Annotated in this window: 53 protein-coding genes; 30 read left to right on the top strand and 23 right to left on the bottom strand. The window is 70.4% G+C overall.

From position 1 onward, the window contains the following. Positions 1–95 precede the first annotated feature (95 nt). Positions 96–656 carry a hypothetical protein gene (locus ABZ893_RS31540; RefSeq protein WP_361410750.1) on the bottom strand — a complete coding sequence of 187 codons (561 nt, stop codon included), beginning with the start codon at positions 654–656 and terminating at the stop codon, positions 96–98. A 59-nt stretch (positions 657–715) separates the two neighbouring features. On the opposite strand from ABZ893_RS31540, the gene ABZ893_RS31535 reads away from it, so the two are divergent. Then, positions 716–1,108 (top strand): hypothetical protein, encoded by a 393-nt coding sequence (locus tag ABZ893_RS31535; RefSeq protein WP_361410747.1) that lies wholly within the window; start codon positions 716–718, stop codon positions 1,106–1,108. A gap of 91 nt (positions 1,109–1,199) precedes the next feature. On the opposite strand, the gene ABZ893_RS31530 is transcribed toward ABZ893_RS31535, so the two are convergent. From ABZ893_RS31530 to ABZ893_RS31515, 4 genes are all read right to left on the bottom strand, one after another. Next, entirely contained in the window at positions 1,200–2,681 is a 1,482-nt protein-coding gene (locus tag ABZ893_RS31530) for a gluconate:H+ symporter (RefSeq protein ID WP_361410744.1), read from the bottom strand. A 145-nt stretch (positions 2,682–2,826) separates the two neighbouring features. Then, the gene (locus ABZ893_RS31525; protein ID WP_361410741.1) at positions 2,827–3,237 is read right to left on the bottom strand and encodes a RidA family protein; all 411 of its coding nucleotides are present in this window, start codon (positions 3,235–3,237) and stop codon (positions 2,827–2,829) included. Between the two features lie 62 nt (positions 3,238–3,299). Further along, positions 3,300–4,064, bottom strand: coding sequence for an IclR family transcriptional regulator (locus ABZ893_RS31520; protein WP_361410738.1), 765 nt, complete (start codon positions 4,062–4,064; stop codon positions 3,300–3,302). Continuing rightward, positions 4,061–5,122 carry a sugar kinase gene (locus tag ABZ893_RS31515; RefSeq protein WP_361410735.1) on the bottom strand — a complete coding sequence of 354 codons (1,062 nt, stop codon included), beginning with the start codon at positions 5,120–5,122 and terminating at the stop codon, positions 4,061–4,063. The genes ABZ893_RS31520 and ABZ893_RS31515 overlap by 4 nt, the downstream gene beginning before the upstream one ends. 187 nt (positions 5,123–5,309) lie before the next feature. Here ABZ893_RS31515 and ABZ893_RS31510 point away from each other — a divergent pair, with 187 nt between their 5' ends. Both ABZ893_RS31510 and ABZ893_RS31505 read left to right on the top strand, forming a co-directional pair. Beyond that, entirely contained in the window at positions 5,310–6,635 is a 1,326-nt protein-coding gene (locus ABZ893_RS31510; RefSeq protein WP_361410732.1) for an amino acid deaminase, read from the top strand. A 191-nt stretch (positions 6,636–6,826) separates the two neighbouring features. Then, positions 6,827–8,428: a D-aminoacylase gene (locus ABZ893_RS31505; protein WP_361410729.1), complete on the top strand. Its 1,602-nt coding sequence runs from the start codon at positions 6,827–6,829 to the stop codon at positions 8,426–8,428. A 31-nt stretch (positions 8,429–8,459) separates the two neighbouring features. Here ABZ893_RS31505 and ABZ893_RS31500 read toward each other — a convergent pair whose 3' ends face one another. After that, positions 8,460–11,102 carry a glycosyl hydrolase gene (locus ABZ893_RS31500; RefSeq protein WP_361410726.1) on the bottom strand — a complete coding sequence of 881 codons (2,643 nt, stop codon included), beginning with the start codon at positions 11,100–11,102 and terminating at the stop codon, positions 8,460–8,462. A 242-nt stretch (positions 11,103–11,344) separates the two neighbouring features. Between ABZ893_RS31500 and ABZ893_RS31495 the strand changes: the two genes are divergently transcribed. Continuing rightward, positions 11,345–12,556, top strand: a complete 1,212-nt coding sequence (locus tag ABZ893_RS31495) for a pyridoxal phosphate-dependent aminotransferase (RefSeq protein WP_361410723.1) — start codon at positions 11,345–11,347, stop codon at positions 12,554–12,556. Between the two features lie 95 nt (positions 12,557–12,651). Continuing rightward, complete coding sequence (locus tag ABZ893_RS31490) at positions 12,652–13,071, top strand: hypothetical protein (protein WP_361410720.1); 420 nt, start codon at positions 12,652–12,654, stop codon at positions 13,069–13,071. An 89-nt stretch (positions 13,072–13,160) separates the two neighbouring features. Here ABZ893_RS31490 and ABZ893_RS31485 read toward each other — a convergent pair whose 3' ends face one another. After that, the gene (locus ABZ893_RS31485) at positions 13,161–14,993 is read right to left on the bottom strand and encodes a phosphoenolpyruvate carboxykinase (GTP) (RefSeq protein WP_361410718.1); all 1,833 of its coding nucleotides are present in this window, start codon (positions 14,991–14,993) and stop codon (positions 13,161–13,163) included. A 215-nt stretch (positions 14,994–15,208) separates the two neighbouring features. Between ABZ893_RS31485 and ABZ893_RS31480 the strand changes: the two genes are divergently transcribed. The 3 genes from ABZ893_RS31480 to ABZ893_RS31470 all read left to right on the top strand — a co-directional run bounded on the left by ABZ893_RS31480 (position 15,209) and on the right by ABZ893_RS31470 (position 18,229). Next, positions 15,209–15,889, top strand: a complete 681-nt coding sequence (locus tag ABZ893_RS31480; RefSeq protein WP_361410715.1) for a hemolysin III family protein — start codon at positions 15,209–15,211, stop codon at positions 15,887–15,889. 163 nt (positions 15,890–16,052) lie between these two features. Continuing rightward, positions 16,053–17,567: a DHA2 family efflux MFS transporter permease subunit gene (locus tag ABZ893_RS31475; protein WP_361410712.1), complete on the top strand. Its 1,515-nt coding sequence runs from the start codon at positions 16,053–16,055 to the stop codon at positions 17,565–17,567. Between the two features lie 47 nt (positions 17,568–17,614). Next, positions 17,615–18,229, top strand: a complete 615-nt coding sequence (locus ABZ893_RS31470) for a TetR family transcriptional regulator (protein ID WP_361410710.1) — start codon at positions 17,615–17,617, stop codon at positions 18,227–18,229. A gap of 67 nt (positions 18,230–18,296) precedes the next feature. Here ABZ893_RS31470 and ABZ893_RS31465 read toward each other — a convergent pair whose 3' ends face one another. Then, on the bottom strand, positions 18,297–20,318 hold the full coding sequence (locus tag ABZ893_RS31465; protein WP_361410708.1) for a thioredoxin domain-containing protein: 2,022 nt from the start codon (positions 20,316–20,318) through the stop codon (positions 18,297–18,299). Between the two features lie 208 nt (positions 20,319–20,526). Here ABZ893_RS31465 and ABZ893_RS31460 point away from each other — a divergent pair, with 208 nt between their 5' ends. The 4 genes from ABZ893_RS31460 (at position 20,527) to ABZ893_RS31445 (ending at position 26,489) form a co-directional block, all read left to right on the top strand. Beyond that, on the top strand, positions 20,527–20,799 hold the full coding sequence (locus ABZ893_RS31460) for a hypothetical protein (RefSeq protein WP_361410705.1): 273 nt from the start codon (positions 20,527–20,529) through the stop codon (positions 20,797–20,799). A 207-nt stretch (positions 20,800–21,006) separates the two neighbouring features. Further along, positions 21,007–21,330: a hypothetical protein gene (locus tag ABZ893_RS31455; protein WP_361410702.1), complete on the top strand. Its 324-nt coding sequence runs from the start codon at positions 21,007–21,009 to the stop codon at positions 21,328–21,330. A gap of 85 nt (positions 21,331–21,415) precedes the next feature. Then, positions 21,416–23,104, top strand: a complete 1,689-nt coding sequence (locus ABZ893_RS31450; RefSeq protein ID WP_361410699.1) for a hypothetical protein — start codon at positions 21,416–21,418, stop codon at positions 23,102–23,104. A gap of 178 nt (positions 23,105–23,282) precedes the next feature. After that, on the top strand, positions 23,283–26,489 hold the full coding sequence (locus tag ABZ893_RS31445; RefSeq protein ID WP_361410696.1) for an AAA family ATPase: 3,207 nt from the start codon (positions 23,283–23,285) through the stop codon (positions 26,487–26,489). A gap of 191 nt (positions 26,490–26,680) precedes the next feature. On the opposite strand, the gene ABZ893_RS31440 is transcribed toward ABZ893_RS31445, so the two are convergent. Together ABZ893_RS31440 and mca are read right to left on the bottom strand one after the other, a co-directional pair. Further along, on the bottom strand, positions 26,681–26,920 hold the full coding sequence (locus ABZ893_RS31440) for a hypothetical protein (RefSeq protein ID WP_361410693.1): 240 nt from the start codon (positions 26,918–26,920) through the stop codon (positions 26,681–26,683). Further along, the gene (gene mca / locus ABZ893_RS31435; protein ID WP_361410690.1) at positions 26,913–27,794 is read right to left on the bottom strand and encodes a mycothiol conjugate amidase Mca; all 882 of its coding nucleotides are present in this window, start codon (positions 27,792–27,794) and stop codon (positions 26,913–26,915) included. Before mca ends, ABZ893_RS31440 begins: the two co-directional genes overlap by 8 nt. 153 nt (positions 27,795–27,947) lie before the next feature. Here mca and ABZ893_RS31430 point away from each other — a divergent pair, with 153 nt between their 5' ends. Beyond that, positions 27,948–28,352 (top strand): DUF4307 domain-containing protein, encoded by a 405-nt coding sequence (locus ABZ893_RS31430; protein WP_361410687.1) that lies wholly within the window; start codon positions 27,948–27,950, stop codon positions 28,350–28,352. 200 nt (positions 28,353–28,552) lie between these two features. After that, a complete protein-coding gene (gene greA / locus ABZ893_RS31425) occupies positions 28,553–29,050 on the top strand; it encodes a transcription elongation factor GreA (RefSeq protein WP_361410684.1) in 498 nt (165 codons plus the stop codon). 79 nt (positions 29,051–29,129) lie between these two features. Here the strand turns inward: greA and ABZ893_RS31420 are convergent, their stop codons facing one another. The 3 genes from ABZ893_RS31420 to ilvA all read right to left on the bottom strand — a co-directional run bounded on the left by ABZ893_RS31420 (position 29,130) and on the right by ilvA (position 32,452). Next, entirely contained in the window at positions 29,130–29,981 is an 852-nt protein-coding gene (locus tag ABZ893_RS31420; protein WP_361410682.1) for an ABC transporter permease, read from the bottom strand. Continuing rightward, complete coding sequence (locus tag ABZ893_RS31415) at positions 29,978–31,018, bottom strand: ATP-binding cassette domain-containing protein (protein WP_361410679.1); 1,041 nt, start codon at positions 31,016–31,018, stop codon at positions 29,978–29,980. The genes ABZ893_RS31420 and ABZ893_RS31415 overlap by 4 nt, the downstream gene beginning before the upstream one ends. A 204-nt stretch (positions 31,019–31,222) precedes the next feature. Continuing rightward, entirely contained in the window at positions 31,223–32,452 is a 1,230-nt protein-coding gene (ilvA, locus tag ABZ893_RS31410) for a threonine ammonia-lyase (protein WP_361410676.1), read from the bottom strand. A gap of 166 nt (positions 32,453–32,618) precedes the next feature. Here ilvA and ABZ893_RS31405 point away from each other — a divergent pair, with 166 nt between their 5' ends. The 3 genes from ABZ893_RS31405 (at position 32,619) to ABZ893_RS31395 (ending at position 34,026) form a co-directional block, all read left to right on the top strand. Beyond that, a complete protein-coding gene (locus ABZ893_RS31405; protein WP_361410904.1) occupies positions 32,619–33,119 on the top strand; it encodes a MarR family transcriptional regulator in 501 nt (166 codons plus the stop codon). A 176-nt stretch (positions 33,120–33,295) separates the two neighbouring features. Then, positions 33,296–33,775, top strand: coding sequence for a sigma factor-like helix-turn-helix DNA-binding protein (locus tag ABZ893_RS31400; protein WP_361410673.1), 480 nt, complete (start codon positions 33,296–33,298; stop codon positions 33,773–33,775). Next, complete coding sequence (locus tag ABZ893_RS31395) at positions 33,772–34,026, top strand: hypothetical protein (protein WP_361410670.1); 255 nt, start codon at positions 33,772–33,774, stop codon at positions 34,024–34,026. The genes ABZ893_RS31400 and ABZ893_RS31395 overlap by 4 nt, the downstream gene beginning before the upstream one ends. Positions 34,027–34,044: 18 nt before the next feature. On the opposite strand, the gene ABZ893_RS31390 is transcribed toward ABZ893_RS31395, so the two are convergent. Continuing rightward, complete coding sequence (locus tag ABZ893_RS31390) at positions 34,045–35,217, bottom strand: cystathionine gamma-synthase (RefSeq protein ID WP_361410667.1); 1,173 nt, start codon at positions 35,215–35,217, stop codon at positions 34,045–34,047. Positions 35,218–35,307: 90 nt separating this feature from the next. Here ABZ893_RS31390 and ABZ893_RS31385 point away from each other — a divergent pair, with 90 nt between their 5' ends. The 6 genes from ABZ893_RS31385 to ABZ893_RS31360 all read left to right on the top strand — a co-directional run bounded on the left by ABZ893_RS31385 (position 35,308) and on the right by ABZ893_RS31360 (position 40,002). Continuing rightward, entirely contained in the window at positions 35,308–36,405 is a 1,098-nt protein-coding gene (locus ABZ893_RS31385; RefSeq protein ID WP_361410664.1) for a hypothetical protein, read from the top strand. A gap of 91 nt (positions 36,406–36,496) precedes the next feature. Next, complete coding sequence (gene msrA, locus ABZ893_RS31380; protein ID WP_361410662.1) at positions 36,497–37,162, top strand: peptide-methionine (S)-S-oxide reductase MsrA; 666 nt, start codon at positions 36,497–36,499, stop codon at positions 37,160–37,162. 225 nt (positions 37,163–37,387) lie between these two features. Beyond that, positions 37,388–37,888: an SAV_915 family protein gene (locus ABZ893_RS31375; protein ID WP_361410659.1), complete on the top strand. Its 501-nt coding sequence runs from the start codon at positions 37,388–37,390 to the stop codon at positions 37,886–37,888. Beyond that, on the top strand, positions 37,888–38,187 hold the full coding sequence (locus ABZ893_RS31370; protein WP_361410656.1) for a DUF6317 family protein: 300 nt from the start codon (positions 37,888–37,890) through the stop codon (positions 38,185–38,187). The genes ABZ893_RS31375 and ABZ893_RS31370 overlap by 1 nt, the downstream gene beginning before the upstream one ends. Then, positions 38,187–39,476, top strand: a complete 1,290-nt coding sequence (locus ABZ893_RS31365; protein WP_361410653.1) for a hypothetical protein — start codon at positions 38,187–38,189, stop codon at positions 39,474–39,476. Before ABZ893_RS31370 ends, ABZ893_RS31365 begins: the two co-directional genes overlap by 1 nt. Beyond that, on the top strand, positions 39,454–40,002 hold the full coding sequence (locus ABZ893_RS31360) for a hypothetical protein (RefSeq protein WP_361410650.1): 549 nt from the start codon (positions 39,454–39,456) through the stop codon (positions 40,000–40,002). Before ABZ893_RS31365 ends, ABZ893_RS31360 begins: the two co-directional genes overlap by 23 nt. A gap of 119 nt (positions 40,003–40,121) precedes the next feature. Here the strand turns inward: ABZ893_RS31360 and ABZ893_RS31355 are convergent, their stop codons facing one another. Then, positions 40,122–41,174 (bottom strand): NAD(P)-dependent alcohol dehydrogenase, encoded by a 1,053-nt coding sequence (locus ABZ893_RS31355; protein ID WP_361410647.1) that lies wholly within the window; start codon positions 41,172–41,174, stop codon positions 40,122–40,124. A gap of 139 nt (positions 41,175–41,313) precedes the next feature. Here ABZ893_RS31355 and ABZ893_RS31350 point away from each other — a divergent pair, with 139 nt between their 5' ends. Then, positions 41,314–42,294 (top strand): helix-turn-helix transcriptional regulator, encoded by a 981-nt coding sequence (locus tag ABZ893_RS31350; protein WP_361410645.1) that lies wholly within the window; start codon positions 41,314–41,316, stop codon positions 42,292–42,294. A gap of 66 nt (positions 42,295–42,360) precedes the next feature. Here the strand turns inward: ABZ893_RS31350 and ABZ893_RS31345 are convergent, their stop codons facing one another. The 3 genes from ABZ893_RS31345 to ABZ893_RS31335 all read right to left on the bottom strand — a co-directional run bounded on the left by ABZ893_RS31345 (position 42,361) and on the right by ABZ893_RS31335 (position 47,793). Next, a complete protein-coding gene (locus ABZ893_RS31345; RefSeq protein WP_361410642.1) occupies positions 42,361–45,681 on the bottom strand; it encodes a S8 family serine peptidase in 3,321 nt (1,106 codons plus the stop codon). 218 nt (positions 45,682–45,899) lie between these two features. After that, positions 45,900–47,150, bottom strand: a complete 1,251-nt coding sequence (locus ABZ893_RS31340; protein ID WP_361410639.1) for an Ig-like domain-containing protein — start codon at positions 47,148–47,150, stop codon at positions 45,900–45,902. A gap of 286 nt (positions 47,151–47,436) precedes the next feature. Further along, on the bottom strand, positions 47,437–47,793 hold the full coding sequence (locus ABZ893_RS31335) for a hypothetical protein (RefSeq protein WP_361410636.1): 357 nt from the start codon (positions 47,791–47,793) through the stop codon (positions 47,437–47,439). A gap of 109 nt (positions 47,794–47,902) precedes the next feature. Here ABZ893_RS31335 and ABZ893_RS31330 point away from each other — a divergent pair, with 109 nt between their 5' ends. Continuing rightward, on the top strand, positions 47,903–48,178 hold the full coding sequence (locus ABZ893_RS31330; RefSeq protein WP_361410633.1) for a hypothetical protein: 276 nt from the start codon (positions 47,903–47,905) through the stop codon (positions 48,176–48,178). Between the two features lie 7 nt (positions 48,179–48,185). Here ABZ893_RS31330 and ABZ893_RS31325 read toward each other — a convergent pair whose 3' ends face one another. The 4 genes from ABZ893_RS31325 to ABZ893_RS31310 form a co-directional block, all read right to left on the bottom strand. After that, positions 48,186–49,337, bottom strand: a complete 1,152-nt coding sequence (locus tag ABZ893_RS31325; protein ID WP_361410629.1) for a GGDEF domain-containing protein — start codon at positions 49,335–49,337, stop codon at positions 48,186–48,188. Between the two features lie 65 nt (positions 49,338–49,402). Then, the gene (locus ABZ893_RS31320) at positions 49,403–50,194 is read right to left on the bottom strand and encodes an enoyl-CoA hydratase-related protein (RefSeq protein ID WP_361410626.1); all 792 of its coding nucleotides are present in this window, start codon (positions 50,192–50,194) and stop codon (positions 49,403–49,405) included. 40 nt (positions 50,195–50,234) lie between these two features. After that, the gene (locus ABZ893_RS31315) at positions 50,235–51,347 is read right to left on the bottom strand and encodes an adenylate/guanylate cyclase domain-containing protein (protein WP_361410623.1); all 1,113 of its coding nucleotides are present in this window, start codon (positions 51,345–51,347) and stop codon (positions 50,235–50,237) included. Positions 51,348–51,709: 362 nt separating this feature from the next. Beyond that, positions 51,710–52,570 carry a biotin--[acetyl-CoA-carboxylase] ligase gene (locus ABZ893_RS31310; protein WP_361410620.1) on the bottom strand — a complete coding sequence of 287 codons (861 nt, stop codon included), beginning with the start codon at positions 52,568–52,570 and terminating at the stop codon, positions 51,710–51,712. A 220-nt stretch (positions 52,571–52,790) separates the two neighbouring features. Here ABZ893_RS31310 and ABZ893_RS31305 point away from each other — a divergent pair, with 220 nt between their 5' ends. From ABZ893_RS31305 to ABZ893_RS31290, 4 genes are all read left to right on the top strand, one after another. Continuing rightward, entirely contained in the window at positions 52,791–54,392 is a 1,602-nt protein-coding gene (locus tag ABZ893_RS31305) for an acyl-CoA carboxylase subunit beta (protein WP_361410617.1), read from the top strand. A 31-nt stretch (positions 54,393–54,423) separates the two neighbouring features. Next, positions 54,424–54,633, top strand: coding sequence for an acyl-CoA carboxylase epsilon subunit (locus tag ABZ893_RS31300; protein WP_361410614.1), 210 nt, complete (start codon positions 54,424–54,426; stop codon positions 54,631–54,633). Positions 54,634–54,704: 71 nt separating this feature from the next. Beyond that, positions 54,705–54,833 (top strand): hypothetical protein, encoded by a 129-nt coding sequence (locus tag ABZ893_RS31295; protein ID WP_361410611.1) that lies wholly within the window; start codon positions 54,705–54,707, stop codon positions 54,831–54,833. An 86-nt stretch (positions 54,834–54,919) separates the two neighbouring features. Beyond that, positions 54,920–55,528 carry a nucleoside triphosphate pyrophosphatase gene (locus ABZ893_RS31290; protein ID WP_361410608.1) on the top strand — a complete coding sequence of 203 codons (609 nt, stop codon included), beginning with the start codon at positions 54,920–54,922 and terminating at the stop codon, positions 55,526–55,528. Between the two features lie 65 nt (positions 55,529–55,593). Here ABZ893_RS31290 and ABZ893_RS31285 read toward each other — a convergent pair whose 3' ends face one another. Further along, positions 55,594–56,067, bottom strand: coding sequence for a hypothetical protein (locus ABZ893_RS31285; protein ID WP_361410605.1), 474 nt, complete (start codon positions 56,065–56,067; stop codon positions 55,594–55,596). 356 nt (positions 56,068–56,423) lie between these two features. Between ABZ893_RS31285 and ABZ893_RS31280 the strand changes: the two genes are divergently transcribed. After that, positions 56,424–56,554: biotin carboxylase N-terminal domain-containing protein (locus ABZ893_RS31280; protein ID WP_311593543.1), on the top strand; the 131-nt coding region annotated here is incomplete at its 3' end.

Raw genomic sequence — 56,554 nt, 5'->3', positions numbered from 1 at the left:
TGTGGCGATCTCGTCACGGGAGGGGGGCGGGAAGGGACGGGAGGGGTGGGGGCCCGTCAGTTCTCGGAGGCGGTCCTCGAAGTCGGTCCTCTACGTCAGTCCTCGAAGTACGCGTCCAGGACCTTGTCCAGCTCGTCCGCCCACTCCTGGGCGCGCGCCTTGTCGGGGGCCTCGACGTCGTTCGGGTACCAGCGGCTGTCGGGGGTGTGGACGGTGACGGTGAGGCGCCGGCGGGACGTGCCGACCTCGACCGCGCCGATCTCGTCCCACCTGAACTCGGCTTCCTGGTCGTCAAGTTGGAGGACGACGCCGGTCTTGTCGGCGGTGATCGAACCGCGCCGGTCGGAGGCGGAGAAGGCGGGGCCCTCGTCGTCGTCCTCCGGGTTGTCCCCCGGGGCATCCGCCGAGTCTTCCGGCTCAGAGGGCGACTCGGCTTCCTTCGTGAGCGACTCGGCTTCCTTGGTGAGCGCCACGGATGACTCGGCCGACTCGACGGAGGCCTCGGGCTCGGCGTCCGGCTCGCGTTCGGCGTCCGCCTGCTCCGGCACCGCCGCCGTCGCCCCCTTACCCACCGGCGCGAAGCCGGGGACCGAGGCCGGGTCGGCGCCCGCGGCGTCTACGGGCGTGACTTTCTTGGTGTCTATGCGCTGCTCCACGGAGCGAAGTATGGCGGACGACGCTGTGGGGCCGGGAGCCCTGCTGTTGAATGGCGCGGATGGCGACGTCGAACCCGAACTCCCCGCCCCACCAACGTAGAAGCAGCCGCGACCGGCTCCTAGTCGCCGCCGGTGTGCTCGCCGTCGTCTCGGCCGCGCTGTTGGCCGCGCATGTGTCGTTCGACGGGGACGCGTTCCGCAACTGCGCGTACCTGGGCCCTTCTACGCGGATGTACCTAACCGCGTGGGCCGCGCCCGTCTGCGCGGCGGCCTCACTGGTGCTCGCGTGCCTGCGCCCCCGGCGCACCCCGCGCTTCACCGCCTCCCGGACGGCGCTCGTGTGCGTGGTCGCGCTGCTGTTGTTCGCTCAGCTCTTCGCGCTGTACGGGGTGTACGCGCCAGACCCCGCCGGTGGAGCCGACTGTTCCGGGCTCGCAGCAATCACCCGTTGAAGACGTTGAAAACAAAGAGGCGCCGGGCCCGGAAGAAGAAATCTCCCGGGCCCGGCGCGCCCTGATCCAGCCCCCTGCACAAGGGCGGCGGCTACACGAAGAGGCTGACGACCGCCGCCACCGCGAAGCCCGCGATCGACAGGACCGATTCGAGGATGGTCCACGTCTTGAGGGTGTCGCGTTCCGTGATGCCGAAGTACTTCGACACCATCCAGAATCCGCCGTCGTTGACGTGCGAGGCGAAGATCGAGCCCGCCGAGATGGCCATGATGACGAGGGCCGTGAAGGCCGGGGAGTGGTGGCCCTCCGTCAGCAGCGGGGCCACGATGCCCGCCGTCGTCACGATCGCGACCGTGGCCGAGCCCTGGGCGACGCGCAGGACCAGGGAGATCAGGTAGGCCAGGACGATGACCGGCAGGCCGACGTTGTTGAACGTGTCGGAGAGGGCCTGGGCGACGCCGCTGCCCTTGAGGACGGCACCGAAGACACCGCCCGCGCCAACGACGAGGAGGATGTTGCCGACCGGCTTCAGGGAGGCCGTGGACACCTTCTCCAGGGACTTGCGGGACCAGCCGCGGCGGATGCCGAGCAGGTAGTACGCGAGCAGCAGCGCGATCGTCAGGGCGACGAAGGGGTGGCCGAAGAACTCGATGACCGAGCGGCCCGTGGACGGGGCGAAGGCGATCGAGGAGAACGTGGCCATGAGGATCAGGACCAGCGGGGTGCCGATGATGGCGAAGACGACGCCGAGCGGGACAGGCTTCTCGGTGGGCTGCACACCCGCCTCGCGCTGCTCCGCGGCGAGCGCGGCCTTGGCCTCCTCGGCGGCCTCGACCATGTCGTGCGGGATGGGGACGAAGACGCGACGGCCGATCCACGCGGCCCAGGCCCAGGCGGCGAGCACGGCGGGGATGCCGCAGATGATGCCCATGAGGATGACCCAGCCGAGCTGGACGTGCAGCAGACCCGCGGCGGCGACCGGACCCGGGTGCGGCGGCAGGAACGCGTGGGTCATCGAGAGGCCGGCGAGCAGCGGCATGCTGTAAAGGATCATCGACTTGCCGCCGCGCTTGGCGGCCGCGTAGACGATCGGCGCGAGGACGAAGATGCCGACGTCGAAGAAGACGGGGATGCCGAAGATGAGGCCGGTGAGGCCCATCGCGAGCGGGGCGCGCTTCTCGCCGAAGAGGTTCAGGAGGCGGGACGCCAGTACTTCGGCGCCGCCGGAGACTTCGAGGACCGCGCCGAGCATCGTGCCGAGGCCGATGATGATCGCGACGTGTCCGAGGGTGCCGCCCATGCCGGTCTCGATCAGGGAGACGGCGTCGGACCGCTGGACGGTGCCGAAGAGTTCGGTGACGGAGAGGCCGGCCGCGAGGCCGACGGCTATGGACACCGTCAGGAGGGCCACGAAGGGCTGGAGTCTGACCTTGATGATCAGGACGAGCAGCAGCACGATCCCGAGCGCGGCGCACAGGAGCAGGCCCGAAGTGCCACCGACGATCGTCAGGAGGCCACCGGTATGAGGTGGCACGGGGGCGGGCGCGGGCGCGGCGAGAGGCATGAACGGCATGAGGGGGGACCTCGTAATTCCATGAATCTTTCGGGATCAGGGCAGGGGGGATCGCGGCGCGGCGCCCGTGGGGATCGGGCGCCGCGTCGGGACGACGGGCGGCTTGCGGTGGAGCGGGTGGGATCTGGTGCGGGAGCCGGCGGGGTCAGCTCAGGACGGCGAGCGCGTCGATCTCGATGAGGAGACCCTTGGGCAGGCCGACGTAGACGGTGGTGCGGGCGGCGGGGGCCTCCTTGAGGCCCTGCTCCTCGAAGTACGCGTTGTAGATCGCGTTCATCTCGGCGAAGTGGTCCACGTCCGTGAGGTAGACGCGCATCATCATGACGTCGTCCCAGGAGGCGCCGCCCTCTTCGAGGATCGCCTTGACGTTGGCGAAGGTCTGGAGGGTCTGCTCGCGCAGGGTCGGGCCCGCGGGGGTGGGGGCCTGGCCCTCGACGGCCGGGAGGAATCCGACCTGGCCGGCGACCTGAAGGATGTTGCCCTTCCTGACGCCGTGCGAGAACTTCGCGGGCGGGGTGGTGTGCGTGGCGGGGGTGAGCGCGGTCTTCTCGGTCATCGTCGGTGACTTCCTAGGAGGGGGCGGGCGTTGGGGGGATGTGTCGGTGGGCCTTCGGGGCGTCAGGAGACGCCCTTCGGGGCGGGTACGGATCCGGAGTACTCCCTGCTGATCGCGTCGGCGGTGCGGCGCACCAGCGGGAGCAGGGTGAGGAGTTCCTCGGCCGTGACGACCACGTTCGGTGCGGACATCGACATCGCGGCGACGACGCGGCCGTCCGCACCCCGGATGGGCGCTCCGACGCAGTTGATGGACTCCTCGTGGCCGCCGAGGTCGGTGGCCCAGCCCTGTTCGCGTACGGCGGCGAGCTCCTTGAGGAACGCGCCGGCGTTCGGGGTCGAACGGGACGTGTACGCGGGGTAGTCGAGCTTCTCGGCGATGGCGCGGCGCTCGGGCTCGGACAGGTCGGCGAGGAGCAGCTTGGCGACGGCGGCGACCGTGATGGCCACCGGCTTGCCGATGCGCGAGTACATGCGCACGGGGTAGCGGCTCTCGACCTTGTCGATGTAGAGGACCTCGTTCTCCTCGTACACGGCGAGGTGGACGGTGTGTCCGGTCTTCTCGTTGAGGGCGACGAGGTGGGGGTGCGCGATCTCGCGGACGTCGAGGTTCTCGACGGCTTCCTGGGCGAGGGCGAAGAGGCGGGCGCCGAGGCGGTAGCGCTGGTCGGACTGGCGGTAGACCAGGCCGTGTTCGTTGAGGGTGCGCAGCAGTCTCAGGGCCGTGGACTTGTGCACGTCGAGGCGGTCGGCGACCTGGCCCAGGTCGGCGGGCCCCTCGGCAAGGAGCGGCAGGATGCTCAGCGCTCGGTCGACGGTCTGGCTCATGACGTACGTCCCTCCTCGACGGCCCCGTCGGCGGTCCACCCCGGGCCGAGGTGCAGTGTGCCCCAGGCCGCGTCGTCCAGGTCCGCGAGGCGGTCGGCGAGGGCGCGGCTCGGGGGCGCCGCGAGGTCGCCGGGGACGGTGAGGGCGGCGGCGGCCATGAGGTGGCCGTGGCGCAGGCGGGCGCGGACGGGCAGGCCGCGCAGGGCGCCGGAGAGGTAGCCGGCGGCGAAGGCGTCACCGGCTCCGACGGCGGCGACGACGTCCACGCGCGGGGCGGGCTCGGTGTGGCGGACGCCGTCCTTGTCGTAGGCGACCGCGCCGTCGGCGCCGCGCTTGACGACGAGGGTGGCGGGCTCGGGCAGGGCGGCGCGGATGGCGTCGGGCCCGCCGGTGATGCCCCAGGCGTCCTCGGCCTCGTCCTCGCCGACGAAGACGAGGTCGGCGCCGCGGGCCAGGTCGAGCAGGACGCGGGCGTCGTCGGCGCGGGACCACAGGCCGGGGCGGTGGTTGACGTCGAAGGAGACGACGGGCCGGGCGGCGGGGGTGCGCGCCGTCAGGTCGGCGGTGAGGGCGAGGCAGCCGGCGGAGAGCGCGGGCGTGATGCCGGAGAGGTGGAGCACGCGGCCGGAGCGGATCGCGGCGAGGTCCATGTTCTCGGCGGTCATCGCGGAGGCGGCGGATCCGGCGCGGTAGTAGGCGACTTCGTGGTCGTCGCCTGCGCGGTCGCCGGCGGTGCGGAAGTAGATGCCGGTGGGGCGTTCGGTGTCGCGTCGTACGGCGGTGGTGTCGACGCCGTACGCGCCTATGGCCTGGACGAGGTGGTCGCCGAAGCCGTCGGCGCCGACCCGGCTGACCCAGCGGACGGTGTGTCCGGCGGCGGCGAGGACGCACGCCACGTTCGACTCGGCGCCGCCGATGCCGCGGTGGAAGGACGGTACGTCGGCGAGGCGCCCGGGCACGGAGGGGGCGAACGCGACCATGGACTCGCCGAGCGTGACGACGTCGAAGCCCGCCTCAACGGCGTGGTGCGCGGATGCGGCAGGTCCGGTGGTGGTCACGGCCTCAGGCTCCTCGGGGCGGGCTGGACAGGCTGGTCTCGCCCGTTGGGGGCAGGCTTGGTGGGGCACGCCCAGAAGGGACAATTGCTCCGTTGACCGGGCGTTGGCTCGGATGTTAGACAGCAGTAAGCGACATACGCAATGGCCGTTGCATATATTGCAACGGCAGTTTCGAGGAGGAGGCTCCATGGCCGCCGACAATGACGTCACCGCAGCCGCCGCAGCAAAGGCGGAAGCGGCCGCCGACCGCCTGCGCGGACTGGCCGACGAGTTGGTCGACCACCGTTTCAAGGGCCTGCCCATGGACGCGGACGGACTGACCGTCGGCGAGCTGGCCGCCCAGCGCCGGAACCTGTTCACCGGGGGCTTCACCACCCCGGTCCTCGCGCTCTCCGCCGAGCGCCTGGAGCACAACCTGGCCCTTATGGAGACATACGCCACACGGCACGGCCTGCTCTTCGCCCCGCACGGCAAGACCTCGATGGCGCCGCAGCTCTTCCAGCGCCAGATCGAGCACGGCGCCTGGGGCATCACCCTCGCCGTCCCGCACCAGGTCCGCGTCGCCCGCGCCTTCGGCACCCAGCGGGTGTTCCTGGCGAACGAACTCGTCGACGCCCCGGCGCTGCGCTGGATCTCGGCCGAACTCGACGGCGACCCGGACTTCCGCTTCATCTGTTACGTGGACTCGGTGCGCGGCGTCGAGCTGATGGACGCAGCCCTGTCCGAGGCGGGCGCGTCCCGGCCGGTCGACGTGGTCGTCGAGCTGGGCGCCGGCGACGGGGCCCGTACCGGCGTGCGTACCGAGGCCGAGTGCATCGCCATCGCGAACGCCGTGGCGGCCGCGGACACGCTGCGCCTCGTCGGCGTCGCGGGTTACGAGGGCGAGGTCCCGAACGCGACGCCCGAGACCGTGGGCGCGTACATGCGCCGCCTGACCGGGCTGCTCGTCGACCTCGACAAGGCGGGCCTGTTCGCGGGCCTGGACGAGATCGTGGCCAGCGCGGGCGGCAGCGCCTGGTTCGACTCGGTCGCCGACGCCTTCGCCGAGATCCCCGAACTCTCCGCCCCCGTCTGCAAGTTGCTGCGCTCGGGCGCGTACGTGTCGCACGACGACGGCCACTACAAGCGGCTCACGCCGTTCAGCCGGGTCCCCGAGGAGGGCGCGCTGCACCCGGCGTTCCGGCTGTGGGCGCAGGTCGTCTCGCGCCCGACGCCGGAACAGGCGTTCACGAACGCGGGCAAGCGGGACGCGGCGTACGACCTGGACCTGCCGGAGGCTCAGGTCGTCCGGGACGGGCGCACCGGCGAGATCCGCGAGGCCGCCGGTGTGCGGGTGACGGGGCTCTCCGACCAGCACGGGTGGCTCCGCACCGAGCGGGGTGAGGACCTTGAGGTGGGGGACTGGCTCGGGATGGGGCTTTCGCATCCGTGCACGTCGTTCGACAAGTGGCAGCTGATTCCTCTCGTCGAGGCGGATGGGACGGTAGTGGACTACGTCCACACCTTCTTCTAGGCCGGGTTTTTTTCTGCCGGTCGGTGGGGGCTGGTCGCGCAGTTCCCCGCGCCCCTTGAGATGCGCACTCCGTGCGGCATCTCATCGGGGAAATGCGGCGCGCAGCGCCTGCATTTCAGGGGCGCGGGGAACTGCGCGGCCGGCCGCGACGCACCCGCACCCGAACAACCACCCCCAAGAGAGAGGCCCCCATGGATCTGGTCATCCGCGACGCGCGCGTCATCGACGGCACCGGCACCCCGGAATACCGCGCCGACGTCGGCGTCCAGGACGGCCGGATCACCGTGATCCACCGGGAGGGGGCCGGAGGCCCACGCCCGACAGGCCGCCGCACACTCGACGCACAAGGCCTGGCGCTGGCCCCCGGTTTCATCGACATGCACGCCCACAGCGACCTCGCCCTGCTCCGCGACCCGGACCACAGTGCCAAGGCCGCGCAGGGCGTCACGCTCGAAGTGATCGGCCAGGACGGCCTCTCGTACGCCCCCGTCGACGACCGCACCCTCGCCGAGGTGCGCCGCGCGATCACCGGGTGGAACGGCGACGGGTCGGACATCGACTTCGACTGGCGCACCGTCGGCGAGTACCTGGACCGCCTCGACCGGCAGGGCATCGCGGTCAACGCCGCCTACCTCATCCCGCAGGGCACCGTACGGATGTACGCCGTCGGCTGGGACGACCGGGACGCGACGCCCGAGGAGCTGGACCGGATGCGGCAGCTCGTCGCCGAGGGCATGGAACAGGGCGCCGTCGGCATGTCGTCGGGCCTCACGTACACACCCGGCATGTACGCCAAGGACGCCGAACTCACCGAGCTGTGCCGGGTCGTGGCCTCGTACAACGGCTACTACTGCCCGCACCACCGCTCGTACGGCGCCGGGGCGCTCGACGCGTACCGGGAGATGGTGGAGCTGACGCGGGAGGCGGACTGCCCGCTGCACCTCGCGCACGCCACCATGAACTTCGGCGTGAACAAGGGCAGGGCGCCCGAGCTGATCGCCCTGCTCGACGCCGCGCTCGACGACGGCGCCGACATCTCGCTCGACACGTACCCGTACACCCCCGGCAGCACGACGCTCGTCGCGATGCTGCCGAGCTGGGCGAGCGAGGGCGGGCCCGACGCGGTCATGAAGCGGCTCCAGGACGACGACACCGCCGAGAAGATCCGGCACCACATGGAGGTCATCGGCTCCGACGGCTGCCACGGCGTGCCGATCGAGTGGGAGACGATCGAGATCTCCGGTGTGTCCGACCCGGGTCTCGCGTCGTGCGTCGGCAAGACGGTCCAGCAGGCGGCGGACATGCGAGGCGAGGCTCCGTGGGTGACCGCGCGGCGGCTGCTCATCAACGACCGCCTCGGCTCGACGATCCTCCAGCACGTCGGCCACGAGGAGAACGTGCGGGCCATGATGCGCCACCGCGTGCACACCGGCGGCAGCGACGGCCTACTCCAGGGCTTCAAGCCGCACCCGCGCGCGTACGGCACGTTCCCGCACTATCTCGGGCGCTACGCACGGGAGTTGGGCGTGCTGTCCCTGGAGGAGACGGTCGCGCACCTCACGTCACGCCCTGCGGCGCGACTGCGTCTGGCCGACCGTGGTCTCGTCCGCGAGGGCTACCGCGCCGACCTGGTCCTGTTCGACCCGGACACGGTCGCGGCGGGATCGACGTTCGAGGCTCCGCGCACGCTGCCCGTGGGCATCCCGCACGTCCTCATCGACGGCAAGTTCGTGATGGAGGACGGCCGCAGGACGGACGTACTGGCGGGACGGTCGGTACGCCGGACGCCGTGAGGCCCCCGCGCACCGACCACCCCATGTACGGCTACGGCGTCGGCGTCTTCCAGATCCCCCTTCCGTGGGTCGCCACGTACATCTGGCGGCCGTCCGGGCTCGGCGACAGGTAGACGGCCGGCGCGGTCGGCAGGGTGGTGCCGAGGCGCTGCCAGTGGCCGTCCGCGCCGCGCGCCGTGGTGAACACGCCGAGGTCCGTGGCGACGGCGAGCGTTCCCGACGGCGAGATCAGCATCGAGTTGGCGGGCGCGTCCGGGAACGAGTCGGCGGCGGTGGGGTCGCCGCTGACGTCGTGCCAGGTCGCGCCGCCGTCCGTGGTGCGCCACACGTGGCCGTACCCGGCGCCGGGGCCCTCGTTCCAGTGCCGCGAGAAGCCGTTGACGACCGCGTAGACCGTGCCGCCCGAGGCGTCGGAGGGGTCGATGGCGACGTCGGAGATGTAGCGGTTGGGGAAGTCGGCCGGGAGGGTCACCTGATGCCAGGTGCCTCCGTAGTTGGTGACGATGCCCCGGCCGAACGAGGCGCCCGGGTTGCAGGAGCCGCACCAGGCGCCCCACACGACGCGGTCACGGCTGGCGACGGCGGTCGTCGAGTGGCCGGCGCCCGTGTCGTAGAGCTTGGTCCAGTCGGCACCGCTCTGCGTGTCCCAGGTCTTGGTGTCGCCCCAGATGTACTGGCCGCCCGCGACCCAGTAACCGGAGTCCTTGTCGTCGGCGGAGAACGGCGCGATGAAGCGGGCGTTCGGGTCCCCCGGGGCGATGTCGGTGATGACGTCCTCGGACCCGTCGTCGCTCGCGGTGTAACCGCAGTTGCGGGTGATCTGGAGCGCGAGGTTCGTGTACTCGCCGACCGTCTCGCACCCGTTGGCCGGGTTCACGAGCTGGTCACCGCCGTCACCGCCGAACGGCGCCACCATGAGCCCGTCCGGGTTCAGCGCCTGCCCCTGGTACGTCGACCCCTTCGGCGTGAGCAGTGAGACGCCGTTGTCCTGGAGGCCGCCCCAGACCGCGTCACCGCTGCCGTCCGTCATCCGGCCCGCGCCCACCGAGTAGTACTGGAGGGAGCGCAGGGTGCCGGACGCATTGAGGTTGCGCCAGCCGGGCGTGCGCTGCGTGGTCGGCCGGGCGTAGGCACCGCCGTCGTTGCCGACGTAGACCTGCGGAGTGCCGCCCTGCCAGCGGGAGAAGGCGATGGCGTGCTGGTCGGAGTGCATGACGTCGCCGTCGCACGTGTTGGCGGCCGCGTCGTACGAGAAGCAGGACAGGCCGAAGTTCCAATAGCGGCCCACGGCGTGCCAGTTGGCGCCGCCGTCCCGGGTCTCGAACATCTCCTCAAGACCGAGGTAGACGTGGTTCGGGTCCGCCGGGTCGACGGCGACGACCTGGTCGTACCAGGCCTGGGTGCCCGGCTGGTAGCCGGCGCCGATCGCGTTGATCTTCATCGCGGAGCCGCTCGCGGAGAGCTTCGCGGGGGTCGCGATCTGCTTGAAGGGGCCTTCCGGGTTGCCGTTGTCGCTGGCGTACACGCCCGCGAGCACCGAGGAGAAGCCGCTGCCCGACGTCTTGTTGAGGCGCTTGGGCGACTCCATGGAGACGTAGAGCTTGCTGCCGTCGGCCGCGTACGCGAAGGACGCGTTGCCGATCTCGGCGGGGTTGATCGCGCCCGTCGGGTTGGCGCGCTTCCAGGTCGTGCCGGCGTCGTCGGAGTAGTAGAAGCCGTTGTAGTCGGCCCCGCTGCGCCAGGCGACGTTCGCGACGAGCTTCTGGCCGTCGCTGCCGGGGCGTACGGCGATGTCGTTGGCGATGTCCGCGTACTCGGCGGTGGCGCCGCAGCCGGTGCCGCTCACGCCGACGTTCGCGCAGGGTGCGAGGACCTTCGTCCAGGCGGTGGACTGCCCTGCCGTGAGCGGGCGCCGGAAAAGGCCGTGCGAGGAGGCCGCGAAGACGTATCCGGCCGGCTTGTCGAAGCTGACGGTGTGGATCGAGGAGCTGTCGAGTTCCGTGCCGCCGACCTTGTCGCTCTCGGCGAACGTGCCGTGCACGGGGTCGGCGAGCCGGTAGACGCCGCTGCCGAGGTAGTTGTCGGACGCGGTGGTCGCCTCGCCGGTGGCCAGCCACAGGGAGCCGTCCGGAGCGGTGGCGAGCGCGCCGACCGACAGGGCGGGCAGGTGGTCGGCGATCGGCGTCCAGGTCACGCCGTCGTCCGTGGAGCGGAACACTCCGCCGCCGGCCGCGCCCGCGTAGACGACGCCCTTGTGGGTCGGATCGGTGGCGAGGGCGGCGATACGGCCCGCCGAACGGCCCGCGCCGCCACCGGAGTTGGAGGCGGAGTGGTCGCGGTAGTGGAGCGCGTCCTCGTCGTACGGGGACGTGGTGACCTCGCTCCAGGTGCCGGACTTCACCGGCATGTTCTTGATGTGCTTCCAGGCGTCGGCGTAGGCGCCCGCCGACACCTGGCCGCTGGGTGAGAGCCTCGGCTCGTTGAACGAGTCGATCGACTCCATCAGCTCCTGGGAATCGTCGCCCGCCATCTCGTGGCGGCCGTGCCCGTCGCTGCCGGTCTCTCCGTACGCGGCGACGGATCCCGTCCCCGCGACCAGGAGTGCCGCCGCACAGAGAGCGAGGGCCGATCTGGCCCTCCCGCCCGGTCTGCGTCCCTCGGAAAACCCGTACATGGTCTCTCCGGTTCTTCGGCACGGAGCGGTGGCGCCCCACACGGCCACGCTGGATCTCCTGCTGCCGAGCGCCCGGAAACGTACTCCTGCGCTCCGGGGCGGCTCGCGGGGTTTGCCATGACTTTGACGAAGACGCGTCAGAAAGCGCGGAAGGGCGGACACCACCCGAGCGGCGCCCGTGATGCCCCCACGTGTCCTAAAACACGGAGCGCCCCGCGACACCCGGCCGTAAGCTCACGGACATGCAGGTGATCCAGTCGACGAAGCTCTCCAATGTCTGTTACGAGATCCGGGGTCCGGTGCTCGAGGAGGCGATGCGCCTGGAAGCAGCGGGCCACCGCATCCTCAAGCTCAACACGGGCAACCCGGCGGCGTTCGGCTTCGAGTGCCCGCCCGAGATCCTCGAGGACATGCTCCGCAACCTCGGGGACGCGCACGGGTACGGGGACGCGAAGGGCCTGCTCTCCGCCCGCCGCGCGGTGATGATGCACTACCAGACCCTCGGCGTGGAAACGGACGTCGAGAACGTCTTCATCGGCAACGGCGTCTCCGAGCTGATCGTGATGGCGATGCAGGGCCTCCTGGACGACGGTGACGAAGTCCTCGTCCCGTCGCCGGACTACCCCCTGTGGACGGCCGCGGTCTCGCTCTCCGGCGGCACCGCCGTGCACTACCGCTGCGACGAGCAGTCCGACTGGATGCCCGATCTCGCCGACGTGGAGCGGAAGGTCACCGACCGCACCAAGGCGATCGTGATCATCAACCCGAACAACCCGACGGGCGCCGTCTACAGCGACGAGATGCTGCGCGGCCTGACCGACATCGCCCGCCGCCACAATCTGCTGGTCTGCTCGGACGAGATCTACGACAAGATCCTCTACGACGGCGCGAAGCACACGCCGACCGCCGCCATCGCCCCCGACCTGCTGACCCTCACCTTCAACGGCATGTCGAAGGCGTACCGGGTGGCCGGTTACCGCGTGGGCTGGATGGCGATCTCCGGGCCGCGCGCGCACGCCGACTCGTACATCGAGGGCCTGACGATCCTGGCGAACATGCGCCTGTGCGCGAACATGCCGGGCCAGCACGGCGTCGTCGCGGCGCTCACCGGGCGGCAGTCGGTCAACGAGCTGGTGCTGCCGGGCGGGCGCCTGCGCGAGCAGCGGGACGTCGCGTACGACCTGCTGACGCAGATCCCGGGCGTGACGTGTGTGAAGCCGAAGGGCGCGCTGTATCTGTTCCCGCGGCTCGACCCGAAGGTGTTCAAGGTCAAGGACGACCGGCAGATGGTCCTCGACCTGCTGCGCGCCGAGAAGATCATGGTGGTGCACGGGACGGGGTTCAACTGGACGGAGCCGGACCACTTCCGGGTGGTCACACTGCCGACGGTGGGCCAGCTGACGGAGGCCATCACCCGTATCGGGCGCTTCCTGGACGGCTACAGCCAGCCGTGAACCCGTACGGCGGGCACCCGTCTGCCGACTCGACTCAACTTTAGACTGGATCCAATGTAGGATGGTCTTCAAGCTACCCGCCTGGAGGCCATCCCATGTACGAGCCGATCCGCACGGGGCCTTCCCGCAGGTCCGTCCACACCATGGCCGACACCCGCGACTTCCCGCACCGCTCCCGCGAGGAGGAGCTGGACATCCAGCTCGCCGGACACCTGGCCGCGCTCCTCGCCGTCACGGACGAGCTGCGCGCCCTGGCACCCGCCGAGGAGCTGGACGAGGCGGCCGAGGAGCTGTCCCGGCAGGTCGCGCGGCTGCGCGGCGGCCTGCCGCCCGTACGCTCCGCCGTGGCGTCCGCGATCCACGAGCCGCACGCGACGGCCCTGCACCAGCGCGCCCACGCCCTCGCCGGCCGCGCCCTCGTGGTGGCCGCCTCCCGCGCGGACACGGCGGCCGCGATCCTCGCCGCCCGCCGCATGGAGGCCCACGCCTCGGCGGGCGACCTGGTCACCGCCTGAGCGAAGCTTCCGGAAACGCCGACAGGGCCCCGCACGCCGTTGTGCGGGGCCCTGTCGTAAACCGCGGTGCCGCTTACGCGGGAGTCAGCTCAGCCGAGGCGCTGAACGAGGGCCCGGTACTCGTCCCACAGCTCCTTCGGCGTGTGGTCACCGAAAGTGTTGAGGTGCTCGGGGACCAGTGCGGCCTCTTCGCGCCACACCTCCTTGTCCACGGTGAGCAGGAAGTCGAGGTCCGCGTCGGCCAGCTCGAGGCCGTTCGTGTCGATCGAGTCGCGGGTCGGCAGGATGCCGATCGGGGTCTCGACGCCCTCGGCCTTGCCGTCCAGGCGCTCCACGATCCACTTCAGGACGCGGCTGTTCTCGCCGAAGCCGGGCCACACGAACTTGCCCGCCTCGTTCTTGCGGAACCAGTTCACGTAGTAGATCTTCGGGAGCTTGGCCTGGTCCTTGTCGGCACCGACCTTGACCCAGTGGGCCATGTAGTCGCCCATGTTGTAGCCGCAGAACGGCAGCATGGCGAAGGGGTCGCGGCGCAGCTCGCCGACCTTGCCCTCGGCGGCGGCGGTCTTCTCGGACGCGACGTTCGCGCCGAGGAACACGCCGTGGTTCCAGTCGAAGGACTCGGTCACCAGCGGCACGGCGGAGGCGCGGCGGCCGCCGAAGAGGATCGCCGAGATCGGCACACCCTTCGGGTCCTCCCACTCCGGCGCGATGATCGGGCACTGGCCGGCCGGGACGGTGAAGCGGGCGTTCGGGTGGGCGGCCGGGGTCTCGGACTCCGGCGTCCAGTCGTTGCCCTTCCAGTCCGTGAGGTGCGCGGGCTTGTCCTCGGTCATGCCCTCCCACCACACGTCGCCGTCGTCGGTCAGCGCGACGTTCGTGAAGACGGAGTTGCCCCACATCGTCTTCATGGCGTTGGCGTTGGTGTGCTCGCCGGTGCCGGGCGCGACGCCGAAGAAGCCGGCCTCGGGGTTGATCGCGTAGAGACGGCCGTCCGCGCCGAAGCGCATCCAGGCGATGTCGTCACCGATGGTCTCGACGGTCCAGCCGGAGATCGTGGGCTCCAGCATCGCGAGGTTCGTCTTGCCGCAGGCGCTCGGGAACGCGGCGGCGACGTACTTCGCCTCGCCCTGCGGCGGGGTCAGCTTGAGGATGAGCATGTGCTCGGCGAGCCAGCCCTCGTCGCGCGCCATGACGGACGCGATGCGCAGGGCGTAGCACTTCTTGCCGAGCAGGGCGTTGCCGCCGTAGCCCGAGCCGTAGGACCAGATCTCGCGGGACTCGGGGAAGTGCGAGATGTACTTCGTGGAGTTGCACGGCCACGGGACGTCGGCCTCGCCCTCGGCGAGCGGGGCGCCGAGCGTGTGGACGGCCTTCACGAAGAAGCCGTCGGTGCCGAGCTCGTCGAGGACGGCCTGGCCCATGCGGGTCATGGTGCGCATCGACACGGCGACGTAGGCGGAGTCGGTGATCTCGACGCCGATGGCGGAGAGCGGGGAGCCGACGGGGCCCATGCAGAACGGGACGACGTACATCGTCCGGCCCTTCATCGAACCGCGGAAGATGCCCTTCTCGCCGGCGAAGATCTCCTTCATCTCCGCGGGGGCTTTCCAGTGGTTCGTGGGGCCCGCGTCCTGCTCCTTCTCGGAGCAGATGAAGGTGCGGTCCTCGACGCGTGCGACGTCGGAGGGGTCGGAGGCCGCGTAGTACGAGTTCGGGCGCTTGATCGGGTCGAGCTTCTTGAACGTTCCCTTGGCGACCAGTTCCTCGGCGAGCCGCTCGTACTCGGCCTCGGACCCGTCGCACCAGACCACGTTGTCCGGCTGCGTCAGTTCAGCGATCTCGTTCACCCACGAGATCAGTTCCTGGTGCTCGGTCGGGACGGTGCCCAAAGAAACGGGAGCCGCGATGTCGCGCGCCACGATTGCTCCTAAATGAGGGGTTTTGGTGTTGTTGCCCCTTGGGGGCTGCGACCCGGACGCTTCACTGATGTTCCCCCTGGCGCTCATCCGGTGCCGACCACACTCATTTGATCATCCGACGAAGGCCCGCATATGTCCAGAGGGCCTCACAGGCGAGCAAAGTGAGCATTCCCACTCGGATCCGCTGCCTACGGCCCGTAGGTACGATGCCGCTCATGACTGCCGCAACGCCACCCGAAGTAACCGCGACAGCGCCCGTTCCGGTGAAACCTCGGCTGCGCGGCTGGCTGCACGCGGGCATGTTCCCGGCGGTCGTCATCTCGGGCCTCGTCCTGACCGCGCTCGCCGACTCCACCCGGGGCCGGATCGCCTGCGGAATCTACGTCCTCACGGCCTGCCTCCTCTTCGGCGTGAGCGCGCTCTACCACCGCGGGAACTGGGGCCCGCGCGCCGACGGGGTGCTGCGCCGCCTCGACCACGCGAACATCTTCCTGATCATCGCGGGCACCTACACCCCGCTCACCATGCTGCTCCTGCCCGGGGCCAAGGGCCAGTGGCTGCTGTGGGGGATCTGGGGCGCGGCCGCGGCGGGGATCGTCTTCCGCGTCTTCTGGGTCGGCGCCCCGCGCTGGCTCTACACCCCCTGCTACATCGCGATGGGCTGGGCGGCGGTCTTCTTCCTGCCCGACTTCCTGCACGCGGGCGGCGTGGCCGTCCTCGTCTGCGTGATCGTCGGCGGGCTGCTCTACAGCGCGGGCGGCGTGATCTACGGGATCAAGCGCCCGAACCCGTCGCCGCGCTACTTCGGCTTCCACGAGGTGTTCCACTCGTTCACGCTGGCGGCGTTCGTCGTGCACTACGTGGGGATCTCGCTGGTGGCGTACCAGCACGGCTGACCTGACTGGTCCCCTCGAAGGCCGCGGCTCGCGAAGCCGCGGCCTTCTGCGCGTCCGGGACCGCCGGGGCTGCCGGGACCGCCGGGGCTGCCGGGGCTGCCGGGGCGGAGATGCCGGGCATCCATATTGACAGTCGCCACCAACTGAGAGTTACTCTCATTTCATGGCTGCCGTCACCCCGCACGACCTCCCGTCGGACAGCGTCCGGCGCGACCCCCGCCGCTGGTGGGCCCTCGGGGCCCTGGTCGCGAGCATGCTGGTGCTCGGATTCGACATGACGATCCTCAACGTCGCACTGCCGACGATGGCCGGTGAGCTGGGCGCGAGCACCGGCCAGCAGCAGTGGACGGCCGACGCCTACGTGGTCGTGCTCGCCGCGCTGATGCTCCCGGCCGGGCTCCTCGGTGACCGGTTCGGACGACGGCGGATGCTCGTCGCCGGGCTCGCCGTCTTCCTCGCCGGTTCCGTCCTCGGGGCGCTCGCCGACGACGTGACGCGGGTGATCGCCGCCCGTGCCCTGATGGGCGTCGGCGCCGCCCTCGTCCTCCCGCTCGCCCTGTCCGTGCTGCCGTCCCTGTTCGCGCCCGGCGAGCGGACCAAGGCCGTCGGCGTCATCTCCGCCGCGTCCGCGCTCGGCCTGCCGCTCGGCCCGATCCTGGGCGGCTGGCTGCTGAACCACTTCTGGTGGGGCTCGGTCTTCCTGATCAACGTCCCGATGGTCGCCCTCGGCATCACGGCCTGCGTGTTCCTGCTCCCGGAGACCCGCGACCCGTCCTCGCCCCGCGTCGACGCCGTCTCCACCGCGCTCACCGCGACCGGTCTCGGCGCCCTCGTCTACGCGATCATCGAGGCACCGCGGCGCGGCTGGACCGACCCGCTGACCCTCGGCCTGTTCGCCGCGTCCGCCGCCCTGGTCACCGCGCTCGTCCTGCGCGAACGCGGCAGGGACCGGCCCATGCTCGACCTCGCCCTCCTCGCCCGCCGCGGTTTCCTCCTGAACGCGCTCGCGGCGACGCTCGGCATGTTCGTCCTGTCGGGGCTGATGTTCGTACTCCCCCAGTACCTCCAGGCCGTCCTCGGCAACGACGCCCTCGGCACCGGGCTCCGGCTGCTTCCGCTGATGGCCGGGCTGTTCGTCGCGGCGAAGCGCGCGCAGCCGCTCGTCGTGCGGTTCGGGCCACGTGCGGTGATCAGCGCAGCGCTCACCGTCCTCGCGTTCGCCGCGATCCTCGGCAGCCGCACGACGGCCGGCTCCGGATACGGGTACACCGCGCTGTGGCTCACGATCGCCGGGACCGGCTTCGCGTTCGCTCTCGTCCCGGCGATGGGCGCGGCACTGTCGGCCCTGCCCGCCGACCGCGCGGGCAGCGGCTCGGGCCTGCTGATGACGGTCCGGCAGATGGGCGGCGCCATCGGCATCGCCCTGCTCGGCGCGCTCCTCGCAAGCGCCTACGGGTCCCGCCTCGACACCGCCGGACTGCCCGGCCCGGCCGCGAGCGCCGCCGGGGACTCCGTGGTGGCCGCCCACGCCGTGGCCGCACGGCTCGGGGACCCGGCCCTCACCGCGTCGGCGGACACCGCGTACGTGCACGGCATGACCGTCGTCCTGCTCGTGGTGGGCGTCGCGTCGCTGGTCACCGCGCTGCTCGCCGCCGCCCTGCTGCCCCGGCGCGAGTAGATCGCCGGCATGGCCCCTGCCCGCGGTGATGCCCGACAATGACCCACATGGCCGCCTCCGCACGCACCCCCGCCGCCGACCGCCCCGGAATGGGCCTTCGCGAGCGCAAGAAGCTCAAGACCCGGGTCGCGATCAGGGAGGCGACGTACCGGCTGATCGCCGAGCAGGGGTACGAGGCGACAACGGTCGAGCAGATCGCCGAGGCGGCCGAGGTGTCGCCGTCCACGGTCTTCCGGTACTTCCCGACCAAGGAAGACATCGTCATCACCGACGAGTACGACCCGCTCCTCGAAGCGGAGCTGCGGGCGCGGCCGGCCGAAGAGTCGATCGTCGACTCGCTGCGGCACGTGATCGGCGAGGCCCTGCGCCTCGGTACCGAGGACGACCCCGAGGTGTCCCGGCTGCGCACCACGCTGCAGGCCGAGGTACCCGCGGTGCGCTCGCGGATGATGGAGTCCATGTCCGTCACCGGCCAGCTCCTGTGCCGGGTCATCGCCGAACGCACCGGCCGTGACGCCTCGGATCTCGAGGTCCGGGTCTACGCGATGTCGCTGGTCGGCGCCCTCATGGAGACCACCCTGTACTGGGCCGAGCACGGCCACCGGGACGAACTGAGCGACCTGCTGGACCGCACCTTCGACACCTTCTCGCACGGGCTTTAGGCCGGACACCCCCTAGCGGCCGTCCGGATCAGGCCGGGCTCGCGGAGCCCGGCCTGACGCCTCGCCGTTACCGCCCGCCGCCCAGCGCCGTGGCGAGCGCCTCCGGGTCCGTCACCGGCCTGTCGCACGTGAAGTTGCGGCACACGTACGCGGCCGGGCTGCCGTCCACGAGCGGCCGGTCCGCGAGCAGCGGCAGCTCGCCGCTGCCCGGCCGTCCCGCCGCCACGACCGCGCCCGGCGCCGTGCCGAGCAGCGCCGTGCGGTGCAGTTCGCCGCCGATCTCGCCCACGACGGCGACCTCGCGGGGCCCGTCGAGCAGCGCTTCCGCCACCGCGAGGCCGTGCCCGATGAAGCGCGGCACGCGGGGCCCGATCGACCGTACGACGCCGAGCGCCCGCTCGGCGGCGGTGCGATGCGGCTCCGAGCCGGTCTGCGCCGCGTAGCTCAGCAGGGCGCCGGCCGCCGCGCTCCAGCCGGACGGCGTCGCGTTGTCCGTCGGGTCCTGCGGCCTGCGGATCAGCTGCTCGGCGTCGGCTGCCGTGTCGTAGAGGGCGCCGGACTCGGGGTCGGTGAACTGGTCGAGCACGTGGTCGAGCAGGAATCCGGCGAACTCCAGCCAGACGCCCTCGCCCGTCACCGACGCCAGCGCGAGGAAGCCCTCGGCGACGTCGGCGTAGTCCTCCAGGACGCCCGCGTTGGTCCCGGCCGTCCCGTCCTTGCTGGTGCGGGTGATGCGGGCGAGCGGGTCGAGGTGGAGCCGTACGAGCAGGTCACCGGCGGCGACGGCCGCTTCGACGAGGTCCGGGCGGCCGAAGTAGGCGCCGGTCTCGGCGAGCGCGGCGATCGCGAGCCCGTTCCAGGCGGCGACGACCTTGTCGTCACGCCCGGGTGCTGGCCGCTCGTCCCGCGCGGCGGACAGCCTGCGCCGTACGCCCGCGACCCACTCGGCGTCGAACACCTCGTCGCTCTGCGGGAGTTGGAGCACGGAGGCGCCCTCCTCGAAGGTGCCCTCCTCCGTCACGCCGTAGTACCGCATGGCCTGCTCGGCGTCCGCGTCGCCGAGCACCTCGCGCAGCTGCGCGGGCGTCCACACGTAGTACGCGCCCTCGACGTGACGCCCCTCGGCGTCCTCGCTGTCGGCGTCGAGCGCGGACGCGAACCCGCCCTCGTTCGTGCGGAGTTCACGCACCATGAAGTCCGCGGTCTCCAGCGCGACCTGCCGGGCGAACTCCGACCCGGTCGCCCGCCACAGGTGCGCGTACGCGCGGCACAGGAGGGCGTTGTCGTAGAGCATCTTCTCGAAGTGCGGGACGACCCATTCACGGTCGACCGAGTAGCGGGCGAAGCCGCCGCCGAGCTGGTCGTAGATCCCGCCGCGCGCCATGCGCTCGCAGGTGTCGACGGCCATCTGGAGGGCGCCCTCGGCGCCGGTGCGGGCGTAGTGGCGCAGCAGGAACTCGATGACCATCGACGGCGGGAACTTGGGCGCGCTCCCGAATCCGCCGTGCGCCGCGTCGTACTCGCGCGTCAGCCCGAGCAGCGCCTGCGCGAGCTCGCCCTCACCGGGGGGCCGCGTGTCTCCGTAGGGCAGTTCGCGCCCGGCCAGGTCGCCCACGATCTTCTTGGCGACCTCGGCGACCTCGCCCCTGCGCTCGGCCCACGCCTGCCCGACGCCGTCGAGCACCTGCCGGAACGACGCGAGGCCGTGCCGGGGCTCGGGCGGGAAGTACGTACCGAAGTAGAACGGCTCGGCGTCCGGCGTGAGGAACACGGTCATGGGCCAGCCGCCCTGTCCGGTGGCGGCCTGCACGGCCTCCATGTACACGGCGTCGACGTCGGGCCGCTCCTCGCGGTCGACCTTGATGTTGACGAAGCGTTCGTTCATGACGGCGGCGGTCGCCTCGTCCTCGAAGGACTCGTGCGCCATGACATGGCACCAGTGGCACGCCGAATAGCCGACCGACAGCAGCACGGGCACATCACGCCGCCGCGCTTCCTCGAAGGCCTCCGGCGACCATGGCCACCAGTCGACCGGGTTGTCAGCGTGCTGCAGCAGATAAGGCGAGGTCACACCAGCGAGCCGGTTCATGCGGGCCAGCCTCTCACAGCGTCCGCCCCGGCCGGCGAAGCACGCATCACCCCTGCCTCAACAGCCGAACAGCACTTATGCGCCACCACGGCGGCGCCGGCCACGTCTCGCGTCACGGCCGAGGTGGACAGCCTCCTGCCGCCGGACGAGACTGCCCGACGACCGAGGAACTGTTGATCAAGATGAAGCAGGATGAAGGGGGACATTCATGATCGAGGGCAGCATCGCAGGGGTCGTCGTCATCGTCGCCGTGACGGCACTGGCCATGATCGGCGACCGCGCGTCGAAGCAGAAGCGCGACAAGGCGTTCGCCGAGCGCTACGGGTCCTACGAGGGATTCCGGAGGCAGGTGGACCAGGCCCGCATCCAGGAAACCCTCCGCGCCCACGGAATGGTGGCGGCCGTCAAGGCGGTCCGCGACACCAACCCGCACGTCTCACTGGTGCTGGCGAAGCGGTACGTGGACGAACTGCCGGCCTGACGGACGCTCCTCGCGCACACTGGTGCCGCGCCAGAAAGGGCACCGTAGATGTGGGGAGCGTCGTCCGTTGCGCGTCATCGCCAACGAAGGCCGAGCCGGCCCCGGCTGACTCACCCGGGTGACCCACCGGCGCGGGCCCGTGCATGATCGCCCCGCCGGTCGCTTCGATGGGACCGACCGTAGCCCCCGCCTCCCCCGGAGCACCCGATGAACCGTCACCTGAGCGCCGCCCTCACCGCCGGAGGCCTCGCCCTCGCCGCCTGGGTCGTCCCCGCCGCGCCCGCGCAGGCGGACCCGCTGTGCGGCTTCGTCCGTACCTCGCACGCCGCGTACTGGGAGAACTGCACGAACACTCCGCAGCACGTGATCCAGCAGCGCGCCGACGGGACCCTGTCCCCCGAGTGCGACGCCGTCGGCGAGACCTGGCTCGGTCCGGCCGACGCCGTCAACGACGCCTCGACGACCGGACCTTGCGCTCCCGGCGAGACCGTCTCGGGCGGCGGCCCGCTCGACTCCTTCCAACAGGGCTGACAGAGCACGGAGTTGACCCATCCCCCGGCACGCTGTGCGACCATGGCCAGTCCTGCGCGTTGTGGCGAGCCGGGGGCGGTGTGGCGTGCGCGGATGTGTCCTGTGGGTCGGTGGTCTCCTGCTGGTGGCCGCTCTGGTCGGTGGCCGCGGTGGCGATGTCTACATCTGGATCACCTTGGCCCTGGTCGGTGTGTGGGTGTGGCGGAAGGTCAGCGAGGAAGCCGGCAAACACTCCGAGGAGAAGGCCCGCAAGGAACGGGCCCGTGCCGCGGACGAGGAGCGGCGGGCCAGGCAGAAGGCAGAGGACGAGGCGCGGCGCGCCCGGGAGGAAGAGCAGAGAAAGAGCGACGAGAAACGGGCCGCGCAGCGAGAAGTCGACCGCGAGGCCGGGCGGTGGATCGCCGCCGTGTCTCCTCGCCCCTGGGCCGACCTCAAGTATCTGAAGCCCGCCCGGATCGAGCCCGAAGACGCCGGGATGTCTCCGGTCCCCACCCGTCAGCACACACTCCCGGCCCGTCGGGACGCACTCCCCACCGGCCCTGTCCTGTACCTGCCCGACGTGCAGGAGGCGCGGTGGAGATGCGGCGAGATCGTGTCGGCTCTCACGCGGTCGACGGCGACCGAAGCGCGTCAACTGGCCGACGCCCTGGGCCCGTTCCTGGACGGCGGATGCCGGTCGGGGAAGTTCCGTAAACGGAAGGCGGGAGGGCAGGGCTCTCCCTCGTCGGGTGAATTCGGCCCGTTGAAGGCCGGGACGCGGCCGTCCCCGGAGGTGGCCGACGTCATCTTCCGGGCCATGAGCTGGGCGGACGCCCGCAGTCGGCTGTTCGACGGCCTGCATCCGGAAGCCGCACGCCTGATGGGCGGAGCGGCGAAATTCCTGACGGACGAACTCCACCGGCTGCGCGGCACCTCGTACGCGTCCGAGCCTCCCGGGGAGCCGGTACGCCCGGCCGGGCAATGGGAGAGCTTCATCCAGCACCTGCACCAGCACCTCCTGGCCACAGCAGCCGAGTTGACCGCACTCCCCGCGTTCGAGCCGCCCCCGGCCACGCATCCGCCCCGCGCCGCCCGTCTCCAGGAGCACCTGGTCACCGAAGCGCTGGAGCTGAGCATCACCGAGTACGTACAGCAGCAGGCCGCGGCTCTCGAACGGGCGGCGACAGGCACGTTCGACGTGTCACGGAGCACCTGGAACCACGGCACGGAACTGCTCAAGGGGTTCCTGACCAGTGAGGTGCTCAGCCGTTTCCAGAGGGCCACTTGGGGCTTCGCGACGGTGAGCGCGTGGGATGAGAGGACTGTGCGTCCGGACATCCGGTCCCAGCTGCACCGCGCCTACATGGCATTCGCGTTGAACTACTTCCGGGAGGTACTGGAGAACATGACGGAGTACGCCAAGAACTCGGGCGAGGGCGGCCCCCGGAACCAGGTCACCGTCCACGGAGACGCGGTGGTCAACATCGCCGAGACCCTGACCTACATCGGGTCGACGGTGGCCGCCGTGATCAACCGCGGTGACACCGAGGCCGCGGAAGCCATCAACGCGCTCAGCGCGGCGATCCAGAGCGAACCCGGCCTCACCGGACAGCGGCGCAACGAACTGCTCGACAACGTGGCGGACATAGCCGACGCCGTCGCGGAGCCGGAGACTCCGCGGGTCCGGAGCCGCGCCAAAGCCGCCCTGGCGGCCATCGGCGCCGCATCCGGCGCGTCCTCACAGATCACCCAGGCACTGACCGACTGGCACCACGTGTTCAACGGGTTCGCGTGAATCCCGGCGCAGGGTTCGCATGAATCCCGGCGCCCCAGCACCCGTCACCCGGCACCCGCCGCCCGGCACCCGTCCATATGCCCCCGTTGACCAGCCCTTTGATCCCGGGCCCCTCGCAACCTCACCCCTTTCACAGCACACTTGACGCCTAAGCGTCGGCGTCAAAGGGGGACTTGAGATGCGAGACAGCCATCGGGCTGAAGCCGAGGGGCTGTTGGCCCGGGCCGTCGAGGAGGAAGTACGGAGGTCGGGCGGGCGTACGGACGGCGGGGTGCTGCTGTCGCGGGCGCGCGGTGCGCTCGACGCCATGGCGGAGACCGCCGCCGAGGAGTACGCGCAGTTCACGAAGGCCCTGGACGAGTCCGAAGCCGGGCAGATGACGTTCGGCGAGCGGTTCGCCAAGGAAGGCGGGTCAACTCCCCTTCTCATTACGGCGGTTGCGGCCGTCGGAGCGTGCGTGGCGGACCTGCTGCTCGGTACGGGCACGGGGACGGCGGTCGGCGCGGGGGCGGCCGTCGCCGTGGTGGGCGCCGCCACGACCGTCGCGAAGGTGACGGCCTCCCATGTGCCGGCCGCGAGCCGCAGCGCCGGAGCGCGCAGCCAGCCCGGCGGGCCCGAGCAGCTGAGACTCCAGTGGCTGACGGCGCTCGACGTGCGGGGCATCCGGCCGTTCCTCGACCAGCAGCGCGTCCTCGCCGCCACCGCGGGGACCGGCACGAAGAAGCCGACGCCCCAGTTGCGCCGTACGGACAAGAGCGCGGCGGCCCGGCGGCGGAACGTGCTGGAGCAGTCGTTCGGCCAACTCCCCGAGATGCAGGGGCCGTTCGCGGGCCGCAGGCCCCAGATGCAGCGGATCGCACAGTGGGTGCACGCGGCGCGCGCGAGCACCGAGACCCGGCCCACCGTCGTCGTGCTGCACGGCGCGCCTGGCTCCGGCCGTACGACGCTCGCGGTGCGGGCGGCGCACGAGCTGCGAGACCAGTTCCGCGGCGCGTGCGTCGTGGACCTGCGCGGGGACACGCCCGAGTCCCCGCTGTCGACCCGGGACGCGCTGCTCCACCTGCTCAACCGGCTCGGCGCGCCCCGCGAGCAGCTGCTCTTCCGGGAGCGTTCCTCACAGGAGCAGCAGGTGCGCCGCCTGAGCGACCTGTACCACCAGTATCTGACGGGGCTCGCGGTGACGATCGTCCTGGACGACGCGGGCGACGCGGAGCAGGTGCGCACGCTGATCCCGGAGCGGTCCGACAGCCTCGTGCTCGTGACGGCTCGGGAGCCGCTCGACCTGCCGGAGGACGTCCCGGCGTGGGTGCACCAGGTGCCGGTGGAGGCGCTGGATTCGGCGGGCGCGGAGGAAGTGCTGCGCGACTGCGCGGAGGACGCCTCGGGCCCGTACGACGCCGAATCGTGCGACACCGTAAGGGAGTTGTGCGGTGGTCTGCCGCTGGCGCTGCGCATCGCGGGCTCCGCGATCGGGCCGCGCACGATGCGCGCGCTCGCGTCCGACCTGGGCGCGTACGGGCCCGTCGAGCCGGTCGAGCGGGCCCTGTGGCTGCGCTACACCGACCAGTCGGACATGGCCCGGCGGCTGCTGCGGCGCCTCGCACTCGCCGGGCGGACCTCGCTCGGCACGGCCGCGGCGGCCGCGCTGCTCTCGACGGACGAGTCGGAGGCCACGCGCCACCTGACCGCGCTGTCCCAGGCCGGGCTCATCGGCCATGTGCGGGGCAGCCGCTACCGGCTGCACGACCTCGTGCGGTCCTTCGCGCAGGCCCGCCTCCTCGACGAGGAGGAACCGGCCGAGCGGACGGCCGCCCAGGAACGCCTCATCCAGAACTACGCGGAGCTCGCCGACTCGGTGATCCGTCTCGTCGACGGCAAGAAGTCGACGCGGGCCGGGCAGGTCGGCCCGCACGGGTTCACGTCGCTCGACGCGGCGCTGCGCTGGCTCGACGACGAGTCCAGCTTCATCACGGCGACGCTGCGCGGCGCGGAGGGCGTCGACCAGGCCGCCGTCCTCAACCTGCTCGGCGCCCTGTGCGACTACTGCCTGCTGCGCGGCGACCTGTACCGCCTCGGCGAGATCAGCGAGCTGACGCAGGCCGTCGACCAGGGGCTTCTCGTGCGGTCGGTCCAGTGGCGTACGGGTATCGCGGCGCGCCAGCTCGGCGAGCTGGACAAGGCGCGTACGACGCTCGCGTCCGTCGTCGACCTGTACTTCGAGGCCCACCACGAGGCGGGCGCGGCGCGCGCCCTGTGTTCGCTGGGCATCACGCTGCACCACCAGGGCCAGCTCAACGAGGCGGCGGCCAAGCTCCGCGAGGCCCTCGACCTGCAGATCACGGAGGAGACGGCCGGCGACCGGGGCTGGACGATGCACGCGCTGGCCGCGGTGGAACGCGACCGGGCCCACCTGTCCGAGGCGCTCGCCCTGCTGACCGAGGCGCTGGTCCTGCACCGCGAGAACGAGTCCGTGCACGGCGAGGCGTGGGCCCACTTCCAGCTGGGGCAGCTCCGGCTGCGGATGGGCGACGTAGAGGCCGCGGAGAGCGAGCTGAACGAGGCGCTCGACCTGTACGGGCGTACGCGCGACGGCCGGGGCGAGGCGTGGGCGCTGACCCAGCTCGCGCGGGCCCGCCTGGTGGACGGCGACGCGTCGGCGGCGGTCGAAGGGCTGCGCCAGGCCGCGTCCCGCCACCGCGACAACGAGGACGCGCGCGGCGAGGCATGGACCCTCTACTACCTGGGCCAGGCCCTGGAGGAGAGCGGCAACCTCGACCAGGCGGTACGCGAGCTGGAGCGCTCCCGCACGATGTTCTCCCGGATGCGGGACGTGTACGGACTGGCCTGCGCCCGCCACCACTCGGCCCGCGTCACCCGGGACCAGCGGGCCGCGCAGACGGGCTCTCTGCGTAATTCCGGCTTCGCCCGCCAGCTCCTGGTGGACGCCCGCGCCGACTTCCAGCGCGTCGGCGTCGCGCACGGCGAGGGGTGGACGTGCCTGGAGCTGGCGGTGGTCGACGCGGGCAACGGGCGGGCGGCCCAGGCCCTTGCCCTGTGCGAGGAGGCGGCGGCGCTGTTCGCGTCGTACGGCGACCGGCGGGGCGAGGACTGGGCGCACTTCCTGCGCTGCACGCTCCTGCCGTACGCGTCGCCGGGCGGCTCGGAGGTCGGCACGGCGGTGGCGCAGGAGGAGCTGACGCAGCTCGCCGACAGGACCCACGCCGAGCGCGACGGCAAGCTCGACGACTACGTGGAGGCGTACCAGCTGCTCCTGGAACGCGGAGCGGACCTGGAGGCCGGCTGGCAGGCGTGGCGCCTCGGCATGGTCCCGAAGCGGAATGCGCGGGACGTGATGGGGGTGCGGGTGGGGGCCTCGGGCGGGTGACGGTGCGTTTTACGCGCGGGGGCGGGTGACGTGACGGGGGTGGCGGGCCGGTGTCGTACGGCGCGGCCCCACCGCGGCCGGTGTCCAACGGGCGCCGGCCCCGGCCCCCGGCGAGAGGCACCGCAGCACGAAGGCGCCCGGCGCGGCCTGTGCCGTGCCGAGCGCTCCGTTCGACGTCAGAAGAAGGGGCGTCAGCCCTTCGCGGCCGGCCCCGGGTTCTCGCCGGAGGCACCCGCGTCGGACTTCTCCTTGAAGTCGACCTTGCCCATGTGCCGGTTCATCGACTTCATCAGGCCCCAGACGGCGATGGCCATCACCGCGAAGACGATGAAGCCGAGGACGCCGGGGGTCACCTTGTTCTGGTCGACCTCCTGGGCCAGGGGGACGAGGTGCGTCATTGCCAGGCTTGCGCTTGCGCTCATGTCAGGCATTGTCGCGGATGCCCGCAAAGAGGTCGTCCTCGGGGAGGGACGTATCGACGAGAGACTTCGCCAGCTCGTACTCCTCCGTGGGCCAGACCTCCTTCTGGATCTCCATCGGGACCCGGAACCAGCCGCCCTCGGGGTCGATCTGCGTGGCGTGCGCGATCAGCGCCTTGTCGCGGATCTCATAGAAATCGGCGCACGGGACGTGCGTCGTCAGCGTCCGCTCGACCCGCTCGAACTCGTCCCAGCGCTTGAGCCAGTCCCCGTACGGCGACTCGAGGCCGCGGTCGAGCATGGCCCGGTGCAGCGCCTCGGTGCGCGGCCGGTTGAAGCCCTGGTTGTAGTACAGCTTCAGCGGCTGGTAGGCCGGGCCGAACTCCGACTCCGGGTACTTCTCCGTGTCCGCCGCGCCCTCGAACGCCACCATGGAGATCTTGTGGGTCTGAATGTGGTCGGGGTGCGGGTAGCCGCCGTTCTCGTCGTACGTCGTGACGACCTGCGGACGGAACGAGCGGATCTGCTTCACCAGCTCGCCGGCCGCCTTGTCGACGTCCTCCAGGGCGAAGCAGCCGTCGGGCAGCGGGGGCAGCGGGTCGCCCTCGGGCAGGCCCGAGTCGACGAAGCCGAGCCACTCCTGCTTGACGCCGAGGATCTCGCGGGCCTCGTCCATCTCCTTCTTGCGTACCTCGTGGATGTGCTCCTCGATGTACTTGTCGCCCTGGAGCTTCGGGTTGAGGATGGAGCCGCGCTCCCCGCCCGTGCAGGTGACGACGAGGACGTCCACCCCCTCGGACACGTACTTGGCCATGGTGGCCGCGCCCTTCGACGACTCGTCGTCGGGGTGGGCGTGAACGGCCATCAGTCGCAGCTGCTCAGACAAGACAAGATCCTCAGTCGATGACTCGGTGGATAAGGCGCCCTCGGTCGTCCAGCGCGAAGGGGCGGCTTCTATAGTGACCGAACCGGGGGGCGGAAAATTCCGGCAGTGTGTCCGGGGCCGGTCCACGACCCGTCCCGGCCGAGAGGATCGATCATGAGTGCGGCGAGTGAGCAGCTCCCCGACGGGCGCTACGGCCGTTCCCGCTCCGCCGACGAACGCGCGGACCGCACCCTGAAGACCATCGGCGCCGTACTCGGCGTCCTGATGATCGCCCTGGTCGGCTGGTTCGGCTACCACTACGTCTTCGGTACGAAGATCAGCGGCGAGGTCATCACCTTCAAGGCGTCCGACGAGGCGGTCAAGGTGCATCTGGAGGTCCGTAAGGACACCGGCACCAAGGGTTACTGCACCATCCGGTCACAGTCGGCCGACGGCGCCGAGGTGGGCCGCGCGGACTTCCGCTTCGACCAGCGGTCGAGCCGGATCGACAAGGTCGTCACGCTGCGGACGACGAGCCGCGGGACGAGCGCCGAGCTGCTGGGCTGCCACGAGGGCTGACGGCGCCCGCGGCTCGCCCGCCGGTAGCACACTTGTCGTAACGGCTTTCGTCGGCTGACCTGCGTTGACGGATTTCTGATGGCATATGTCCTCCCCCTTTCACGCCTGAATTGTTAGGCTCGTGGTTTCGCCCACCCGTGAGAGCACATGCTTCTGGGTAGGGCGATGCTTTGTATTCCCAGTACCTACGAGGAGCACCTGTGACCCAGACCAGCGAGAACGTCACCTGGCTTACCCAGGAGGCGTACAACCAGCTCAAGGCCGAGCTGGAGTACCTGTCTGGTCCCGCGCGCACCGAGATCGCTGAAAAGATCGCGGCTGCACGTGAGGAGGGCGACCTGCGCGAGAACGGCGGGTACCACGCGGCCAAGGAAGAGCAGGGCAAGCAGGAGCTCCGCGTGCGCCAGCTCACCCAGCTCCTGGAGAACGCGAAGGTGGGTGAGGCGCCCGCCACGGAGGGTGTCGCCGCCCCCGGCATGGTCATCACGATCGCCTTCGACGGCGACGAGGACGACACCATGACGTTCCTGCTCGCCTCGCGCGAGTACGCGAGCGCCGACATCGAGACGTACTCGCCCCAGTCCCCGCTCGGCTCGGGCGTCAACGGCAAGAAGATCGGCGAGGACGCCCAGTACGAGCTGCCGAACGGCAAGCTCGCCTCGGTGAAGGTCCTCGCGGCGAAGCCGTACAGCGGCTGACCCGGCGTTTCCCCCGACGAAGGCCCCCGGCGCACAGAACGCGCCGGGGGCCTTCGCGTGCCTCTTCGTGCATTCAGGGCTACGCCGTCGCGTTGCGGTACTTGCGGACCGAGAGAGTCCGGAAGACCACGACGATCAGGACGGACCAGATCAGCGAAGCCCACACGGCGTGCTGCATGGGCCAGGCACTGGAGTGCGAGACGCCCGGGTTGCCGAACAGCTCACGGCAGGCCTGCACCGTGGCACTGAACGGGTTCCAGTCCGCGATGTGCTGCAGCCAGGGCGTCATCTTGCTGGAGTCCACGAACGCGTTCGACACGAAGGTGACCGGGAACAGCCAGATCAGGCCGCCGGAGGTCGCCGCCTCGGGCGTGCGCACGGACAGGCCGATGAGGGCGCCGATCCAGGTGAACGCGTATCCGAGGAGCAGCAGCAGGCCGAACGCGCCCAGGGCCTTCGGGACGCCCTCGTGGATGCGCCAGCCCACGAGGAGGGCGACGATCGCGAGGACGAGCAGGGTCAGGGCCGTCTGGACCAGGTCGGCGATCGTGCGGCCGGTGAGGACGGCGCCTCTGGCCATGGGCAGGGATCTGAAGCGGTCGATGAGGCCCTTGTGCATGTCGTCGGCGATGCCCGCGCCGGCGCCCGCGGTGGCGAACGTCACCGTCTGCGCGAAGATGCCGGCCATCAGGAAGTTCCGGTAGTCGGCGGGGCTCGTGGAGTTGCCGACGACCATGGACCCGCCGAAGACGTAGCTGAACAGCACCACGAACATGATCGGCTGGATGAGCCCGAAGATGACCATCTCCGGGATGCGGGACATCTTGATCAGGTTGCGCTTGGCGAGGACGAGGGAGTCGCGGGCCGACTGCGCGGCGCCGCCGCCGGCCGGGCGCGGGGCCAGGGGCTGAGCCTCGGTGACGGCACTCACTTGGCGGCCTCCTTCTTGCGCTTGGACTGCCGGGAGGGCTTGGAGGGCTTGGGCTGATCGGCAGCGCCCGCGCCCGATCCGTTCTCGTCGGGCGTCTCCTCGGCCATGTGGCCGGTCAGGGAGATGAAGACGTCGTCGAGGGTGGGGCGGCGCAGGCCGATGTCGTCGATCTCGATCCCGCGCACGTCCAGCTCCCTGATGACCTCCGCGAGGAGCTTCGCGCCGCCGGAGACGGGGACCGTGAGCTTGCGGGTGTGCTGTTCGACGGTGGCCTCGCTCTTGCCGAGGACGGCGAGGACCTCGGCCGCGGCCGCGATGTGCCCGCGCTCGTGCACGACGACCTCGACGCGCTCGCCGCCGGTCTGGGCCTTGAGCTGGTCGGACGTGCCGCGGGCGATGACGCGGCCGCGGTCGATGACGCAGATGTCGTGCGCCAGGTGGTCGGCCTCTTCGAGGTACTGGGTGGTGAGCAGCAGCGTCGTACCGCCGGCGACCAGCTCCTGGATGACCTCCCAGAGCTCCATCCTGTTGCGCGGGTCGAGGCCCGTGGTCGGCTCGTCCATGAACATCACGGGCGGCGAGACGACGAGCGCCGCCGCCAGGTCGAGGCGGCGGCGCATACCTCCGGAGTACGTCTTGGAGGGCCGGTCGGCGGCGTCGGCGAGATGGAACCGGTCGAGCAGCTCGGCTGCCCGGACCTTCGCCGCCTTGGCCTTCATCTGGTACAACTGGCCGACCATCTGCAGGTTCTCACGACCCGTCAGATACTCGTCGACCGCGGCGAACTGACCGGACAGACCGATCGAGCGCCGCACTTCGTTGGGATTCTTCAGAACGTCGATGCCCGCGACGACGGCCTTGCCGCTGTCCGGCGTGAGCAGCGTCGTCAGGCAGCGCACGGCGGTGGTCTTGCCCGCGCCGTTCGGCCCGAGAAGACCGAGGACCGTGCCCTCCGGGACATCGAGATCGACGCCGTCCAGAGCCCTGACGTCACCGAAGGTCTTCACCAGACCTTCGGCATAGATGGCGCCTGGCATGTGGCTTCCCCCATGGGTTGTGGGTGACCTGTTCGGTTGCCTTGCTCAGGAAAATCGTAGGTTTGCCGGTCTGGGTGCGCCCGGCAGAGTGGTGACGCGTGCCACACGGTATCGCGATACATCGCGTCTCAACAACTGGTTTTCCGTAATCCGCGGCGGCCGCCCCACGACCTGCGCCTACGTGCCACATGGGGCGCGGGCGCGTCAGTCGATGACGATGTATCCGGCCTCGCGCAGCGCCGTGCCCACCTCGGCGCAGTGCACCGGCCCCTTCGTCTCCAGGTGCAGCTCGACCTCCGCCTCCGTCAGACCGAGCCGCGGGTCCGTCCGCACATGGCCCACGTCGAGGATGTTCGCGTCGACCGCCGAGAGGACGCCGAGGAGCGTGTGCAGGGCGCCCGGCCGGTCCGTCAGACGCAGCCGGAAGGACAGGTACCGGCCGGCGGCGGCCATGCCGTGGCGCAGGATGCGCTGCATCAGGAGCGGGTCGACGTTGCCGCCCGAAAGCAGCGCCACGACCGGCCCCTCGAACGACCGCGGGTCGCTCAGCAGCGCGGCCACCGGGCTCGCCCCGGCCGGTTCGACGACCAGCTTGGCCCGCTCCAGGCACAGCAGCAGCGCGCTCGACAGCTCGTCCTCCGAGACCGTGCGGACCTCGTCGACCATCTGCTCGACGATCCGGAACGGCACGTCGCCGGGCCGCCCCACCTTGATGCCGTCGGCCATCGTCGCCGGGTACGGGATCGACACCGGGCGCCCGGCCGCGAGCGAGGGCGGGTACGCGGCCGCGCCCGCCGCCTGCACGCCGATCACCTTCACGTCGGGTCGCACCGCCTTGACCGCCACGGCGACGCCCGCGGCGAGCCCGCCGCCGCCGATGCCCACGACGATCGTGCGCACCTCCGGGCACTGCTCCAGGATCTCCAGGCCGACCGTGCCCTGCCCGGCGATGATGTCCGGGTGGTCGAACGGGTGAATGAACACGGCGCCCGTCTCGCGCGCGTACTCCTCGGCCGCCGCCAGCGTCTCGTCGACCACCTGGCCGTGCAGCCGCACCTCGGCGCCGTAGTCACGGGTCGCGGCGACCTTCGGGAGGGGCGCGCCGACCGGCATGAAGACCGTAGAACGGACGCCCAGGAGTGACGACGCGTGCGCGACACCCTGCGCATGGTTTCCGGCGCTGGCCGCGACCACTCCGGCGGCCCGCTCCTCGGGCAGCAGACCCGCGATCCGCACGTAGGCGCCGCGCAGCTTGAAGGAACCGGTCCGCTGGAGGTTCTCGCATTTGAGGTGCACGGGGGCTCCGACCAGGCCCGACAGGTGCCTGCTGCCCTCCATCGCCGTCATCCGAGCGACCCCCGAGAGCATCTTCTGCGCGCCGCGCACATCGTCCAGGGTTACCGTCGGCAAGGAGTCAGCCGTGCTGTAGCTCATGACGGCAAGTCTCGCAGCTCACGCCGTACGCCTCCCGCCGTGACCACGGGCCGAGACTGGTTTCCGAAGCGTCGGTACGACCTGCCTTCCAGCCGCGTACCCTGTCCCCCAAACCACCACCCCCGCATGAAGTGAGCCCCCGGCCATGCCCACACCACCGGAAATGATGGACATGTCGACCGCCGGCGACACCGGCCTCCTCGAAACCCTGCAGCACGAGGTGGCGGTCTTCGCCCGCCGTGCCGAACAGACCCGGCTCGGCGGGGTCGGGCAGGTGCGCAACTCGATGGACCGAGCCGCGTATCTGCTGCTCAACCGCCTGGACAAGGAAGGCCCGATGGGCGTCAAGGCGCTCGCCGCGAGCATGGGCATCGACTCCTCGACGGTGACGCGTCAGGTCGCGCCGCTCGTCGACACGGGCCTCGTCAAGCGGACGTCCCACCCGGAGGACGGACGCGCGGTCGTCCTCCAGCTGTCGCCGCGCGGGCTCGACCGGCTCGACGACGTACGCACTTCCAGGCGGTCCCTGATGGCCGAGTTGACGCAGGAGTGGACCCCGCAGGAGCGCGAACAGTTCTGCGCGCTCCTCACACGCTTCAACGTCGCGCTGTCCGCGCGGCAGACGGGCCAGCCGGCCCCGTCCGGGGACGCCGCCTCCGGATCCTGACGGTCCTTACGGTCCTGACGGTCCTTACGCCGGGGCCGCCTTCCGGTTCACGGGCCCCGGGGCGGCCGCCTCCCGGCTCTTGACCCCACGCCCCCGCCCGCCCTCAATGGAAACCGGGTCCCCCTCGCGCGGCAGCGGGGGCCCGTTCCGTCGGTGAGTGTCCGGCTGGAGGTGCGGTGCGAGAACGGCGCGCGTCCCAGGACGCCCGCCGTGCCCAGGAGTTCGAGGCGTTCGTCGCGGGCGCGGCAGGGCGGCTGCTCCATGCCGCGACGCTGCTCACCACGGAACCGCCCGACGACAACCCACGCGCGCGGAAGCTGCTGACAGGAGCGCTCGCGCGGACCTACGCCTCATGGGACCGGCTGCGCGGCGAGGACCCGTACGACCGTGCCCGCAAGGAACTCGCTCTGCCGTTCGCCCGCGCGGCCTGGCACCGGCACCGCGGTCATGGGGGCGTCCTGCGTCACCTCGGCCCCCAGGAGCGGCTGATCCTCGTACTGCGCCTCTACGAAGGCGTCGGTGAGGAGCAGGTGGCCGCCCTGCTGGGCCTCCCCGTGGAGCGCGTACAGGCGATCCACGCGCGCGCCGTCGCGCTCGTCCTGCACCCGCCGCGCGAACCCGCGCCCTCGCGGGCCCTGGAAGGGGCGCCGTCATGAACGCGCAGGCCCGTATGGAGCGCGAGGTCCGCGCGATCCTGGACGACGCCGTCCACAGCGTCGTACCGCCCGAGATCCACCCCGAGGCGGTGCGCCGGGGGACGCGGATCCTGCGCCGCAGGAGGGCGCTGCGGCGGCTGGGATGGCTGGCGCTCGGCCTGGCGGTGACCGCCTTCTTCGTATGGGCGTCGCTGGCCAGGCCCTGGGTGGAGCCGCCGTCGCGGACGACTCCACCGCTCACGGGCTGGTGAACCGGTTCAGCCGAGTGCTCAGCCGAGCGCCTGCTGAAGGTCCGCGAGGAGGTCGTCGGCCGACTCGATGCCCACGGAGAGGCGTACGAGGTTGCCGGGCACCTCAAGTGCCGACCCGGCGACCGACGCGTGCGTCATGCGACCCGGGTGCTCGATCAGGGACTCGACGCCGCCCAGGGACTCGCCCAGGGTGAACAGCTTCGCCCGGTCGCACACCGCGACGGCCGCTTCCTCGCCGCCGTCGACCAGGAACGACACCATGCCGCCGAACGCCCGCATCTGCTTGGCGGCGACCTCGTGACCGGGGTGCTCCGGAAGGCCCGGGTACAGCACACGCGTCACGCGCGCGTGCCGCGTCAGCATGTCGGCGACCTTCGTCGCGTTCTCGCTGTGCCGGTCCATGCGGACGGGCAGCGTCTTGATGCCGCGCAGCACGAGCCACGCGTCCATCGGCCCGGCGACCGCGCCCATCGCGTTCTGGTGGTACGCCAACTCCTCACCCAGACCGGCGTCATTGACGATCAGCGCGCCGCCGACGACGTCCGAGTGGCCGCCCATGTACTTCGTCAGGGAGTGCACGACGACGTCCGCGCCGAGCGACAGCGGCTGCTGGAGGTACGGGCTCGCGAACGTGTTGTCGACGACGAGCCGCGCGCCCGCCTCGCGCGCGACCTGCGCGACGGCGGCGATGTCGGTGATCCCGAGCAGCGGGTTGGACGGCGTCTCGACCCAGATGACCTTGGTCTTCGGGGTGAGCGCGGCGCGCACGGAGGCCGGGTCGCTGGTGTCGGCGACCGACCATTCGACGCCCCACCGCGAGACGACCTTCGCGAACAGCCGGAACGTGCCGCCGTACGCGTCGTTCGGGATGACCACGTGGTCGCCGGGGGTGAGCAGCGTCCGCAGGAGGCAGTCCTCAGCGGCGAGCCCGGAGGCGAACGCGAGGCCACGGCTGCCGCCTTCGAGTGCGGCGAGGTTCTCCTCGAGCGCGGTCCGGGTCGGATTGGCGCTGCGGCTGTACTCGTAGCCGCCGCGCAGACCGCCGACGCCGTCCTGCTTGTACGTGGAGACCTGGTAGATCGGAGGAACCACGGCGCCCGTCAGGGGATCGGCCGTGTTGCCCGCGTGGATGGCCACTGTCTCGAACCCGTGACCGCCGTGGGCGCTCTGGCTGTTGTGCGTGTCGCTCATGCGGCCCGAGCGTAGTGCGGAGCGGGCCCGGCGGCGGCCGTTCCGGGGCTGGTTCGCCAATTGTCGGACCCGTCTGGTTCGCTTGTGGGCATGGGAATTCTCTGGGGGCTGATGGCAGTGATGCTGGTGGCGGCGCTCGTGCTGCGCAGGCGCGGCGGGATCCGCCGGGTCGCGCCGGGGTCGCCGGACGCCGCGGACCCGGCGGACTACGGCTTCGTACGCCAGGAGGACCTGGACGTACGCCTCCCGGGCCCCGACCAGGACCTGCTGGACGTCATGGCGGTGGTCCAGCGGAATCAGGACTTCACGGCCGCCGCGCAGCTTCTCGCCGGCACCGGCAAGGAGACCGAGCAGCGCTGGGAGCGGGTGCAGGCCGTCGCCGGGGCCGCCGCCCTGGAGCTCGCGCAGACGCCGCGGCTCGGCGCCGGATGGCTGCACGCGTGGCGTGCCCAGGACCCCAAGGACCCGGGCGGGGCACAGGTGTTCGCGGAGTTCCTGGTGCAACAGGCCTGGCGGACGGCGGGCGGTGAGGACCAGGCCGACGAGCGGCGCATCATCCTCGAAGAGGCGAAGTCGGCCTGCGAGGCGGCGGCGCTGCTCGCCCCGGGCGATCCGGTCCCGCACATCACGCACCTTGCCGTCGCCCGCGGGCTCGACTACTCCCAGCACGACTTCGAGCAGCTCTGGCTCAAGATCCTCGACACGGCACCCGGGCACATGGGCGCCCATCTGGCCGGTCTGCGGTACTGGTGCGAGAAGTGGCACGGCTCCCGTGAGCTCGCGTTCTCCTTCGCCGAGGCGGCCGCCGCGCGCGCCCCGCAGGGCTCGCTCCTCGCCGCGCTCCCCCTCTTCGCGCTCCACGAGCACCTGCCCGACGTAAATCTGGTGCGCACCTTCTACCAGAGCGAGGTCGTCACCAAGTCGGTCCACGGCGCGCTCTTCGCGGTCCAGGGCGCCCGCGCCGACGACCCGATGGTCGCCCACGTCCGCCACCTCCTGGTGTTCTTCCTGGTCCGCTGCGAGCGCTGGGCCGAGGCGATGGAGCAGCTGCTGCACGTCGACGGCCACGTGGGCGCGCTCCCCTGGACGACGGGCCCGGACCCGGCGGAGACGTACGCCGTGTACCGCGCCCTGGCGGTCGCGGGCTACGAGGCGAACGGCGGAAGCCCGGCGACGCTGCGGCACTGAGGGCTGTTCTGGAATGCCGGCGCCTTCTCGTACGTTGACGGGGAGGCGCCCGGCAACACCGGTGCGCGCGCAGCCTTCCCAGGAGGACCCCATGCTCTTCGGCCGTACGACGCCCCAGATCCCGACCCCGGACCAGGCCCTCAAGGGGCGGGCCACCCGCGAGTACGAGGTCCCGTCCCGGCACACGGTCCTCGGCAACGCGCTCCTGGGCCCCTACCCCGACGGCCTCGAGGTCGCCGACTTCGGCCTGGGCTGTTTCTGGGGCGCCGAGCGCAAGTTCTGGCAGACGCCCGGCGTGTGGACGACGCTGGTCGGCTACCAGGGCGGCTCCACCCCGAACCCGGTCTACGAGGAGGTCTGCTCGGGCCTGACCGGCCACACCGAGGCCGTCCGCGTCGTCTACGACCCGGCCGAGGTGTCGTACGAGCAGCTTCTGAAGGTCTTCTGGGAGTCCCACGACCCGACGCAGGGCTTCCGCCAGGGCAACGACGTGGGCACGCAGTACCGCTCCGCGATCTACACCCACACCCCGGCCCAGGCCACGTCGGCGGAGGCGTCCCGCGCGTCCTACCAGCAGGTCCTGACGGGCGCGGGCCACGGCACGATCACCACAGAACTCCTCCCGGCGGACACCCGCGAATTCTTCCCGGCCGAGGGCTACCACCAGCAGTACCTGGACAAAAACCCGGCAGGCTACTGCGGCATCGGCGGCACGGGGGTCTCCTGCCCGATCGGCGTGGCGAAGACGGAGGGCTGACAGCCCCGGGCGACCCGTAAGAACGTACGCGCGCCGGACCCGCGACCTACAGCTGCCATTCCGGTCATCGAATGGTCAAAAGGCGGCAAGGTGGCGGGAAAGGCGCCGTATGTGTTCGGCATGTGGTCCCTGTAGCGGGTGACATAGCGGGATTTGCTCTCTCCTTTGCTGGCTAGTGTGACGGAACGAAAGCGTCCGCAGCGAGGGGGAGAGAGAGTGGTGGAGGTGCCCATACGTTCGCGGCTTCTCGACTTCGTCGGGGACGCCGAGGCAGTGCCTCCCACGGGGGGTGACAACAACCCCCGGCACGGACGTTCACGGCTCCTCGACTACGACGGCGGCATCGACCCGGGTGTGCCCGCGCACGCCGACGGGGCGGGCCCGAAGCCCGGTGTCCCCGCGTACCACACGGCCGTGTTCGTACCGGCCCATCCCCGCTACGCCGACATCGCGGACGCAAAGGGCCACCCCGCCCGCGTTCCCCTCATCGCGTACGAGCTCTTCGCGCACCCCGAGGACGGAACGGTGGCCCTCGCGTTCACGACGCTGGAGAAGCTCGTGTCCGCGCTCGGCCCGGCCCAGCCGTGGATCGCCGCCTCGATCGGCCCCCTGGCCGAAGGGATGCGCGAGCACGGCGCCCGCGTCCGCCTCGACCCCGAGGTGGCCCCGGGACACCACAACTGGCAGGAGGCCGACCTGGCCACCTACGCCCGGGAGGTGTCCTGATGGCCGACCTCAAAGTGGTCATGAGCGACCTCACCTCCATGGCCGGCACCTTCCACCGCGAGGCCGGCCACTACCGCGAACTGCACCCCCAGGTCGCCCCGCCCCTGGCCGACGGGGGCGACGCCGGGCTCGATCACGCCCTCAAGGAGATCGCCGACCTCATCGTCGCCCTGCACATCGGCTTCGCCGACCGGCTCGACGACCACGGCGACAAGGTCACCGCCGCCCGCGACTCGCTGCGGCGGCACGACATCGACGTACACGGCCTGTTCGAGGATCTGATGGCGGGCGAGGGCTGATGGCCGACAGCTGGGTCGGCGGCGACATCGGCGGGCTGCGCACGATGGCCGAGACGTACCGCAACGCCAAGAAGGCGCTCGAAGGCGTCGTCCATCCGCTGAGCGACGCCGTGGACGCGCTGGTGCACGACGCGGGCTGGCAGGGCGACGCCGCCGAGAGTTTCCGTGGCGCCTGGAGCGAGGACGCGCTGACGGCGGGCGCCTTCGCCGGCCTCGTGCACGACGCCGGCGACATCCTCGGCACCCTCGTCGACGCGCTCTCCGCCTGCGACACGGCACTGAAGAACGCCGAGCACATCGCCACGCGCAAGGGCGTCCCCATGGGCGACAAGGGCGTTCCGCAGGCGTTCGTCACGGCCGATCCGCCGAGCGCCGACGACCAAAAGGCGCTGTCCGCCGCCGCGGAGTACGACACGGCGCGCAAGGAAGTCCTCCGCACGGCCCAGCACGCGCGGCTCGTCGCCGCCGACGGGCTGCGCGGCCTGTATGCCCAGGTCACCGACAAGGTCTCCCCTGGCGACAAGGTCACCCTCGCCGACTATCTGCGCGGCCTGTACGCCTACGACGCGGAGGACGCGCGGGCCGGCGGCAAGGAGGCCCGCTCGCGGATCGACGACGCCAAATCGGAGGAGCAGGCCGCCAAGAAGGAACTCCGCAAGGAGCGCAAGGCGTTCCAGCGCGAGGGTCGCGCCCTGCCCGACGACCTCCCCGCCAAGAGCGCGTATCGCGACGCCGTCGCGGGCGTCGAGTCGCTGGAGCAGGACATCGCCCGCGCCGATCACGGCAGTACGGCACTGCCCTACGACCGCGCTCTGAACGTGAAGCTGACCGACGCCGCGGACGCGCTGCGCGTCGGCGAGGGTGTGGAGAAGCTCCCGGACTTCCTCAAGGAGATCCCGGTCCTGGATGTCGCCGCCGCCGGCGCGTGTGGTCTGCTGGAGGCGTCGGACGACCACGACAAGGGCTGGTCCTGGCAGCACTCGGTCGCCGTGGACGGCGGTGCCAACGTCGGCGGCCTCGTCGCCGGTACGGCCATCACCGCGGGCCTGGTGGCCGCCGCGCCCTTCGACGTCCCGGTCGCCGTGGTGGCCGGGGTCGGCGGCGCGGTCGTGATCGGCGCGACGGGTGTCATCGACCACGCCTTCCACGAGCACTGGAGCGAGGACATCCACAAGGACGGTGTCGTCGGCGGTGTGCTGCACGGCACCAGTCATGTCCTCTCCCAGACCGGGGACGACTTCAAGCGACTTGGGAAGGATGTCTGGGGTGGCATCAAGAGCATCTTCTGACGTCCCCGCCGCGGGGGCCTCGCCCGTGCCGGGCGGAGGCCGCATTCCGGCGCTGCCCGGACTAGGGACCACTTGGTACGAGCGTGGGGCGCGGTACTGGATGCAGCGCGCCTGGACCGGTGTGCTGTGGGTGGCTGTTCTCGCGTTCTTCTGCTTCGTCTCGGTCAGCCTCTACGAGGGGTTCCGTGAGGTGCTGCCGGGCGGTGTGCGCGGCGGGTGGGACATCGCGCAGGGCGTAGCGGGGTGCGTGGCTCTCGTGTGGGGGTGGGTCGTGCAGCGGCGTGGGCATCGCAAGGCCCTCGCCGATCCGCCCGCCCCGGGCCGGGCGCGCGCCGCACGGCGTGACACCGCCGGGCGCTCCACCGGTCTGGCGGTTCTCGGCCGTGCGCTCATCGTGATCGCGGCTCCCGTCATGCCGGCGTTCGCCGCGTTCTGCGTGGGCTGGTGCGTGGCGGCGCTGACCGTCCGCGAGTACCCGACAGAGGTCGGCGCACGACGGGCGATGGAGGGCGGCAGGGCCGGGTGACGGCGACGGTCGCAAGGCCCTCGCCGATCCCGCCGGCCCCGGGCCGGGCACGCGCCGCACGGCGGGACGCACCCGGCCCCCCCTCCTCACAGACCTGAGGTCAGATCACAGACCTGAGGTCAGATCGTCGCCGCGTCGATCACGAACCGGTACCGCACATCGCTCGCGAGCACCCGCTCGTACGCCTCGTTGACCTGGCTCGCCTCGATCAGTTCGATCTCCGCGCCGAGGCCGTGCTCCGCGCAGAAGTCGAGCATCTCCTGGGTCTCGGCGATGCCGCCGATGGCCGAGCCGGCGAGGATCTTGTCGCCGCCGATGAGGGAGAAGAGGCTGAGCGCGATCGGCTCCTCGGGGGCGCCGACGTTCACGAGGACGCCGCCGGTCCGGAGCAGGCTCAGGTACGCACCGAAGTCGAGCGGCGCGGACACCGTGGACAGGATGACGTCGAAGGTACCCGCCAGCTCCTGGAACGTCGCCGGGTCGCTCGTCGCGTAGTAGTGCGCGGCGCCCAGCTTCAGGCCGTCGTCCTTCTTGCGCAGGGACTGCGACAGCACGGTCACCTCGGCGCCCAGCGCGTGCGCGATCTTGACGCCCATGTGGCCGAGCCCGCCGAGGCCGATCACGGCGACCTTCTTGCCGGGTCCCGCGCCCCAGCGCTTGAGCGGCGCGTAGGTGGTGATGCCCGCGCAGAGCAGCGGCGCGGCCTCGTCCAGAGCCAGGCCGTCGGGGATGCGGACGGTGTAGTTCTCGTCGACGACGACGGCCTGCGAGTAGCCGCCGAACGTGGGCTCGCCGTCCTTGCCGATGTCGTTGTACGTGCCGACGGTCCCGCGCAGGCAGTGCTGCTCCTGCCCGGCCAGGCAGTTCTCGCACTCACGGCAGGAGTCGACGAGGCAGCCGACGCCGACCCGGTCGCCGACCGTGAACCTGGTCACGCCGGAGCCGACCTCGCTGACCACACCGGCGATCTCGTGGCCGGGGACCATCGGGAAAATTCCCTCGCCCCAGCCGTTGCGGGCCTGGTGGATGTCGGAGTGGCAGATGCCGGCGAACTTGATGTCGATGCGTACGTCGAACTCGCCCACCGGGCGGCGCTCAATGGTGGTGCGCTCCAGCGGGGCCTTGGCGGAGGGTGCGGCGTAGGCGCCGACGGTGGTGGTCTGAGCTGTCATGCGTTCCAGAGTGCCCCACCTGGGGGTACGCGGCGGCCCCAGGGCCGTGCCCCGCTTTGCGTACGCACAGTGGTCCTACTACTGGCGGGGTCAGGCAGACGTTCGTACGACCAGGAACGCTCCGGTGATACTTGAGGTCATGGACGATCAGGGCAGCCCCGAGACCTCGGACACCGCCCACACCCCGGCCACCCCGGCCCCCACAGGCACCCCGCACACGCCCGCCGCCGAACCCCTCGACCGGCGCTCCGAGCTCAGCGAGTTCCTGCGTACCCGTCGCGCCCGCCTGAAGCCCGAGGACGTGGGCCTGCCCGACTTCGGCCGGCACCGGCGCGTCCCGGGCCTGCGCCGCGAGGAGCTGGCGCAGCTGGCGGGCGTCTCCGTCGCGTACTACACGCGCCTGGAACAGGGCAACGGACGCAACGTGTCGGCGGAGGTGCTCGACGCGATCGCCCGGGCCCTGCGGCTCAGCAGCGCGGAGCACGCCCACCTGACGCATCTCGCGAAGCCCAAGCAGCACAAGAAGCGGAAGCGCTCCGGCAGGCCCGCGCAGGTACGGGTCGCGCTGAGCCAGCTCCTGGACACGCTGGACGGCGTACCCGCGTACATCAGCGGGCCGCGCTCGGACATCCTCGCGTGGAACCGGATGGCGGCGGCGCTGTTCGGCGACTGGGGCGAGCTGCCGCCGCGCGAGCGGAACTGGGCGCGGCTCGTCTTCCTCTCCCCCGCCTACCGCGACCTGTTCCTGGAGTGGGACTCCAAGGCGTCCGACGTGGTCAGCTATCTGCGGCTGTACGCGGGCTGCCACCCGGACGACCCGGACCTGTCGGCGCTGGTCGGCGAACTCTCCGTCAAGAGCGAGGAGTTCAGGCGGCTGTGGGCGACGCACGACGTCAAGGAGAAGTGTCACGGCGTGAAGCAGATGCGGCACCCGCTCGTCGACGACCTGACCCTGTCGTACGAGACGCTGCAACTCCCGGACGACGAGGAGCAGTTCCTGGTCCTGTACCACGCGGAGCCGGGCTCCCCGTCTGCGGAGGCGCTGCGCCTCCTGGCGAGCTGGGGCACGGACGCGGTACGGGCGGCGCAGGCGGCAGACACGGCCCGCAACGACGCCTGACCCCGGAAGAACAAGGGCGACCCGCCCCGGCCGCAAAGCCAGGACGGGCCACCACTCAACCGACAACTACTTCCCGTAGTACGCGTTGTAGATCGAGATCGTCGACTTGTTCCCCTTCGTGTCCGCGATCTTCGCGTGGAACGAGACGCCCTCGCCCTTCGCCGGATTCTTCACGCTGACCTTGCCGTTCTTGACGGTCAGCTTCTTCCAGGTCTGGCCGTAGTCGTACGACACGTACACGGACAGCGACTTGAGGTTCTTGCCCGCGGCCGCGCCCGTGACGGTGACCGGGACCGACTGCGCCTTCCCGGCGGGGACCCGGCTGTCGAGACCGACCGCCGCGTTGAAGCGCACCGTGGACAGCGGCAGCTTCACCGACTGCGCCGACGACGCCGGCTTCTTCGAGCGGAACGTCCAGCTCGCGTCGATCCGCGTGGACGCCGCCGCGACCTTGACGCTGCGCTTGATGGACGTCGTCAGCTTGTACTCGGCGTCGCCGGACGTGACCTTGAACGACTTGTCGCCCACCAGCGGGTCGTCGTTCTCGCCGACCTTGGTGCTGCCCTTGTAGAGCGTGGTCTTCACCGAGAGGTACTGCGAGTAGCCGGCGTGGGTCTTGCCGTCGGCGTACATCGGCAGGTTGCCGTAGATCTCGTTGCCGTCGCGGTAGACGCCGTAGTCGCCGCCGATGCGGGGACCGAAGACGGCGGTGTTGAACGTCTTCGCGTACGTCTTGCCGGCCGCGAAGGTCTGCGGGTTGCCCAGCGTGTAGCCGGCCTCCTCGGTCGGGAAGCCGTCGCTGTCCTCGGGACCGTTCTGCGAGAAGTCCAGGCCCCACTTCACCTTGTCGCCGGTGGACAGGTGCAGGGTCCGGGTGCCGGGGAGCTTCTGGTCGACGGCGACCGCCCAGCCTCCGTCGCTGACGGGCAACATGCCGTACGCGGTGAGCGCGCCGGTCTTGTTGCTCGCCGCGCCACCGAGACCGACCTTGACCGTGGCCAGGTCACTCGCCTTGTAGTGCTTGGTGTAGCCGGTGGCGAGCTTCTTCACAGTGCCGCCGGACACGGTGTCGTACTCGGTGTCCGCGCCCTTCGTCCACGCCCCGCTCCACTGCTGCTGGAGCTGGATGCCGGACGCCTCCGGGCCGAGGCCCGCGGTGCGGAAGTTGGTGTACGAGTCCAGGATCCAGCCGTACGCGAACGTGCCGTCGGCGGTGTCGACGGAGAACTCGGGCGCCGCCAGGGCACCCTTCGCGGCGGCGTCGGGGACGGTGATGGACACCGGCTTCGTGGTGCGCGCGTCGAGCGTGACCGTCGTGTTCTTGGTGACGTCCAGCTTCGGCTGCGCCAGCCAGTCGGCGCCCTTCGTGAAGTCCTCGGGGTCGGCCGCGAGGAACTCGTTGAGGAGGTAACTCCCCTTGGGGACACGGACCTTGGCAGTCCCCGACTGCGGGTCGTAGGCGTAGTAGGACGCACCCGCCGTGGCGCCCTTCAGAGACGTCAGGCTGGTCTCGTAGCCCTGCGCGTCCTTGCCGTCCCGCCCGATGTGCTTGAGCGTCACGTCGTACGACTCGGCCTCGCGCTGCACGGCGGCGGCCGTACGGACGGACTGGCCGCCGCCCGTCGCCACGACGTACGCGGAGTACGCGCCGTCGGCCGTGCCGCCGAGCCGGGTGTCCGCGGTCAGGTCCACGGAGGCGGTGCCGCCCGCCGGGACGGTCACCTGCGCCGCGCCGAGCGTGAAGAAGCCGGCCGGGGCGGGCTTTCCGGTCGGACCGGTGCCGGACGCGGTGAGGCCGAGGGTGACGTCCTTGTCGCCGGTGTTGCGGTACGTCACCTTCTTGGTGAGCGGGGTGTCGTCGGTGTGCGGCCACTGCGCGACGCCGAAGCTCACCGAGACGGGCTCGGCGAACACGGTCTGCGCGATGGCCTTGTCGACCTGGATACGGCCCGAACCCTGCTCGAACGGCGTGTACGCGCCGCCCTTCGCGGACCCGGTGAGGACGCCCTTGAGCTGGGCGGACGTCCAGTCCGGGTGCTCCTGCTTGAGGATCGCTGCGGCGCCCGCGACGTGCGGGGTGGCCATCGACGTACCGGAGATCGTGAGGTAGCCGGCGGGGTTCTCGCCGACCTCCTTGTCGATGACGCTGCCGGGAGCCGCGGCGGCCGTGATGTCCACGCCGGGGGCGGTGACGTCGGGCTTGACGGCGCCGTCGCCGACGCGCGGGCCGCGGCTGGAGAACTCGGCCAGCTTGTCGTTGTCGTCGACCGCGCCGACGGTCAGGGCGGCGTCCGCGCTGCCCGGGGAGCCGACGGTCGAGTCCCCGAACTCGCCCTCGTTGCCCGCCGCGATGGCGAAGAGGATGCCCTTCTCGGCGGACAGCTTGTTGACCTCGGCCTCGAGCGGGTCGATCTCCGGGGTGTCGCCGCCGCCCAGGCTGAGGTTGACGACGTCGGCGCCCTGCGAGGCCGCCCACTCCATGCCGGCGATGATGGACGAGTCGTCGCCGTAGCCGTCGTCGCTGAGGACCTTGCCGTTGAGGATCTTCGCGCCGGGGGCCACGCCCTTGTACTTGCCGCCGGACTTGGCCCCCGTACCCGCCGCGATGGACGCGACGTGCGTGCCGTGGCCGAAGCGGTCCACCGCGTCGGCGGCCTCGGAGAAGTTCTGCTCGGCGACGACCTGGCCCGCCAGGTCGGGGTGGGTCTTGTCGACGCCCGTGTCGAGGACGGCGATCTTGACGCCCTTGCCGTCGTAGCCGGCGGCCCACGCCTTGGGGGCGCCGATCTGCGGCACGGACTTGTCGAGGCTGGCCTTGCGGACGCCGTCGAGCCACACGTGGCTGATGCCGGAGGCGGCGGCGCCGTTGGAGTCCGTGAGGGCGCTCCACAGCTGCCGGGCGTCCTGCTCGGGCGTGGTGACGGCGTCCGCGTTGAGCGACTTGAGCGTCCTGCGGACGGTCGTGTCGCCGGCGTCGCGCACATCGGCCCTGGCCGCGGTGGCGGAGCCCTTGTAGCCGACGATCACCTTGAGGCCGTGCTTCTGGGCCTTGCGGTTGGCCGACTTGGACAGCTCGGTGACGTCGAAGAGCCGCTGGTCGAGCTTGCCGCTCGCGACGAGCCGCTGCGCGTCGGCGGGGACCACGAGGGTGTGGCCGCCGACGGTGCGGGTCTGCGCGGGGATGTGCTCGCGGCCCTTGGCGTGCTGGTACCCGACCGGCTTCCCCTTCGCGTCGAGCGTGACGCGATCACCGGTGATGAGCGTGATGTGCTGCTTCGGCCCGGACTTCGCGGCCTCGCCGGACGAAGCCGCCGCTGCGCTCGGCGCGGCGACGGCGGCCGGAGTGGTCAGACCCGCGGCGAGGACGACAGCCGCCGCGGCGGCCACGGTCCCCGCACTGAATCTTTTTACGGTTATTCGCTTCCGTATGTGCAACTTTCCCCCTGGTGACGGTAGTTCACCGACAGGAGACGCCGAACGGCCCCCCTGCGTAGAGATATCGCAGGAGGGCCGTCGGTTGCACCGGGTTGCGCGGGAATCCAGCCGGAAATCAGCTCGCCGTCATACGACGGTCAGCCGGATACGGCGTTCGTCCGAGCGTCAGATCAGACCGCGGAACCGGCCGTCCACTGCGCCCAGTCCATGTTCCAGCCGTTGAGGCCGTTGTCGGGCTGGATCGTCTTGTCGCCGGTGTTCTTCACGATGACGACGTCACCGACCATGGAGTTGTCGTAGAACCAGTAACCCGGCGTGTTCTTGTCGTTGGCACCCTTGGTGTCGGACAGGCCGACGCAGCCGTGGCTGGTGTTGACGCCGCCGAAGATCGACTTGGCGCCCCAGTAGTTGCCGTGGATGAAGGTGCCGGAGCTCGACAGACGCATCGCGTGCGGCACGTCCTTGATGTCGTACTCGCCCTTGCCGTCGGTGCCCTTGAAGCCGACCGTCGAGCCGTCCATGCGGGTCTCCTTGAACTTCTCGGAGATCACCATCTGGCCCTGGTACGTCTTGTTCTCCGGCGAACCGGCCGAGATCGGGATGGTCTTGATGACCTTGCCGTCGCGGGTGACCGTCATCATCTTGGTGTTCGCGTCGACCGTCGAGACCTGGTTGCGGCCGATCTTGAAGGTGACGGTCTTCTGCTGAACGCCGTAGACGCCGTTCGAGCCCTCGACGCCGTCGAGCTTCAGGTTGAGAGTGACGGTGGAACCGCCGGTCCAGTACTCCTGCGGGCGCAGGTCCAGGCGCTGGTTGCCGAACCAGTGGCCGACGACCTTCTGGCCGCTGCTGGAGGTGACCGTGATGCCCTTCTGGACGGCGGCCTTGTTCGCGATCGCCTTGTCGAAGTTGATCGAGACCGGCATACCGACACCGACGGTGGAACCGTCCTCGGGCGTGAAGTTGCCGATGAAGCTGTTGGCCGGCGAGACCGTCGTGAACGAGGCGTTCTCGTGGGCCGTGCGGCCGCTGGAGTCGTTCGCCTCGGCCGCGATCTTGTAGACGGTGGCGCGCTGGAGCTGGCCGGCGGGCTTCCAGCTCTTCTTGTCAGCGGATATCTGCCCCTGGACCGCGGTGCCGTCGGCGGTCGTCATCTGCACGTTCGTGAGCGTGCCCTTGCTGACGGTGACCTTGGCGTCGTTGTTGATGCCGGCGTTGTCGGAGCCGTCCTTCGGGGCGATCTTGATGAGCGCCGCGGACGTCTTCTGCGCGGCGGCCTCGTCGACCTGGGCCTGCGACTTCTTGCCGCTTTCCTCGGCCGCGGCCTTGCTTCCGCCTCCGCTGCACGCAGAGATCATCAGCACTCCGCCGACCAGGGCGGACGCGGCCATCAGACCCTTGCGCCGCTTACTGTCCGTCATCACACGCTTCTCCATCGTCGCCAACTTTCCCCAACAACCCCGAAACCCCCGAAGGGCCCCGACCCCCGACAAGGGGATCCCCGTACCCCATGTAACGCCATGACCGGTTCGTCCCGTTCCAAATCGGCCCCCGATGTGGGGGACGCCACGTCGGAACCCTCGTGACCAGGCGTGCACCAGTGATAACAGAACTTCTCCGACACCCCCGCCTGAGCCGGGACGACGAAACCCCGGCCGGCGGTTGCCGGCCGGGGTTCCCGGTCCTGCTCTTCCGATCCGCAGTCGCCTAGCCGCGCGACCCGTCCGGGCCGCCGAAAGCGTCGTCTGATGCGTCATCATCCACGTCGAGGTCCCAGTCCGGCGAATCGGGGTCGTAGTCGACCGGCTCGCTGGACCAGGAGGCCTGGACGAGTTCCACCCCGGGCACGTCACCGACCAGGTCGAACGGGTCGACCAGATAGGCGAGCGCCTCCGCCTCGTCCTCGTTGACGGCCGACACGGCATGAGCCCGCTCGTCGGCCGGCATGTCGACGTCGTCGGCGATGCGCTGCAGCGCGGCCCCGGTGATCGCGGCGCCGTCCTCGATCTCCAGGACCAAATCGACGCGCAGCCGAACAAATCGTGATGTCTCAGAGGTGCTCATACGACGGAGGGTAAGCCTCGGGCCTCCCGTGACTTTCGTGTGACCCGCACCTTTCACTAACATCGGCTCACACGGCCAATTCGCCAGCGCCACAAGGGGGATCGATTCCGTGTCCGCCGCACGACGATCGCTGTACACCGCCACCGCAGCAGGGACGCTCCTCGCTGCCCTGTGGTTCGTACCGTCCGCCACCGCGACGCCCGAGAAACCAGCGGAGGCAGACCAGCAGCAGACAGCGGTACACACCCGGTCCGGCGCCCAACTCCGCCTGGCCGACACGGGTTCGGTGGACACCACCCCGTACCTGATCGGCGGCACGGCGTTCCTCGGCATCGGCGTCGGCTTCCTGACGTACTCGACGAGAAGAAGCCGTACGACGTACTGAGCAGCTCCTAGTACCCCGAGTCCCGCCCGCGAATACGCCGCCGCTCCCCGTCACCCAGGGGCGGCGGAGGCGAGTCGGCGAGCCGCACCACGGGGTCATCGGGCCCATCGCGCCCGGCGACAACAGGCTTCACGGCCCGCAGAGCCTTGGCCCGGTACTGAGCAGCATCGGCAAGCCGAAAAAGCCGCCGGGCACTTCGCACTTCCCCAATGGGATCCCCGGTAGAAGCGATCCCGCACGCCACACCATCCCCCAGCTCCAACTCCAGGGCGCGCAAGCACAGTTCCTCCCCGGCGCGCACCACATCGTCAGCGTCAGGCCCAACCGCCACCAGACAGAACTCGTCCCCACCGAGCCGAGCGGCGAGGGCCCCCGGCAGCATGGCCCCGCACAGCGACAGCACAGACCCGAACCGTTCGAGCAGCCGATCCCCCACGGCATGGCCCAACGAGTCATTGACGCGCTTGAGCCCATTCAGATCACACACGACAAGCGAAACAACGTCCCCCTTCTCTCGATGCGCCTCGATGGCCTCATCGAGGCGCATATCAACGGCACGCCGATTGGCGAGCCCGGTCAGCGCATCCGTAAAGGCAAGCCGCCGGGCCTCCTCAAGCCGCTCGGTCTGCGCAATTCCGGCAGCGGCCACAGCGGCAAGAACGGTCGCAAAAGCAGCGTCCTGAGCCCCGAAAACCTCGTCCCCATCGGGCCGGGCGACATACAGCTCACCCCAGGCCCGCCCATGGAGAACCACAGGCGCGACGACACAACACCCACGCCCACGCCGGCGCAGGGCGGCAACGCGCTGATGGCAGTACCCACCACCGCGTACGTTCCCGGCGGCGGTCTCCACCCAGGCGCGGGGAGCACCGCCGCCGGCCCACTGCTCGTGCAGGAACTCGGTGATCTCGGGGAACTGATGGACGGGATAGGCCTCGTCCTCGGGAAACTCGACCTCACCCTCGGCGCGGTCGCCCACGTTCACCAGCACACGCAACCGCCCGCGCTCGCGCTCCCACACGGACAGCGCGGCGAACGTACCGGACAGTGCGCGGCAGGCCCCGAGGGCCGCGGCGCGCCAGGACTCACGCGGAGACTGCGCCGCGGCCATTCCCTGCGCCATCGCGACCACGGCCCGCAACCGGACTTCCTCTCCCATAACCCAAGATTAGGAAAGAAAACCCCAGCTCGATACATTCAGGGCGCGTACGCGGGCATAAATATTCATTCACCGGGCCACTGGGGCGCCCGCTTCTCGTTGAAGGCGGCAACGCCCTCGGCCCGGTCCCCCGAGAAGGCGACAGCCCGCCAGGCGGCATCCTCGACCTCGAGCCCGGCCCGCAGATCAAGCCCCTGACCAAGCCTCAGAGCCCGCTTGGCAGCCCGAAGCCCGACAGGCGAATTGGCAGCGATACGACCGGCAAGCTCAAGAGCCGCCTCCCCATCGCCCCCCTCCCCCACGACCTGATCGACAAGCCCAAGAGCCAACGCCTCCCGAGCCTCGACCCTCCTCGCCGAGAAGATCAACTCAGCGGCCCGAGCACCCCCCACCCGCCGAGGCAACAACTGAGTACCGCCACCCCCCGGAATCACACCCACGGACACCTCAGGCAGCCCCACGACAGCAGTCTCATCAGCAACGATGAGATCGCAGGCAAGAGCAAGCTCGTACCCGCCCCCGAGAGCGAACCCATGCACGGCGGCGACAACAGGCATAGGAAGCTCGAGCACACCCGTATAAGCCCCCCGAGCGACAGGCCGCTGCCGAACAAGCTCAGCGTCGGAAAACGAATTCCGCTCCTTCAGATCAGCCCCGACACAGAACGCACGAGGCGAAGAAGACGAAAGAACGACAACACGAGCATCACCGTCCCCTGCCAGAAAGGCACACGCCTCTCCAACACTCACGGCCATGGCGCTGGAGACAGCGTTCATGGCCTTGGGCCGGTCGAGAACGAGCTCGGCGACGAACCCGTGCCGTCGCACCTCGACGAACTCCCCGAACCGCTCGCTCACAGGACCTCCCGGTTAACGTCAGTTAACAGCGGGAGGGATCCTAGTTCGGCCGCCGCGTAAGAAGCCAGGGCTCGACGACACCGAGCCCCCTGACAGGCCGCTGCCACATGGGCTGAAGGGCGAAGCGATACGAGGGCGCGTCCTCCCCCTCCTTCTCGGCAAGAGCAGCAGCCTCAGCCTCAGAAACAGGAGCGGCCCCACCCCTCTGAAGCTCCTCAGCAAAGGCCCCATCAACGAGCACAGCATCACGAGGAGCTATAGAAGTGAGCCGACTGGCAAGATTCACGGTCGTCCCGAAGACATCGCCCATCCGGGTAGTGACGGTCCCGAAGGCCATCCCGACCCGCACCTCGGGCATGGTCTCGTCATTGGCCATGGTCTCGATGAGCCGCAGAGCGATCTCAGCAGCGATCCCGGCATCATCGGCGGCGTACAAGACCTCATCACCCAGAGTCTTGACCAACCGCCCCCCATTGGCGGCGACAAGATCAGCAGCGGTGGTCTCAAAGGCCTCCACCAGCTCCCCGAGTTCCTCCTCCTCCATCCGCCGGGTAAGCCGAGTGAACCCAACAAGATCGGCAAACCCGACCACCAGCCGCCGATCGACCATCTCCTCATCATCGGCGGCCTGCACCACACGCCCGGTAGCCGCAGCAAGCTGCCGCCGCCAGACGTACACAAGGAACTCTTCCAGCTCAGGCAGAAGCAGTTCCATCAGCGGGTAGGTGACCTCAGTCCGGGTCATCCCGGGCTCAGGAGGCTCAGTAAGCCCTTCCAGAAAAGAATCGATCTGCCACTCAGCAAGCCGAGCAGTGGTCTGCCCGGTGGACCGAGCGACCTGAACAGCCATGGCCTCACTCAACAGCCCAGCCTCAACAAGACCGGCAAGCCGCCGCAGAGCAAGCACATCAGCTTCAGTCAGAGCCTTGGCCTGCCCGATATCGGCAAACCCCATGGCACGCCAGAACCGAGAGGCGAGCTCCATGGAGACACCAGCGCTGCGGGCGGCCTGAAACGGCGTATACCGCCGCTCGGCACCAAGAATGAGCTGCTCAAGCCGGAGGGCAAGCGGATCATGCCCGCCGGCACCGTCCTCGACAGACTCGATGTCGGATGGGGTGCCCGCGCCGGAGCCCGAGTCGTCGACGGTCACGCCTGCTGCCCTTCCGATCTGCCGCGGTCATGTATCGACCGGCCTCAACTTTACGGCAGGTGTGCCACAGCTCACTCCCACATCACACCTGATCACCCCCGATCAGCCGCGTACGAGAAGGCCCAGGGGCCAAAAGGACCCACCACCGGCGGAAAGCCGCGTACGAAACGGGAGGGGCCGCGGGGGCATGTGCGCGCGGAGCCACCAGCACCACACCCACGTGAAGCCAACCCCACGTAAACCCGTAGAACAGCGAGCACGTACATGCCCCCGCGGCCCCGCACCCGAAAGAACGCCGTCCCCCACCGGCAAAAACAGCCCGAAAAACCAAAGGCCCCACAGCCCACTGGGCTGCCCCGGGATCACCGCAGATGAACGATGTCCCCAGCCCCCACAGGCTGCCGCTCCCCACCCGAGGAGGCGATGACAAGCCGCCCGTCCCCATCAACAGCAACGGCCTCCCCCACAAGCTCACTCCCCCCAGGAAGCTCGGCCCGCACCTGCCGCCCAAGCGTGGCGCACCCCGCGGCATAGGTCTCCTGAAGCCGGGACACGGCAGGATCCCCACCGGCGGCCCGCCACCCGACGTACCGCTCCTCGAGCGACCGAAGAACGGCCCGAAGCAAGGTGTCCCGATCAGTGGAGACGGCCCCCGCCAGAGCCAGCGACCCGGCCCGAGCCACAGGCAGCTCATCAGCGCGGAGCGAGACGTTCAGCCCCACGCCCACGACAACCCCGTCCCCGGCCCGCTCGGCAAGGATGCCCCCGGCCTTGCGCTCATCGCCGTCGACGTTCACCAGCAGGTCGTTGGGCCACTTGAGGGCCGTATCGACACCGGCGGCACGAGCAAGCCCCGTAGCGACGGCGACCCCGACGAGCAGCGGAAGCCACCCCCACCGCTCGACGGGCACACCGTCACCAGGCTTCAAGTAGACGGAGAAGAAGAGCCCGGACCGAGGCGGAGCGGTCCACTGCCGGTCGAGCCGCCCCCGCCCGGCAGTCTGCGACTCGGCGACGAGCACGGCGCCCTCGTCGGCCTTCCCACCAGCGGCGAGGGCGACGAGATCGGAGTTGGTGGACCCGGTGGCGGAGACAACGTCGAGGGAGGACCACAGCCCTCCCCGCACGAGGCCACGCCGCAAGGCTGAAGCGTTCAGGGGCGGCCGGTCAAGGTCCGTCCAGGGCTGGTCAGCGTTGTCGTCTGATGCATTTCGGGGCGTCATGCAACCCACCCTAGGTGTGGTAAACGCCGCACTGCCGAACGGTATGGGCGCCACTACGCTACGAGTCGGTAGCCCCCATCCCCACCGCGCCAGCGCCCGCGCCCGCGCGCACGCACGTACCGCCCGCCCGCACCCACCACCCCGCACGCAGGCACGCACCACCCCCGCACTCACCCCACGTACTCACGCCACCATTGAGCAGCCAGGGAGCCGCATCCCGATGTCCGTTCCGGAAGAGCCCAACGTGTCCAGCGCCATTGACATCCACACGACCGCGGGCAAGCTCGCGGACCTGCAGCGCCGGATCGAAGAGGCCACCCACGCCGGCTCCGCGCGCGCCGTCGAGAAGCAGCACGCGAAGGGCAAACTGACGGCGCGTGAGCGCATCGAACTGCTCCTGGACGAAGGGTCGTTCGTCGAGCTCGACGAGTTCGCCCGCCACCGCTCCACCGCGTTCGGCCTGGACGAGAACAAGCCCTACGGCGACGGCGTCGTCACCGGCTACGGCACGGTCGAAGGCCGCCCGGTGGCCGTCTTCTCCCAGGACTTCACGGTCTTCGGCGGCGCCCTTGGCGAGGTCTACGGCCAGAAAATCATCAAGGTCATGGACTTCGCCCTCAAGACGGGCTGCCCGATCATCGGCATCAACGACTCCGGCGGCGCCCGCATCCAAGAGGGCGTCATGGCGCTGGGCATGTACGGCGAGATCTTCCGCCGCAACACCCACGCGTCCGGCGTGATCCCCCAGATCAGCCTGATCGTCGGCCCCTGCGCGGGCGGCGCGGTCTACTCCCCGGCGATCACGGACTTCACGGTCATGGTCGACCAGACGAGCCACATGTTCATCACGGGCCCGGACGTCATCAAGACGGTCACCGGCGAAGACGTCGGCTTCGAGGAACTGGGCGGCGCCCGCACCCACAACTCCCGCTCAGGCGTGGCCCACCATATGTCGGGCGACGAAAAAGACGCGATCGAGTACGTCAAAACCCTCCTGTCCTACCTCCCCTCGAACAACCTGTCCGAGCCCCCCGCCTTCCCCGAAGAGGCGGACCTGGAGCCCACGGACGAGGACCGCGAGCTGGACACGATCGTCCCGGACAGCGCGAACCAGCCGTACGACATGCACAACGTGATCGAACACGTCCTGGACGACGCCGAGTTCTTCGAGACACAAGCGCTGTTCGCCCCGAACATCCTCACCGGCTTCGGCCGAGTAGAGGGCCACCCGGTCGGCATCGTCGCCAACCAGCCGATGCAGTTCGCCGGCTGCCTGGACATCGACGCCTCCGAAAAGGCGGCCCGCTTCGTCCGCACGTGCGACGCGTTCAACGTCCCGGTACTGACCTTCGTAGACGTCCCCGGCTTCCTCCCGGGCGTCGACCAGGAACACACCGGCATCATCCGCCGCGGCGCCAAGCTGATCTACGCCTACGCGGAAGCAACGGTCCCCCTGATCACGGTCATCACCCGCAAGGCCTTCGGCGGCGCGTACGACGTCATGGGCTCCAAGCACCTCGGAGCCGACCTCAACCTCGCCTGGCCCACCGCCCAGATCGCCGTCATGGGCGCCCAGGGCGCCGTCAACATCCTCCACCGCAAGACCCTCGCGGCAGCGGACGACGTCGACGCGACCCGAGCCCAGCTCATCCAGGAGTACGAGGACACCCTCCTCAACCCCTACACCGCGGCCGAGCGCGGCTACGTCGACGCCGTGATCATGCCCTCCGACACCCGCTCCCACATCGTGAGAGGCCTCCGCCAGCTCCGCACCAAGCGCGAATCGCTGCCGCCCAAGAAGCACGGCAACATCCCCCTCTAAGCCCCCCGACCCCACCCGCCGGAGCCACTCCATGATGATCAAGGTCGTACGGGGCAACCCCACCCCCGAAGAACTCGCCGCCGCCCTCGCGGTGGTCCAGGCCCGCGCGGCGCTGATGGTCGGCACGCCCACCGGCACCGCCCGCACCCGCGACTCGTGGGCCGACCCGGCCAGGCTGGCGCAGGCCCGCCGCCCGTCCCCGGGCCCGGCGAGCTGGGCCCGCACGTACTGGCCCGCGTAGTTCTTAACGGCGGGTGCGCTTGAGTACGCGTACTCAGGCGCACCGGCCGCAGCCGCAGCAGTATCGGATCCATGCTGTGGTCGGACCCGGAGAACGAGCCCCCCGAGGAGCTGCGCGAGACGCAGGAGATGCTGCGCCGCGCCGGGGTGCTGCTCGCGCTGGCGATGGTGGTGGCGATGCTGGTACTCGGCATCGTCTGATCACAAACGACGGGCCCGTCCGAACGCGAACCCTGAGCCCGGTCCGAACGTGACCCCCGGCCCCCGGCATGTGGAACCCTGGCCCCATGAGTGATCCACGCCGCCGTCTCGTCCTCGCCTCCCAGTCCCCCGCCCGGCTGGCCCTCCTGCGCCAGGCCGGCCTCGCCCCCGAGGTGCTCGTCAGCGGGGTCGACGAGGACGCAGTGAAAGCCCCCACCCCCGCCGAACTGGCCCTCGCGCTCGCCGAGGCGAAGGCGTCCGTGGTCGCGGCGAAGCCGGAGGTGCACGGCGCCCTGGTGATCGGCTGCGACTCGGTCCTGGACATCGACGGCCAGGCGCTCGGCAAGCCGGCCGACGCCGAAGAGGCCACGGCACGCTGGAAGTCGATGCGCGGCCGCGCGGGCACCCTCCAGACGGGCCACTGCGTGTACGACACGGCGACGAACCAGTACGCGTCGGCGACGGCTTCGACGGTGGTCCGTTTCGGTGAGCCGAGCGACGAGGAGATCGCCGCGTACGTGGCGTCGGGCGAGCCGCTGCACGTGGCGGGCGCGTTCACCCTGGACGGCCGCTCGGCTCCGTTCATCGACGGCATCGACGGCGACCACGGGAACGTGATCGGCCTGTCCCTGCCGCTGCTGCGCCGCCTGCTGGCCCAACTGGGCACCAACATCACGGACTTGTGGACGAACTGACGAGCCGACGCCGAAGAGGGGGAGCTGCCGGCGGCGGCTCCCCCTCTTCACGCTCACGGATCACGTCACGCGGGCTGCGGCGCCCCGTTCCCGCCGGCGGCCCCGTCGGCCGGCCCCTCCGTCCCCGTACCGCTCCCCGCGCCGCCGTCCTTACGGTCGTACGCGACGAGCGTCAGCACGATGAGCCCGAGCACGACCATCATGAAGACGAACGCGAGCCAGCCGACGAGGCCGATCGCGAACGCCCCGAGCAGCCCGTGCACGACGGCCGCGCTGATCAGCAGGATGCGCCCGAACCCGCCCGGCGCGCGGTCGCGCACGGCGCTGCGTACGAGGACGAGGGCGCACAGCACGAGATAGAGCCCGAAGAGCCCGCCGCCGATCCACGTGGAGACGGTCATGGCGCGGGGGTCGAGCCCGGCCAGCGACATCTTCTGGCTGTCCACCACCAGCCCCAGAAACCAGTTGAGCAGGGCGATACCGATCGCCTCCGCGAAGAGGACGATCGCGGCCACCCACGCCACCGGTCTACGAGCCACCGGAACCCCACCCACTTTCGACTGCTGTTACCCCTAGTACGTACAAGACCTCGCGAACGCTACTAACGGGTAAAGCGCGGGACAAGGGTTCTGCCGGAGGCAAAGAATCGTTGGGCCATTCGTAGGGACTCCACAAAGAAACGTAGGGGCGCGCAGCGCCGTCTCACAGAGACCTAGCCCGCTGTGGCGGGCTAGGGTTCCAAGAGGGAAGGCTGGGCACCCGGGCGCCACAAGGGGTTTCATCACTTGAGGGCGCCTCGAATAGCACTCTGTGTGGGCAAGCTCACTCACGGGGACGGGTCGTAAGCCCGTGTCGGCAGTCCCTAAACTCGGCTTGTTTCAAGGAGGGAGCCATCGTGCGCAAGGTGCTCATCGCCAACCGTGGCGAAATTGCTGTCCGCGTGGCCCGGGCGTGCCGGGACGCCGGGATCGCGAGCGTTGCCGTCTACGCCGATCCGGACCGGGACGCTCTGCACGTCCGCGCGGC

Source organism: Streptomyces sp. NPDC046821, from assembly GCF_040645335.1.
Classification (GTDB): domain Bacteria; phylum Actinomycetota; class Actinomycetes; order Streptomycetales; family Streptomycetaceae; genus Streptomyces.
The sequence above is the reverse complement of the archived record's forward strand: the minus strand, read 5'-3'. Positions and strand labels throughout refer to the sequence as shown.

Coding starts and splice junctions, on each gene's coding strand:
- ABZ893_RS31405 (WP_361410904.1), top strand. CDS start 32,619: ATGGACATGTCGACCGCCGGCGACACCGGCCTCCTCGAAACCCTGCAG.
- ABZ893_RS31445 (WP_361410696.1), top strand. CDS start 23,283: ATGCGAGACAGCCATCGGGCTGAAGCCGAGGGGCTGTTGGCCCGGGCC.
- ABZ893_RS31365 (WP_361410653.1), top strand. CDS start 38,187: ATGGCCGACAGCTGGGTCGGCGGCGACATCGGCGGGCTGCGCACGATG.
- ABZ893_RS31535 (WP_361410747.1), top strand. CDS start 716: ATGGCGACGTCGAACCCGAACTCCCCGCCCCACCAACGTAGAAGCAGC.
- ABZ893_RS31455 (WP_361410702.1), top strand. CDS start 21,007: ATGAACCGTCACCTGAGCGCCGCCCTCACCGCCGGAGGCCTCGCCCTC.
- ABZ893_RS31355 (WP_361410647.1), bottom strand. CDS start 41,174: ATGACAGCTCAGACCACCACCGTCGGCGCCTACGCCGCACCCTCCGCC.
- ABZ893_RS31370 (WP_361410656.1), top strand. CDS start 37,888: ATGGCCGACCTCAAAGTGGTCATGAGCGACCTCACCTCCATGGCCGGC.
- ilvA (WP_361410676.1), bottom strand. CDS start 32,452: ATGAGCTACAGCACGGCTGACTCCTTGCCGACGGTAACCCTGGACGAT.
- ABZ893_RS31500 (WP_361410726.1), bottom strand. CDS start 11,102: ATGTACGGGTTTTCCGAGGGACGCAGACCGGGCGGGAGGGCCAGATCG.
- ABZ893_RS31385 (WP_361410664.1), top strand. CDS start 35,308: ATGGGAATTCTCTGGGGGCTGATGGCAGTGATGCTGGTGGCGGCGCTC.
- ABZ893_RS31305 (WP_361410617.1), top strand. CDS start 52,791: ATGTCCGTTCCGGAAGAGCCCAACGTGTCCAGCGCCATTGACATCCAC.
- ABZ893_RS31505 (WP_361410729.1), top strand. CDS start 6,827: ATGGATCTGGTCATCCGCGACGCGCGCGTCATCGACGGCACCGGCACC.
- ABZ893_RS31480 (WP_361410715.1), top strand. CDS start 15,209: ATGACTGCCGCAACGCCACCCGAAGTAACCGCGACAGCGCCCGTTCCG.
- ABZ893_RS31470 (WP_361410710.1), top strand. CDS start 17,615: ATGGCCGCCTCCGCACGCACCCCCGCCGCCGACCGCCCCGGAATGGGC.
- ABZ893_RS31465 (WP_361410708.1), bottom strand. CDS start 20,318: ATGAACCGGCTCGCTGGTGTGACCTCGCCTTATCTGCTGCAGCACGCT.
- msrA (WP_361410662.1), top strand. CDS start 36,497: ATGCTCTTCGGCCGTACGACGCCCCAGATCCCGACCCCGGACCAGGCC.
- ABZ893_RS31310 (WP_361410620.1), bottom strand. CDS start 52,570: ATGACGCCCCGAAATGCATCAGACGACAACGCTGACCAGCCCTGGACG.
- ABZ893_RS31495 (WP_361410723.1), top strand. CDS start 11,345: ATGCAGGTGATCCAGTCGACGAAGCTCTCCAATGTCTGTTACGAGATC.
- ABZ893_RS31395 (WP_361410670.1), top strand. CDS start 33,772: ATGAACGCGCAGGCCCGTATGGAGCGCGAGGTCCGCGCGATCCTGGAC.
- ABZ893_RS31290 (WP_361410608.1), top strand. CDS start 54,920: ATGAGTGATCCACGCCGCCGTCTCGTCCTCGCCTCCCAGTCCCCCGCC.
- ABZ893_RS31440 (WP_361410693.1), bottom strand. CDS start 26,920: ATGCCTGACATGAGCGCAAGCGCAAGCCTGGCAATGACGCACCTCGTC.
- ABZ893_RS31335 (WP_361410636.1), bottom strand. CDS start 47,793: ATGAGCACCTCTGAGACATCACGATTTGTTCGGCTGCGCGTCGATTTG.
- ABZ893_RS31530 (WP_361410744.1), bottom strand. CDS start 2,681: ATGCCGTTCATGCCTCTCGCCGCGCCCGCGCCCGCCCCCGTGCCACCT.
- ABZ893_RS31350 (WP_361410645.1), top strand. CDS start 41,314: ATGGACGATCAGGGCAGCCCCGAGACCTCGGACACCGCCCACACCCCG.
- ABZ893_RS31520 (WP_361410738.1), bottom strand. CDS start 4,064: ATGAGCCAGACCGTCGACCGAGCGCTGAGCATCCTGCCGCTCCTTGCC.
- ABZ893_RS31295 (WP_361410611.1), top strand. CDS start 54,705: ATGCTGTGGTCGGACCCGGAGAACGAGCCCCCCGAGGAGCTGCGCGAG.
- ABZ893_RS31340 (WP_361410639.1), bottom strand. CDS start 47,150: ATGACGGACAGTAAGCGGCGCAAGGGTCTGATGGCCGCGTCCGCCCTG.
- ABZ893_RS31510 (WP_361410732.1), top strand. CDS start 5,310: ATGGCCGCCGACAATGACGTCACCGCAGCCGCCGCAGCAAAGGCGGAA.
- ABZ893_RS31325 (WP_361410629.1), bottom strand. CDS start 49,337: ATGGGAGAGGAAGTCCGGTTGCGGGCCGTGGTCGCGATGGCGCAGGGA.
- ABZ893_RS31415 (WP_361410679.1), bottom strand. CDS start 31,018: ATGCCAGGCGCCATCTATGCCGAAGGTCTGGTGAAGACCTTCGGTGAC.
- ABZ893_RS31475 (WP_361410712.1), top strand. CDS start 16,053: ATGGCTGCCGTCACCCCGCACGACCTCCCGTCGGACAGCGTCCGGCGC.
- ABZ893_RS31390 (WP_361410667.1), bottom strand. CDS start 35,217: ATGAGCGACACGCACAACAGCCAGAGCGCCCACGGCGGTCACGGGTTC.
- ABZ893_RS31525 (WP_361410741.1), bottom strand. CDS start 3,237: ATGACCGAGAAGACCGCGCTCACCCCCGCCACGCACACCACCCCGCCC.
- ABZ893_RS31300 (WP_361410614.1), top strand. CDS start 54,424: ATGATGATCAAGGTCGTACGGGGCAACCCCACCCCCGAAGAACTCGCC.
- ABZ893_RS31430 (WP_361410687.1), top strand. CDS start 27,948: ATGAGTGCGGCGAGTGAGCAGCTCCCCGACGGGCGCTACGGCCGTTCC.
- ABZ893_RS31490 (WP_361410720.1), top strand. CDS start 12,652: ATGTACGAGCCGATCCGCACGGGGCCTTCCCGCAGGTCCGTCCACACC.
- ABZ893_RS31460 (WP_361410705.1), top strand. CDS start 20,527: ATGATCGAGGGCAGCATCGCAGGGGTCGTCGTCATCGTCGCCGTGACG.